Annotated in this window: 45 protein-coding genes, 1 tRNA gene and 4 pseudogenes (2 of these 50 running past the window's edge); 25 read left to right on the forward strand and 25 right to left on the reverse strand. The window is 53.0% G+C overall.

The genetic code is table 11. The annotated features are described in order from the left end of the window. Nucleotides 1–78: the 5' portion of an EAL domain-containing protein gene (locus tag ELK40_RS15460; RefSeq protein WP_244599389.1), read on the reverse strand. Its footprint begins 498 nt before the window's first position; the window shows 78 of its 576 coding nt (coding positions 1–78); it begins with the start codon at nt 76–78; its stop codon lies off the left edge, out of view. A 782-nt stretch (nt 79–860) separates the two neighbouring features. Then, nucleotides 861–1,631: an alpha/beta fold hydrolase gene (locus ELK40_RS15465; RefSeq protein ID WP_127731710.1), complete on the reverse strand. Its 771-nt coding sequence runs from the start codon at nt 1,629–1,631 to the stop codon at nt 861–863. Nucleotides 1,632–1,997: 366 nt separating this feature from the next. Here ELK40_RS15465 and ELK40_RS15470 point away from each other — a divergent pair. Next, a pseudogene (locus ELK40_RS15470) lies at nt 1,998–2,438 on the forward strand (helix-turn-helix domain-containing protein); the annotation flags it as partial. A 115-nt stretch (nt 2,439–2,553) separates the two neighbouring features. Here ELK40_RS15470 and ELK40_RS15475 read toward each other — a convergent pair. Genes ELK40_RS15475 through ELK40_RS15485 form a run of 3 tightly spaced genes read right to left on the reverse strand, consistent with a single transcriptional unit; the run spans nt 2,554 to nt 6,443 of the window. Then, complete coding sequence (locus ELK40_RS15475; RefSeq protein WP_127731712.1) at nt 2,554–3,786, reverse strand: pyridoxal phosphate-dependent aminotransferase; 1,233 nt, start codon at nt 3,784–3,786, stop codon at nt 2,554–2,556. Between the two features lie 16 nt (nt 3,787–3,802). Beyond that, complete coding sequence (locus ELK40_RS15480) at nt 3,803–5,491, reverse strand: pyridoxal-dependent decarboxylase (RefSeq protein ID WP_127731714.1); 1,689 nt, start codon at nt 5,489–5,491, stop codon at nt 3,803–3,805. Next, entirely contained in the window at nt 5,484–6,443 is a 960-nt protein-coding gene (locus ELK40_RS15485) for a DMT family transporter (RefSeq protein ID WP_127731716.1), read from the reverse strand. The genes ELK40_RS15480 and ELK40_RS15485 overlap by 8 nt, the downstream gene beginning before the upstream one ends. Before the next feature lie 546 nt (nt 6,444–6,989). On the opposite strand from ELK40_RS15485, the pseudogene ELK40_RS15490 reads away from it, so the two are divergent. Together ELK40_RS15490 and ELK40_RS15495 are read left to right on the forward strand one after the other, a co-directional pair. After that, nucleotides 6,990–7,238: pseudogene (locus tag ELK40_RS15490) on the forward strand (ATP-binding protein); the annotation flags it as partial. 68 nt (nt 7,239–7,306) lie between these two features. Continuing rightward, nucleotides 7,307–7,609, forward strand: a pseudogene (locus tag ELK40_RS15495) (transposase); the annotation flags it as partial. Nucleotides 7,610–8,045: 436 nt separating this feature from the next. Here the strand turns inward: ELK40_RS15495 and ELK40_RS15500 are convergent. The 3 genes from ELK40_RS15500 to ELK40_RS15510 all read right to left on the reverse strand — a co-directional run bounded on the left by ELK40_RS15500 (nt 8,046) and on the right by ELK40_RS15510 (nt 9,853). Then, the gene (locus ELK40_RS15500; RefSeq protein WP_127731720.1) at nt 8,046–8,264 is read right to left on the reverse strand and encodes a hypothetical protein; all 219 of its coding nucleotides are present in this window, start codon (nt 8,262–8,264) and stop codon (nt 8,046–8,048) included. Between the two features lie 463 nt (nt 8,265–8,727). Further along, nucleotides 8,728–9,417, reverse strand: a complete 690-nt coding sequence (locus tag ELK40_RS15505; protein WP_127731722.1) for an inovirus-type Gp2 protein — start codon at nt 9,415–9,417, stop codon at nt 8,728–8,730. 181 nt (nt 9,418–9,598) lie between these two features. Next, complete coding sequence (locus ELK40_RS15510) at nt 9,599–9,853, reverse strand: YkgJ family cysteine cluster protein (RefSeq protein WP_127731724.1); 255 nt, start codon at nt 9,851–9,853, stop codon at nt 9,599–9,601. 220 nt (nt 9,854–10,073) lie between these two features. On the opposite strand from ELK40_RS15510, the gene ELK40_RS15515 reads away from it, so the two are divergent. Beyond that, nucleotides 10,074–11,165 (forward strand): DUF4236 domain-containing protein, encoded by a 1,092-nt coding sequence (locus ELK40_RS15515; RefSeq protein WP_061097595.1) that lies wholly within the window; start codon nt 10,074–10,076, stop codon nt 11,163–11,165. Between the two features lie 35 nt (nt 11,166–11,200). Here the strand turns inward: ELK40_RS15515 and ELK40_RS15520 are convergent. Next, nucleotides 11,201–11,284, reverse strand: a pseudogene (locus ELK40_RS15520) (YkgJ family cysteine cluster protein); the annotation flags it as partial. A 164-nt stretch (nt 11,285–11,448) separates the two neighbouring features. Between ELK40_RS15520 and yeiP the strand changes: the two are divergent. After that, nucleotides 11,449–12,021, forward strand: a complete 573-nt coding sequence (yeiP, locus tag ELK40_RS15525; RefSeq protein ID WP_008500940.1) for an elongation factor P-like protein YeiP — start codon at nt 11,449–11,451, stop codon at nt 12,019–12,021. A 99-nt stretch (nt 12,022–12,120) separates the two neighbouring features. Here yeiP and uxuA read toward each other — a convergent pair whose 3' ends face one another. Continuing rightward, entirely contained in the window at nt 12,121–13,311 is a 1,191-nt protein-coding gene (gene uxuA / locus ELK40_RS15530; RefSeq protein ID WP_127731726.1) for a mannonate dehydratase, read from the reverse strand. A 205-nt stretch (nt 13,312–13,516) separates the two neighbouring features. On the opposite strand from uxuA, the gene ELK40_RS15535 reads away from it, so the two are divergent. From ELK40_RS15535 to yejF, 9 genes are all read left to right on the forward strand, one after another. After that, on the forward strand, nt 13,517–14,983 hold the full coding sequence (locus ELK40_RS15535) for a fructuronate reductase (RefSeq protein WP_127731728.1): 1,467 nt from the start codon (nt 13,517–13,519) through the stop codon (nt 14,981–14,983). 124 nt (nt 14,984–15,107) lie between these two features. After that, nucleotides 15,108–16,094 (forward strand): GTP-binding protein, encoded by a 987-nt coding sequence (locus ELK40_RS15540; RefSeq protein WP_115875861.1) that lies wholly within the window; start codon nt 15,108–15,110, stop codon nt 16,092–16,094. Between the two features lie 33 nt (nt 16,095–16,127). Beyond that, the gene (locus ELK40_RS15545; RefSeq protein WP_181899759.1) at nt 16,128–16,841 is read left to right on the forward strand and encodes a phosphatase PAP2 family protein; all 714 of its coding nucleotides are present in this window, start codon (nt 16,128–16,130) and stop codon (nt 16,839–16,841) included. Nucleotides 16,842–17,256: 415 nt separating this feature from the next. Further along, a complete protein-coding gene (gene mepS, locus ELK40_RS15550; RefSeq protein ID WP_127731730.1) occupies nt 17,257–17,826 on the forward strand; it encodes a bifunctional murein DD-endopeptidase/murein LD-carboxypeptidase in 570 nt (189 codons plus the stop codon). 127 nt (nt 17,827–17,953) lie between these two features. After that, entirely contained in the window at nt 17,954–19,510 is a 1,557-nt protein-coding gene (locus tag ELK40_RS15555; protein WP_127731732.1) for a cyclic di-GMP phosphodiesterase, read from the forward strand. A gap of 73 nt (nt 19,511–19,583) precedes the next feature. After that, on the forward strand, nt 19,584–21,389 hold the full coding sequence (locus ELK40_RS15560; RefSeq protein WP_127731734.1) for an extracellular solute-binding protein: 1,806 nt from the start codon (nt 19,584–19,586) through the stop codon (nt 21,387–21,389). 9 nt (nt 21,390–21,398) lie between these two features. Next, on the forward strand, nt 21,399–22,493 hold the full coding sequence (locus ELK40_RS15565) for a microcin C ABC transporter permease YejB (protein WP_029740961.1): 1,095 nt from the start codon (nt 21,399–21,401) through the stop codon (nt 22,491–22,493). Then, a complete protein-coding gene (locus tag ELK40_RS15570; RefSeq protein ID WP_115875865.1) occupies nt 22,493–23,518 on the forward strand; it encodes an ABC transporter permease in 1,026 nt (341 codons plus the stop codon). The genes ELK40_RS15565 and ELK40_RS15570 overlap by 1 nt, the downstream gene beginning before the upstream one ends. Before the next feature lies 1 nt (nt 23,519). Beyond that, nucleotides 23,520–25,109 (forward strand): microcin C ABC transporter ATP-binding protein YejF, encoded by a 1,590-nt coding sequence (gene yejF, locus ELK40_RS15575; protein ID WP_127731736.1) that lies wholly within the window; start codon nt 23,520–23,522, stop codon nt 25,107–25,109. Nucleotides 25,110–25,112: 3 nt separating this feature from the next. Here yejF and ELK40_RS15580 read toward each other — a convergent pair whose 3' ends face one another. The 3 genes from ELK40_RS15580 to rsuA all read right to left on the reverse strand — a co-directional run bounded on the left by ELK40_RS15580 (nt 25,113) and on the right by rsuA (nt 27,656). Next, complete coding sequence (locus ELK40_RS15580; RefSeq protein ID WP_008500952.1) at nt 25,113–25,457, reverse strand: YejG family protein; 345 nt, start codon at nt 25,455–25,457, stop codon at nt 25,113–25,115. A 279-nt stretch (nt 25,458–25,736) separates the two neighbouring features. Continuing rightward, entirely contained in the window at nt 25,737–26,933 is a 1,197-nt protein-coding gene (locus tag ELK40_RS15585) for a Bcr/CflA family multidrug efflux MFS transporter (protein WP_127731738.1), read from the reverse strand. 15 nt (nt 26,934–26,948) lie between these two features. Then, complete coding sequence (gene rsuA, locus ELK40_RS15590) at nt 26,949–27,656, reverse strand: 16S rRNA pseudouridine(516) synthase RsuA (protein WP_021241522.1); 708 nt, start codon at nt 27,654–27,656, stop codon at nt 26,949–26,951. Nucleotides 27,657–27,808: 152 nt separating this feature from the next. Here rsuA and ELK40_RS15595 point away from each other — a divergent pair, with 152 nt between their 5' ends. Together ELK40_RS15595 and rplY are read left to right on the forward strand one after the other, a co-directional pair. Then, nucleotides 27,809–29,569 (forward strand): DEAD/DEAH box helicase, encoded by a 1,761-nt coding sequence (locus ELK40_RS15595; protein ID WP_127731740.1) that lies wholly within the window; start codon nt 27,809–27,811, stop codon nt 29,567–29,569. Nucleotides 29,570–29,694: 125 nt separating this feature from the next. Beyond that, nucleotides 29,695–29,979 (forward strand): 50S ribosomal protein L25, encoded by a 285-nt coding sequence (gene rplY / locus ELK40_RS15600; protein ID WP_008500956.1) that lies wholly within the window; start codon nt 29,695–29,697, stop codon nt 29,977–29,979. 50 nt (nt 29,980–30,029) lie between these two features. Here the strand turns inward: rplY and yejK are convergent, their stop codons facing one another. Next, nucleotides 30,030–31,037, reverse strand: a complete 1,008-nt coding sequence (gene yejK / locus ELK40_RS15605) for a nucleoid-associated protein YejK (protein ID WP_109845346.1) — start codon at nt 31,035–31,037, stop codon at nt 30,030–30,032. A 134-nt stretch (nt 31,038–31,171) separates the two neighbouring features. On the opposite strand from yejK, the gene ELK40_RS15610 reads away from it, so the two are divergent. The 3 genes from ELK40_RS15610 to ELK40_RS15620 all read left to right on the forward strand — a co-directional run bounded on the left by ELK40_RS15610 (nt 31,172) and on the right by ELK40_RS15620 (nt 33,328). After that, nucleotides 31,172–31,399 carry a YejL family protein gene (locus ELK40_RS15610; protein WP_008500958.1) on the forward strand — a complete coding sequence of 76 codons (228 nt, stop codon included), beginning with the start codon at nt 31,172–31,174 and terminating at the stop codon, nt 31,397–31,399. Nucleotides 31,400–31,418: 19 nt separating this feature from the next. Then, nucleotides 31,419–33,179, forward strand: coding sequence for an LPS biosynthesis-modulating metalloenzyme YejM (gene yejM / locus ELK40_RS15615; protein ID WP_115875868.1), 1,761 nt, complete (start codon nt 31,419–31,421; stop codon nt 33,177–33,179). 72 nt (nt 33,180–33,251) lie between these two features. After that, a tRNA-Pro gene (locus ELK40_RS15620) sits at nt 33,252–33,328 on the forward strand. A gap of 36 nt (nt 33,329–33,364) precedes the next feature. Here ELK40_RS15620 and ELK40_RS15625 read toward each other — a convergent pair. After that, nucleotides 33,365–34,552, reverse strand: a complete 1,188-nt coding sequence (locus tag ELK40_RS15625; protein ID WP_115875869.1) for an MFS transporter — start codon at nt 34,550–34,552, stop codon at nt 33,365–33,367. Nucleotides 34,553–34,676: 124 nt separating this feature from the next. Next, nucleotides 34,677–34,937 carry a DUF2534 family protein gene (locus tag ELK40_RS15630; RefSeq protein ID WP_010433451.1) on the reverse strand — a complete coding sequence of 87 codons (261 nt, stop codon included), beginning with the start codon at nt 34,935–34,937 and terminating at the stop codon, nt 34,677–34,679. A gap of 209 nt (nt 34,938–35,146) precedes the next feature. Here ELK40_RS15630 and eco point away from each other — a divergent pair, with 209 nt between their 5' ends. Continuing rightward, entirely contained in the window at nt 35,147–35,650 is a 504-nt protein-coding gene (gene eco / locus ELK40_RS15635) for a serine protease inhibitor ecotin (RefSeq protein ID WP_127731742.1), read from the forward strand. Between the two features lie 103 nt (nt 35,651–35,753). Here eco and mqo read toward each other — a convergent pair whose 3' ends face one another. Then, complete coding sequence (gene mqo / locus ELK40_RS15640) at nt 35,754–37,403, reverse strand: malate dehydrogenase (quinone) (RefSeq protein WP_127731744.1); 1,650 nt, start codon at nt 37,401–37,403, stop codon at nt 35,754–35,756. 187 nt (nt 37,404–37,590) lie between these two features. Here mqo and ELK40_RS15645 point away from each other — a divergent pair, with 187 nt between their 5' ends. Next, the gene (locus ELK40_RS15645; protein ID WP_127731746.1) at nt 37,591–38,880 is read left to right on the forward strand and encodes a SulP family inorganic anion transporter; all 1,290 of its coding nucleotides are present in this window, start codon (nt 37,591–37,593) and stop codon (nt 38,878–38,880) included. Here the strand turns inward: ELK40_RS15645 and mgtE are convergent. The 6 genes from mgtE to ELK40_RS15675 all read right to left on the reverse strand — a co-directional run bounded on the left by mgtE (nt 38,843) and on the right by ELK40_RS15675 (nt 46,210). Then, nucleotides 38,843–40,279 carry a magnesium transporter gene (gene mgtE / locus ELK40_RS15650; RefSeq protein ID WP_127731748.1) on the reverse strand — a complete coding sequence of 479 codons (1,437 nt, stop codon included), beginning with the start codon at nt 40,277–40,279 and terminating at the stop codon, nt 38,843–38,845. The two genes, ELK40_RS15645 and mgtE, sit on opposite strands and share 38 nt — an antisense overlap. Nucleotides 40,280–40,427: 148 nt before the next feature. Then, nucleotides 40,428–42,071 (reverse strand): multidrug ABC transporter permease/ATP-binding protein, encoded by a 1,644-nt coding sequence (locus ELK40_RS15655; RefSeq protein ID WP_127731750.1) that lies wholly within the window; start codon nt 42,069–42,071, stop codon nt 40,428–40,430. Nucleotides 42,072–42,140: 69 nt separating this feature from the next. Continuing rightward, on the reverse strand, nt 42,141–42,797 hold the full coding sequence (gene alkB / locus ELK40_RS15660; protein WP_127731752.1) for a DNA oxidative demethylase AlkB: 657 nt from the start codon (nt 42,795–42,797) through the stop codon (nt 42,141–42,143). Next, a complete protein-coding gene (ada, locus tag ELK40_RS15665; RefSeq protein WP_127731754.1) occupies nt 42,797–43,855 on the reverse strand; it encodes a bifunctional DNA-binding transcriptional regulator/O6-methylguanine-DNA methyltransferase Ada in 1,059 nt (352 codons plus the stop codon). Before ada ends, alkB begins: the two co-directional genes overlap by 1 nt. Nucleotides 43,856–43,927: 72 nt before the next feature. Continuing rightward, a complete protein-coding gene (apbE, locus tag ELK40_RS15670; RefSeq protein ID WP_115875874.1) occupies nt 43,928–44,983 on the reverse strand; it encodes an FAD:protein FMN transferase ApbE in 1,056 nt (351 codons plus the stop codon). Nucleotides 44,984–45,097: 114 nt separating this feature from the next. Then, complete coding sequence (locus tag ELK40_RS15675; RefSeq protein WP_033146057.1) at nt 45,098–46,210, reverse strand: porin OmpC; 1,113 nt, start codon at nt 46,208–46,210, stop codon at nt 45,098–45,100. Between the two features lie 743 nt (nt 46,211–46,953). On the opposite strand from ELK40_RS15675, the gene rcsD reads away from it, so the two are divergent. Together rcsD and rcsB are read left to right on the forward strand one after the other, a co-directional pair. After that, a complete protein-coding gene (gene rcsD, locus ELK40_RS15685) occupies nt 46,954–49,626 on the forward strand; it encodes a phosphotransferase RcsD (RefSeq protein WP_111965291.1) in 2,673 nt (890 codons plus the stop codon). A gap of 16 nt (nt 49,627–49,642) precedes the next feature. Beyond that, complete coding sequence (rcsB, locus tag ELK40_RS15690) at nt 49,643–50,293, forward strand: response regulator transcription factor RcsB (protein WP_003859405.1); 651 nt, start codon at nt 49,643–49,645, stop codon at nt 50,291–50,293. A gap of 88 nt (nt 50,294–50,381) precedes the next feature. Here the strand turns inward: rcsB and rcsC are convergent, their stop codons facing one another. Together rcsC and gyrA are read right to left on the reverse strand one after the other, a co-directional pair. Beyond that, nucleotides 50,382–53,228 (reverse strand): two-component system sensor histidine kinase RcsC, encoded by a 2,847-nt coding sequence (gene rcsC, locus ELK40_RS15695; RefSeq protein WP_127731758.1) that lies wholly within the window; start codon nt 53,226–53,228, stop codon nt 50,382–50,384. Between the two features lie 135 nt (nt 53,229–53,363). Continuing rightward, nucleotides 53,364–56,000: a DNA topoisomerase (ATP-hydrolyzing) subunit A gene (gene gyrA, locus ELK40_RS15700; protein ID WP_111965289.1), complete on the reverse strand. Its 2,637-nt coding sequence runs from the start codon at nt 55,998–56,000 to the stop codon at nt 53,364–53,366. Nucleotides 56,001–56,146: 146 nt separating this feature from the next. On the opposite strand from gyrA, the gene ubiG reads away from it, so the two are divergent. After that, nucleotides 56,147–56,875, forward strand: coding sequence for a bifunctional 2-polyprenyl-6-hydroxyphenol methylase/3-demethylubiquinol 3-O-methyltransferase UbiG (gene ubiG, locus ELK40_RS15705; RefSeq protein ID WP_021241539.1), 729 nt, complete (start codon nt 56,147–56,149; stop codon nt 56,873–56,875). Between the two features lie 347 nt (nt 56,876–57,222). Next, a protein-coding gene (nrdA, locus tag ELK40_RS15710) for a class 1a ribonucleoside-diphosphate reductase subunit alpha (protein WP_045908710.1) crosses the window boundary here: on the forward strand, nt 57,223–57,671 show its 5' end (the start). 1,837 nt of this gene lie beyond the right edge of the window; the window shows 449 of its 2,286 coding nt (coding positions 1–449); it begins with the start codon at nt 57,223–57,225; the stop codon falls past the right edge of the window.

A 57,671-nucleotide genomic window follows, 5' to 3' on the forward strand; every position in this document is an offset into this window, starting at 1 on the left:
TTGAGCAGGTTGCGATAAAAAAAAAGCCTCAGTGTTAAAAGTCTTGCCCTGCGGTTTCGATAAAATTTCATAACCCATAGTTTCTTGTGAAAACATATTGATTATTGGCTCGAGTTTGAACGTGAAAGGCAAACCATGTAATATTATCAATTTATATCCCCCTGCATCATATAATACCAAAAGTATTCTAAATACTGACAAAATTATTTATCATACCTGAGCATTAATACTTATTAGGGCGATAATACAAAAGTTTGTAAGAAAATTTTTTGCGAAGTAAAATATTCTCCGGCCAAGCCTTTATCTCTGTGAGTATGAGACACCGTTTACTTGCCATATTTTTAAGCAAAGTATCCAGATGCTCTCTGAAACTGGTATGACCAAAAAAGATGACCAGGATCTCACCAACCTTTTTGCTTGCCGTGGATACAATTTATAAAGACCTCAAAGTAAACCACAGTACAACGCTCTCGGGAATTCTGGAGACTAAATTCTCTAAATAGGCTAGAGATGACTAAAAATGTTCACGCTTCCCTGCGAGGCATTTGCACTATGTGTTTATATTTTCTGAAAATTCTTGACAAATACTGCTTTACAATTCGCTGAACTCATCACTTTCCTTTACGCTATTATGCGTGGGGTTTTCTTGGTGGTATTGTCAGACCAATGAGCGCCCGGAATACCGGTAAAAACTGATTATCAGTGTAACTGTTCCCATCACAATAAAATTATTTTTTATCAATTTATTACATTTAAATAATCAGTTCCTCTGTGATATGCCAAATAAAGGCAGCACATGATGGGTAGCAATAGCCTTTCCTAGTAAAATAAACGAAGCCAGTGCTATATAATATACAATACTAATTATCTCTCAAAAAGTCTGACTTAACACATGAGGAAATATCCCCACCATTTTCAGAGACCATATCTAAAATTGACTTAATTATTATTTCTGGATTGGATTTTTGAATATAGTGATGAGTGTCAACAACTATATACCTCCCTTTAGTTGATAGTCTGGCTGTTTTGCGCTGCGTGTCCTGCCATATATTCTCATGTTCAATTGTATCTTGATGTTCATTAGCTGCAAACACAACAAGAGGAATATTAGGCATTGATGGACCGAAATTCATATTTTTTATAGACTCCCTTATTCCATTATATTCCAAAGATACATATGACCCAGCTTTCGGAGTGCTTTTGCTTTCAAATAGCCCCTCAGGTTCGAGTGGACTGGTGGCATCTATAAGTATCAATCCTGAAACTTGGTTAGGATAATTTCTCGTAAAAGCCTGGGCATACAGACCACCAAGAGAATGCCCGACCATAATATATGGTGGTTTTATGCTTTTATTTTCAAGGAAAAATTGAAGGTTTTTTGCAACATCATCAGCGATTATTTTTCTTTTATTTTTTAATTGTGTTTCATATCTATTATATGTAACGACTGTTGTGCATTGCGATAGAACACTTTTAATTTCCTTCCATACTTCCTCGCCATCGCCCATTGCTGATTCAAATACAACACTGACTTGACCTATACTTGGTGAATTCACCTCCCCATACGCCGACGGGAAAAAAATTAAGAAAAAGGTTAAAATTTTACATTTAAAAACTTCGGGCACTTTCATTTTCACATCCTTTTTTATTTTGAAAGCTTATACTTTATGCACAGGCAAACATTTCTTACGCCTGATATATTAACATAGATAAAAGGTGGACGGCGGTTAATATTGAGGGGATTTTAAATTTAGCTTAATGTTTTTAAGTGATGTAATTCATTAGCTTTTTATTCTTTTTTTGGCTTTTAGCATAACACTGTAATTAATCATTATTTTCTTTTAAGTTTTAAATTACCCCCTCATGTAGGGACTGCCCTATAGTTTGAGCATAAGGCACAAAACGATTTACTGTTACCAACGGTGCAAAACTGATCCACCCCAGCGGTTGAAAATTGATCCAGGGGTTAATCTGCTCCTCTGAATACAGGGGGGCTAATGATCACTTTTGATATTCGTATGGAAATTAAAGTCCTGCACAAGCGGGGAATGAGTATCCGGGCCATTGCCAAGGAGCTGGGTATTTCGCGCAATACTGTCCGCAGCCACCTGAAAGCCAAATCTGAAAAGCCGCAGTATTCACCACGCCCGGCACCATCATCACTGCTCGATGAATACCGTGATTACATCTCTAAGTGGATCAGCGATGCGCATCCCTACAAAATCCCGGCGACCGTTATTGCCAGGGAAATCATGGAGCTGGGCTATCGTGGAGGGCTTACTATCCTGAGAGAGTTCATCCGAAAACAGACCCTGCCAGCACAGGCAGAACCGGTCGTTCGCTTCGAAACCGAGCCCGGACGGCAGATGCAGGTTGACTGGGGGACCATGCGAAACGGCAAGTCCCCCCTGCATGTGTTCGTCGCTGTTCTGGGATACCAGTCAATACCAATCTCAGTGTATCAGATACGTCTGAACCATGGGTGGCATTTCGCGAACAACTAGGGCGTTTTCCGTATTGTGCTGCTTCGGTGACCAAAGCAGCACAATCATTTTACACGAAAGAGCGTGAACTTAGTGCCTGCCATTTTTTTAGCCGAGACAAGGCTTCATCAAGCACATCATCTGAGTGTACCAGTGCAATCCTTACCCGGCCTATCCCCCCAGGACCAAAACCACTGCCAGGGGCAACTAAGATACCGGTGGAATCAAGCAGATGTTCAACAAATCTCAGGTCATCGCCCTCTGCAAAATCCGGAGGAAGCGGTGCCCACAGGAAAAAAGTGCCCTGGGATAAAGGTATATTCCAGCCCAGAGATGCCGCACCATTAACAAAACGACGCATGCGGGCTGCATAGATTGTGCTGTTGCACGCAGCGATAGTTTCCAGCTCATCAAGTATTTCTGCTGCAACGCATTTTAACGGGAGAAACGCGCCAAAATCGGTATTGAATTTTATATTCCGTATCTTGTCTATCAGTTCTGCCGAACCGACTGCAAAACCGATACGCCAGCCTGCAAGATTACATGATTTGCTCAAACTGTGAAGTTCCACTACTCGTGAGAGTGCTCCCGGTAATGGCAGGGCCGCGCCACTGAGTACGCCATTAGATGGCGATTTAAACGAAATCTCGGCATACGCCCTGTCAATAACAACCCAAAGATCATGCTCTTCAGCAAATTCCAGAACCTCCTTAAGTTTTTCAGGAGATAATTCCACGCCTGTAGGATTACCTGGTGAACAAATAACCAGCAGACGTGCCCCCTGTAATTGATCGGGCCGAATTGAGGTTAACTCAGGCTGGCCTGACGGGTCGCAGGAGAAAAGCTCGACACGAGCGCCAATCAGCCGGGCACTGCTTTGATAGACTGTATACGATGGGTCCGGCATAAGTACAGCCTCTCCTGGATTCAGGCAGGACAGCAGGCTATAGAAAATGCCTTCCTTGGAACCTAGCAAATCGACCACATGTCGTTCAGGATCGAGTAAAAAAGGTGCATCATGGGACAAGAAACGGCGTTGATAGTAGGCAATAAAACGTTCATATAAATGGCGGGTAATGTCTGAACGGAAATCGCCGTAGCCGTGAAGATCATCCCTTCCGATAAAGTACTGCAGGCGGCTGCGCCAGTGTGAACTTGGTGCGAGATCGGGATTACCGATTGACAAATCCAGTAGCGGCCTCCCCATAAAATCAGGCATCTCCTGACGTGTTCGGTAACGTTCAACCAGTATTTTTAGCAAAGAAAAAGAATCTCGGGGCGTAGTATTAGTCATCTGGATCATGCTGTAAGCCTGCTGATTAGCGGATAGGTTGTGCAAACTGGGTTCGACTAAGGGTCTTTTGCCCCGTCCGCAAACGAGTCTGAAAATCGTGGAACTGTCTGGCGATAAGTGACACAGTCTCATCCCACTCGTCATCATGGTGTTGTTGCATTGGGTAAAGAAGGAAGGCTGTGGTAACTTTATTCCGATCATTCTCAATACGATATCCCGGCACAATGCTAAATAGTGGCAGGTCGTAACCTGCATTCACTCGTTCCCAACATTCCTGCATAAAACTCATAGCAAGCTCTTCCCGGGAGGATGCCAGTGCGACCACATCAGGATCGAATGGAATATCAAATACAACCTCCCATCCAAGGCTGGAATAGTTAAGCACCCGGAACAGACGGTGGCGTTCGAGGGCACTGGTCAGGGAATCACGTGCTTCATGAAGGTGGACAAGATAAGCAGCATATCCGTTACGACCAAGTTTACGAAGGTTTATCCAGGCAGCAAGAATCCCCTGTGCCGGGCGAGAATTCTCAAAGGTGTAACGGTAGGCCCGGAACTGACCATACTGAAAATCTTTCTCTACGTAATGGTAATTTCCGTCACCAAGCTCATCCATAAAACGTCGATCACGCGATACAAAAAAGCTGCTGGCATATGGACACAGTCCATTCTTATGAAAATCAACACCCAGCGAATCAAAAGCCCCTATACCGCGCAGGCGATAATGAACTTCAGCAACACGAGCTCTGATTCGTGGGCTGGAAATCTGATAGATTGGCTCTCCTTTATTAACATCTGGCTGACTCAGGTACAGCCAGCCGATCACACTGTCCAGATGTAAATAAGGGCGTTCTTTTAAATTGTTTTCCCGTGCGAATGCTTCGGTGATATCAATAATCTCTCGAGTATCCTCACAGTTGAAATTGATCGTTGTTCCCCCGCAGCATATGATTGCGGCAACCCTGCGTCTGCGGAGATGCTGTTCGTATAAAGTGGTGCGTAAAGCCTCTGCACACATTCGTCCTTCATTGTTGGCAGATACTCTCAGGCAGTTATCGGCTCCCAGTCCAAGCATGCTGGCAGCATGTTCCACACAGTAATGTGCGCCCTCACTGCATAAAATAACGATATCATTAGGCAGGCCAGTACGCTGTGAATTAGGTGCAATACGACTCAGCGCTGATTTTATTGCGTACATGATGGTTAATTTCCCACCATTACAGGCAATACCCATTGCATGCTTCCAGCCAGCCCACCTGCCTATACGGCGGGCAACCAGTTGTTCTGTCAGCAATGCTTCCCCACCGAAAGCATCCATTAGACTATTAGTATTATATGCAGTGGCCAGCCATGCGCCTGCTGTTGCAGCAATACTTGGATCGGGCACCATATTGAACAACGAATTGCGAGACTGTGGGCGAATTGCACCACGGAAATATCGGGCTACTTCGTTGTGTAGTTCAGCCTCACTGGCTGGAGTTTCATCCTGATCACGTTCAAGCTCATCAAGATATGAGAACGGTTGTATTGGATACTTTGGGCCAAGAGTCAGCAGGGCATCGGGAGCGAATGTTAATTCCGGCAGTATGGATTGACTTGCCCGAGCATTAAGTTGAATATGACGATTCAGAACCTGAACATAATCAATCAGAGTCTGCAGGTTTTCTGATTCTGAAGATCTGGATGATTGCTCAATAAACTGTAACTCATTCATAATGCTTTTCCTTTTGCGTAATGGTAATTATGCTTTGCTTCGTGAAAGGCGCAGAATTTTGGTTGTGACGTAATGCCAGCCCGGTTAAACCAATACAGAAAAAAAATATGCCAGCCCATTGCATGGCATTAACTGGTACTGCAAGCCACCATCGGGAGAACAGGACTGAAGCAGGTATTTCAATAAGAGCAAACACCGTTGCCAACACAGGACCGCCAGCTGCAATAGCCCGAACATAGAGCACGTCAGCCATCACTGTTGGTACCAGAATTAACGCCACAACCAGTATCCATAAATAAATATTGCTATCTAATGACAGGCCTACTGATGTATTGCCTTGTAACGGAGCCAAGAATGCAGCACCAAGACCAAGGCTGAAACTCACAATAACCCATGAATCGAGTTTGCCCAGCGAACGCGTAAACAAGGGAAATAACCCATAACAAACCCCGGAAAGTAAACCCCATCCCAGTCCGTATAACCACTGTCTGCTAAACGTTACAACATTGGTTTGTTCTCCCTGACTGTGTAAAACAGTCAGGGTTAGCCCCGCCAGACCAAGCAGAACCATCAAAAGTGATATAGTATCAGGACGTTCCCTATAAAATATTCGATTTATCGCAACAGTGAACAGCGGGCCTGTGCATAACATAATGATAGCCAGGCTGCTCCCTATCCCTGCCACTGCAGAAGAAAATGATATGCTACTCAGTGCCTGACAAACCAGGCCGATAGCTGCCAGCCCCCCCCATTGTCTAAGGCTAAGTGCATGAATCCGGCCCAGCATAATTGCGATAAGTAAAGTCAGCACAAATGCACCACCCAGGCGCAATATACCAAGTTGTATGATACTCACTCCGTAATTAAGTAAGTAATGAGTAATTAAGCCCAGTGTTCCCCACATAACTCCTGCTGCAAGGGCCAGAGTAATCGCTGTAAGTGAGGACCTCATTTTTCCATGTTCCTGCTATATAGAAAGAACAGTCCGACTGGCGAAGAAAATTGTGAGGTTAATTTTTTACATATCGCATAAAATGCAGATAGTGGTGTCAGATTCTGTTTTCTTTTCATTTGATGCCAGCAAGAAGATAAATCGCCATAATATATTACCCTGTCTGGGTTAAATATCATGTTTATTGTAATAAAACCCTATCCAATACTAGACATCAAATAGTTTTTACGAGCTGTTACCTCAGCAATTAATGTTACTTTCTTGTTTAAGTTAAAATGTAACCGCACAACCGTTCTGAAGCTTCCCGGAGAACGCTCAGAGCAGCACAGCACTGTAAACCGAACCAGCCCGGCGGAAGGACGCTGTTAGTTACAGCTGGTGACGGCACCATCCATTAACCAGATTGCTGGTTTACCGGTCCAGGACATAGCGTAAGCGTGCAGCGAGAACCGTATTGACGGGGATGTGTTATTCAGTTGGCAGTGCTACACACCAGGGGAGCAGTTCGCTGACCCGGTTTCCAACGTAGAGTTTTCTGCCATCCAGCTCGGTTAATACATAGATATGTCAAACGCGGAAACGGGCGTGCTGTTCGAGCTGATAGCCCATCGCTATGAGCGCGAACGTCTGGTTATCACCAGCAAGCATCCGTTCAGCGCCTGGAGCATCATCTTCGTGGATGAAACGATGGCGGTGGCAGCAGCCGACCGACTGATCCATCACGGATATATGTTCGAACTAAAAGGAGAAAGTTATCGGAAAAAGACAGCGAAGGAAGTAACCAGCGTGGCTTAAAACCCCGCTCAATGGATGCGGCCAGAGTAGTTGGCGCCGGTCGGCAAAACTAGTTGACGTCTAATACTTATGCTCTGAACCAGTGGGATGCCCTGTGTTACTACTGTGATGATGGTCTGGCAGAGCCAGATAACAACGCAGCCGAACGAGCCCTTCGTGCTGTCTGTCTTGGGAAAAAGAATTTTATCTTCTTCGGCAGCGACCACGGCGGTGAGCGCGGAGCCCTGTTGTATGGTCTTATCGGAACATGCAGGCTCAATGGCATCGTTCCGGAAGTCTACCTTCGTCATATCCTGAGCGTACTGCCGGAATGGCCCAGCAACAAAGTGGCCGAACTCCGGCCCTGGAATGTAGATCTCACCAATAAATAGCCGTCAATACGGCACTCGCTGATCGCTTACGGTAAGTGTACATTGCTTCAACCGTCAAAGTTATGTCCTGAATTACGAGCGAAGCGAGTTCCGTCAAGCGAAGCGAAGACGGACAGTGAATACGGGTTAAAAAGCAATCGAAAAACTACATTTTTCTCTATATATAAAATATAAAAATTTAAAAGTGTAGTTATGTAGTTAGACACTCACTTCGTTCGTGTCCCTCGCTCCGCTCGGAATTTTGAAGTAATGTATGAATCTATCAGCAAAGCAACTATAGTTGAACTATCATGCATCTGACCGAAGCATAAAGTTAACCAGGAACAAATCACACCTTAAAACGTTCTGAGAGCGCCTGTAAGCGGCTTTCATGATGTGGGCAATGTGATTGCATACCTTACACAGAAAAACGCACTACGGGCTTTCTGTGCGATATTTACGAATCCAGTGCTTTACTACTCAATTTCGATGTTGAGTACATGCGTGTTCCCTTCCCTGTTTGCGCTTTACCACGTTCTTTTGCCAGGTAAGAAAGCCAGAATACCGGACCTTCGAGTGATGAAGGATTTTCACGATGAATGACGTAGTGAACGGGATAGTCTTTAGTGGCTTTAGACAAGTTCACAAGGGTTGCTTCACCACCTGTCAGTTTCATCCAGATTTCCGTAATAATACCAGCGATCCATCTTTCATATACTCGTAAGCGAGTTCAGGAAGCGAGGAGCAGAGGTCTTAGCCAGTCAAAAGCGGCTGCTTAATTAGGGTTGCGTCTTCCGACCATCAAACGGAACTGGAACCTAAAGCAAGCCTGATGCAGCCACTCCCAGCGACTTCGCAAACATAGGAAGCAGCTCTGCGTTATACTGAAAATAGCGCGACATCACTCACAAATCATAAGCGTATTCATGAGAAACTAAAACCAATCAGTGATAATAGAAGGATTTATCAAACTAACATTGAAAACCGTTCTCAAACAGCCTGTATAAAGCTATAAGAGGTTTAAATCACGCAGGTAATGGAACGTACTACCGCAGCCTTAGAAAGGCTTAGAATGCGTTAAAGGAAGGATTTGTATTTTCTGTTCAAACTGACCTACACTAAAGATTTTACCACCTGCGTTAATTACTCTCTTTCATTCTGAGCTTAGACGTTGAAAAGATCCTCTGCCCTTCCCCAGATGAAAACTTACCGCTGTTTTTCGCGAGGTACGATATACGCTCAACAAAATCCACAAGACTATCGTGATCACCCCTTACAATAGAGTATCGACTATTCTCGGCTAAATGCACGCGACTGATATTGTCTGTTAATTCATCCCAAAGCTCACTTATCAACCCAATCATGCCTGTGTTACCAAAGCCAGCAGTTTGAACTTGGAAGTAAGGTAATGCAATCCAGCAGTGGTAATGAACCTGATTAGCAGCTTTCTTTTCTCGAACCCAGCCATAAGCAAATTTTTTGATCGGCTGTTCATTCCACGCCTTCTTTTTGAAACGACCTCTCAGCCGCTCAAAAAGATTACTCACTAAGACATTACTTTCCGTAACGTGCATCCCTTCCGGCACTGATAAGTCAAATCGGAAAGCAAAAATCTTACTGTAGTGCGATTGCATAGCCTGTAACTGCTTAATGAATGCATCAATGATTTCTTTCCTGATCGGATGATAACCTTTCTTCATCGAATCATAGTTCAAACGGTATACAAGCCCATCAAGCACATATTCAGAGCTATGGATAAGTGAGTAACGGCCATCATCACGATGGTTGGTTATTTTTTGAACGGGAGGGAAAAGCAGATCTACGGACATATAACTAACACCAGACAATAGATATTAATAATAACCAGTACGAGGGAGAGAATCCCAAGGAGGACCAAGCCCTACAGCCACTGGCATAAATGCGGTGTTAGTAGACAAATAGAAACTCCGAAAAGTTTCCACAACAAAATCTTTATTACTATACACCATCAAATTATTTATGGCAACAACTTCATGATAAGGTCAGCTTTTCAAGATGAATCAAGTAACCCATAGCCTCATCACGATTTGTATGGCACATATCGAGTGAAGGGCGCAGATTGCTACACACCTTGGGGCGGTGGATTGACCCAAAGATGTTGCATAAATTATCTTCCGATAACTGCACACATCTTACATTTGCTGGCTTGCCTTGCGGCATTCCGGGAATTGGGCTTGATATAGAAGGAGCAATGCAACAGGCCCCACAGTCGATTCGGCATTCCATCAGGACCTCTTAAATTCTTTGTCTTCGAATAAAACATTAACACACTGTCACAATCGGAGCGATAGCATGTAACCCAGAACTATTCCCCTATAAAATGAGCGATTTTCCTCTTAGATGGGTTAATGTTCCTTTAAAAATATGAAACATATGCTGTAAAATCCACCAGTTACACTGCCCTAGCTTACGATGAATTAAGCCCCTCGTTTTACAAGGAGTTACCATGAGCTTTTACATTAAGAAAAGCATTCGAGTCGGACCGATGAGATTTAACCTATCCAAATCAGGAGTCGGTGCATCTATTGGTATAAAAGGACTGAGGTTTGGTACTGGCCCAAGAGGAAATTACATCCACATCGGTGCTGGCGGAGTCTATTATCGTGCTTCGCTTTCACCAAGCCTGGTCCCACAGAACAGAAAGAAAGTTCAACATGTACCAGACCAATCCCCAATAGAACATGACACTACACATGCACCTCTCGAGGAAATCGAGTCATCCCATATCTCGGAAATCGTTGATTCAAGTTCCCGAGAACTGCTTGAAGAGTTGAACAACAAACGTAAGAAGTCACAAATATGGCCCTTGGTCATGTGCCTTTCGATTGCGCTGTTACTTTACGGTTTTTCACAGACATGGCCTGAGTGGTGCCTCGCTATAGGATTTATCGTAGGGGTAGCAATCTCTGTTTTTGCTTACATGTACGATCAGCTAAGAAAGACTACTGTTCTTTTTTATGACTTTGATGATCAAATGATGGCATGTTACCAGCAACTTCATGATAGTGGAGCCAAGCTCGCAAGCTGCTCAAAAGTATGGCATATAGAAGCTTCTGGAGCCGTTTATGACCCCAAGTATCATGCCGGAGCTGGTAACTTACTACGCAGAAAAGTCACATCAATCAGCAAATCAAAGCCTCCCTTTGTTAAAACAAATATTGAGACGATTGCTATCAATGTCGGTCGCCAAACATTGCATTTTTTTCCAGATAGAGTACTCGTTTATGACCGTGAAGGTGTAGGCGCTGTTGGTTATAACCAGCTATTCGTTAATGTAGGTGATAGTCGATTCATTGAGAGCGAAGGAGTACCTGGAGATGCCATAGTCGTTGGCAGGACATGGAAGTATGTGAACAAGTCTGGAGGCCCAGACAGAAGATTTAAAGACAATTCAGAACTTCCTATATGTCTTTATGAAAATCTTTCGTTTACAAGTCATTCTGGACTAAATGAGTTATTACAACTGTCTAAAACTGGCTATGGAGAAAGCTTTTCACATTCAATTGAAACACTTAGCAAAAAAGTCATTTCTGCTTAGCTATGTCATTTTTATACTGAGAATAATTGACTGTTAGGCTTGCCCTCGGGCATTCCAGGAATGGGGCTTGAAATGGACGGTGCAGTACAGCACGCGCCACAATCGGGACGGCAATCCATAAATGCTCTCTTTCGCTGACGATGGCCCGCGTAGTCGGGCATCGCGCGCACAGTAACACCTTTTGCGTATTGATAGCAAAAGCCACGAATTCCACTTGCCTGAAAGGCCGCGCGCGAGTAATTTGGCGCGATATTTTTTACCTCCCGTAAACAGGATTACTGCAATGCCAAGAGCGAACGAAATTAAGAAAGGTATGGTGCTGAATTACAACGGCAAACTGCTGATTGTGAAAGATATCGACATTCAGGCACCAAGCGCCCGTGGTGCAGCAACGCTGTATAAAATGCGTTTCGCCGATGTGCGTACCGGCCTCAAAGTGGAAGAACGCTTCAAAGGTGACGATATTGTCGATACCGTGACCCTGACCCGTCGCTATGTTGATTTCTCCTACATCGACGGCAACGAATACGTGTTCATGGACAAAGAAGATTACACCCCGTACATCTTCACCAAAGATCAGATTGAAGAAGAGCTGCTGTTCATTCCTGAAGGCGGTATGCCTGACATGCAGGTTCTGACCTGGGACGGCGTGCTGCTGGCGCTGGAACTGCCTCAGACCGTCGATCTGGAAATCGTTGAAACGGCACCCGGCATCAAAGGCGCATCCGCCAGTGCCCGCAACAAACCGGCTACCCTGACGACCGGCCTGGTTGTGCAGGTGCCGGAATACCTCTCCGCTGGCGAGAAGATCCGCATCCATATCGAAGAAAAACGCTATATGGGTCGCGCCGACTGATTGCGGCGTTTTTCGGGTGGCGGCTTCGCCTTACCCGACCAACAAAAACACAAAAACCGGCTCTCAGGCCGGTTTTTTTTATTGTTGGCCCGGTGGCGCTTACAGAAGCTCCGGATACTTCGTCATCTTCAACGCCAGCTCAACGCCGCGCACTTCCGCCATCCCTTTAAGACGGCCAATCGCAGAATAGCCTGGGTTGGTTTTCTTACGCAGATCGTCCAGCATCTGGTGGCCGTGGTCAGGACGGAACGGAATAGGACGCAAATCGCCAATCTGCTTGCGACGCGCCTCTTCGGCCAGAATGGCGTCTACCACCGCCACCATATTCACATCGCCGCCCAGGTGAGCCGCCTCGTGGAAGGTTTTTGGGTTCTCTTCACGGCAGGTCGCGCGCAGATGCGTAAAATGAATGCGGTCGCCGAAGGTTTCAATCATCCGCACCAGATCGTTATCTGCCCGCACGCCGTAGGAGCCGGTACACATGGTGAAGCCGTTATAGATGCTGTCGACCGTCTCTTTCAGCCACTGCATATCTTCAATTGTGGAAACAATGCGCGGCAGGCCGAGGATTGGACGCGGTGGATCGTCCGGGTGCACGGCCAGGCGAACCCCTACCTCTTCCGCAACCGGCACGATTGCGCGCAGGAAATACGCCATGTTTTCACGCAGCTGATGCTTATCAATATTGCCGTATTCCGCCAGGCGGGCGCGGAACTGATCCAGCGTATACCCTTCCTCAGCCCCAGGCAGGCCCGCAATGATATTACGGGTCAGCTTTTCGATGTCCGCGTCGCTGGCTGCATTGAACCATTCGAGTGCCTGCTGCTGCTCTTCCGCGGTGTAATCCGCTTCGGCGCCAGGCCGTTTCAGGATGTGCAGCTCGAACGCTGCAAAGGCAATCTGATCGAAACGCAGCGCTTTTGAACCGTCCGGCATCTGATATTCGAGGTCGGTTCGCGTCCAGTCGAGGATGGGCATAAAGTTATAGCAAACCGTATCAATTCCGCAGGCCGCGAGGTTACGAATGCTCTGCTGATAGTTAGCAATCCAGGTCTGGTAATCCCCGGAATGGGTTTTGATATCTTCATGAACAGGAATGCTTTCCACCACAGACCAGGTTAATCCCTTCTCCGCCAGCAGCGCCTGACGCGTCTGTATTTCCTCTACCGGCCAGACCTGACCGTTAGGAATATGATGCAGCGCCGTGACGACACCCGTTGCGCCAGCCTGACGCACATCATCAAGAGAAACCGGATCGTTCGGCCCGTACCAACGCCAGGTTTGTTCCATTGCCTCACCCTCTTAAGTTGTTATACCAATATGCGTTACTGCAATGACGACTACCATACATGTTTGCCGTGAAGGGTCAATACACCGCCACACATTGATTGATCAAACTCACAGAACGGGGATATTTACGGCTCACCAATTTTATTTGCTGTCATATAACTTTACACTGACATTGTTAATTAATGGTTAATCAGGTGTGTATCTCATGAAGACAATTGCCTCCACCGCCCTTCCTGCCGGGGTTCAGCAACCTCGCTACGATCGCCAGTCATTACGCTCCCGCATCGTTCACTTTGGCTTTGGCGCGTTTCACCGTGCGCACCAGGCTTTGTTAACAAATAGGGTGCTGAATGAAAAAGGCGGCGACTGGGGGATTTGTGAGATTAGCCTGTTCAGCGGCGACGTGCTGATGAGCCAGCTGCGCGCGCAGGAGCATCTGTTCACCGTGCTGGAGAAAGGGGCTGAAGGAAATGAGGCGATTATCGTCGGCGCCGTCCATGAGTGTCTGAACGCAAAGCTGGACTCCCTGCCCGCCATTATTGAGAAATTTTGCGAGCCTCAGGTCGCGATTGTATCGCTCACCATCACGGAAAAAGGCTATTGCATCGATCCCGCGACCGGAAAACTCGATCTGAATAACCCCCGGATCGTCCACGACCTTGAAAACCCCTCAGAGCCACATTCTGCCCCAGGGATCCTGGTCGAAGCGCTCCACCGCCGCCGCGAGCGCGGTTTGCCTGCGTTTACCGTGCTCTCCTGCGACAACATCCCGGATAACGGGCACGTGGTCAAAAACGCGGTGCTGGGCATGGCGCAAAAGCGTTCCGCGGCGCTGTCTGAATGGATTGATAGCAACGTGAGCTTCCCGGGAACGATGGTTGACAGAATTGTTCCCGCCGCGACGGAAGCATCGCTGGCGGAAATCACAGACGCGCTCGGCGTTGAAGATCCGTGCGCTATCAGCTGCGAACCGTTTATTCAGTGGGTGGTGGAAGATAATTTTGTCGCAGGCCGTCCCGAGTGGGAAGTGGCGGGTGTCCAGATGGTGCAGGATGTTCTGCCGTGGGAGCAAATGAAATTACGCATGCTCAACGGCAGCCACTCTTTCCTGGCGTATCTCGGGTATCTTGCCGGCTACGCGCATATTAATGAATGCATGGAGGACGCGGCGTTCCGTGAAGCCGCCCGTCGGCTGATGCTGAACGAGCAGGCCCCCACGTTACGGATTAAGGATGTCGATCTCACCGCCTACGCCGATAGCCTAATTGAACGCTTTGCCAACCCGGCCCTCCAGCATCGGACCTGGCAAATCGCGATGGACGGTAGCCAGAAGCTGCCCCAGAGAATGCTTGACGGGATCCGCGTTCATCTTGAGCGAAATACGCCGTGGTCGCTGCTGGCTCTGGGCGTGGCCGGCTGGATACGCTACGTCAGCGGTATCGACGACCGTGGCAATGCGATTGACGTTCGCGATCCCCTCAGCGATAAAATCCGCGCCATCGTCAACGCCAGCAGCGACGCCGACCGCGTTAACGCGCTGCTGGGGCTGAGTGAGATCTTTGGTCACGATCTCGCACAAAACAGCGTCTTTGTGGAGACTGTCCGCCAGGCATACCAGCGCATTATCCGCAACGGCGCACGTCAGGCTGTTATCGAAACGTTAAATATTTAACGATTATTGCGCTTAACGCGAACGGATGAGGCCTCCGTTCGCCCTTCCCCTTCTCACAGGTCACGTTTTTCGCCAGGATAGAGAGAATAGTGTTATAGCATCACAATTCTGATCTGGAGCGCACGTGACCAAAACCAACCTCATCACCGGTTTTCTCGGCAGCGGTAAAACCACCTCAATTCTCCACCTGCTGGCGAATAAAGATCCGGCCGAGAAGTGGGCCGTGCTGGTCAATGAATTTGGCGAGGTGGGCATTGACGGCGCGTTGCTGTCATCCAGCGGCGCGATGATTAAAGAGATCCCCGGCGGGTGCATGTGCTGCGTCAATGGCCTACCTATGCAGGTCGGCCTCAATACCCTGCTGCGTCAGGGCAAACCTGACCGCCTGCTGATTGAACCTACCGGGCTGGGTCACCCTAAGCAAATCCTCGATTTACTGACCGCCCCGGTTTACGAGCCGTGGATCGATTTGCGCGCCACCCTGTGCCTGCTCGATCCGCGTCAGCTTCTGGATGACAAGGCGGTGGCAAATGAGAACTTCCGCGATCAGCTCGCCTCCGCTGACGTTATTGTCGCGAATAAAGCAGATCGCGCCACGGCTGAAAGCCAGGCCGCGCTGGATGCGTGGTGGCAACATTTTGGCGGCAATCGCACGCGGGTGCAGACCACCCAGGGGAATATTGATAGCGCCCTGCTTGACCTGCCTCGTCTGAACCGCACCGAGCTGCCCGCCAGCGCGGAGCATTCGCACAGTCATCCGGTTAAGCAGGGTCTGGCAGCCCTGAGTCTGCCGGAACACCAGCGCTGGCGTCGTAATCTGAATAGCGGCCAGGGATATCAGGCCTGCGGATGGATTTTTGATGCTGAAACCGTTTTTGACACCATCGGGATCCTGGAGTGGGCCCGTCTTGCGCCCGTCGATCGCGTGAAAGGGATCATGCGCACCCCGGACGGACTGGTGCGGATCAACCGCCAGGGCGACGATTTCTTTATTGAAACGCAAAACGTGGCGCCGCCCGACAGCCGTATAGAGTTAATTAGTGCGGTTAACGCCGACTGGAATGCCCTCCAGTCCAGTCTGTTGAGGATTCGTTTAAGTTCGGGCGGCTAACGTTGCCCCAGTTTTCACTCTATGCAGAACGTTATGACAACTCGATTTCCCCTGATATTACTGCTTAATGTCGCCGGTCTGGCGCTTTTCTTCTCCTGGTATATCCCGGCAGATCATGGTTTCTGGTTCCCGCTGGATTCTGCCATTTTTCACTTCTTCAATCAGGAGCTGGTGAAGAGCAACGCGTTCCTGTGGCTGGTGGCAATTACCAACAACCGCGCCTTTGACGGCTTCTCGCTGCTGGCGATGGGCTGCCTGATGCTCTCTTTCTGGCTGAAAGAGGACAAAGCCGGGCGTCGGCGTATTCTGATTATCGGTCTGGTGATGCTGCTGTTTGCTGTCGTCATTAACCAGCTGGCCACCGCGATTATTCCGGTTAAGCGTTCCAGCCCAACGCTCTTTTTCACCGATATTTATCGCGTCAGCGAGCTGCTGCATATTCCAACAAAAGATGCGTCGAAGGACAGTTTCCCTGGCGATCACGGCATGATGCTGCTTATTTTTTCCTCAATTATGCTTCGCTATTTCGGCAGAAAAGCGTTTGCCATAGCCCTGATTATTTTTGTGGTTTTTGCCTTCCCGCGCGTAATGATTGGCGCTCACTGGTTCACCGATATTGCCGTCGGTTCGCTCTCCGTTGCGCTGATTGCGCTGCCGTGGTGTTTGATGACCCCACTGAGCGACAGGATAATAGCGCTGTTCGATCGCTATCTTCCCGGCAGAGCGCAACAACAATTAAACAAATAACTAACCTAAATTAACGTGAGCTATCAGGGATCGACATGATCCCCGATAGCCTTTCCGCCACGATCTTTTCCCAGCGTCATATTCTTGCCATCACATTCATGATAAAAATGAAGCAATTGCGCGATAAAGCCTCGGATCTGTCTGCATTTTAAGCAATTACGGATTTTTACTTTCTGTATCACATTTTCTTATAAAAAAAAGGCTTTTTTTTCTCGCAATACCCCAGGCAATCGGTTAATCTCGAACTCGTTTTGCCCCATAGAGATAATTATTTCGCTGGCGAATAATTTTGTGCGCTGTACCACAAATGTGACCAGAAAGAATTGTCTCAATGTGAACAGATAATTAGTCTCGTCACGTTTGGCATTTTTATAACGATATTTGTCGTTAAGGACTTCAAGGGAAAATAAACAAAATGGTCAAATCTCAACCGTTTCTGAGATATATCTTACGGGGGATCCCGGCGATAGCAGTCGCGGTACTGTTGTCTGCATGTAGTACATCGAACACCGCAAAGAATATGCATCCTGAGACGCGTGTTGTGGGAATGGAAGATTCCTCGTCACTGCAAGCCTCTCAGGATGAATTTGAAAATATGGTACGTAATCTGGACGTGAAGTCCCGCATTATGGACCAGTATGCTGACTGGAAAGGCGTGCGTTATCGTCTTGGCGGCAGCACAAAAACAGGTATTGATTGTTCCGGTTTTGTACAGCGTACATTCCGCGAGCAATTTGGGTTAGATCTTCCGCGTTCAACCTATGAACAGCAGGAGATAGGCAAGTCGATTTCACGTACCAAACTGCGCACCGGTGATCTAGTCCTGTTCCGTGCCGGTTCTACAGGTCGACATGTTGGCATCTATATTGGTAATGACCAGTTCGTACATGCCTCCACCAGCAGCGGTGTCACCATTTCCAGCATGAATGAACCGTACTGGAAGAAGCGCTACAACGAAGCACGCCGCGTACTGACCCGCAGTTAATATGACTATCGTATCGTTGGTTATCCCTTGGCTGGCGATATGATGAAAAAAAGCACTGCTTCGGCAGTGTTTTTTTTTGCCCGTTACACTGAATACATCCAGCGGCATTTCAGGAATTACGACGTCTATGTTCACCCGCTATTTCTCCAGCAATCGCAAGATACTGATCCTCAGCATCATCACAGGCCTGATCGCCGCCCTGCTCCTGGGTTCGTTGCAATTTTTCTGGAGCTACCACAAGCGGGAAGTCAAATTCGACACCCTGATCCACGATGTGAGCATCTATATGGAGAGCTATTTCGATGAGTTAAAAAATTCTATCGATGTGCTCCAGCCGCTCACGTTAAACAATTGCCACGACGTAAATCAGGAACTCACTTCGCGCGCTGCCTTTAGCGTTAACGTTCGCGCATTCCTGCTGGTCAGAGACAAAATGGCGTTCTGCTCTTCTGCTACGGGTCCGATGAATTCCCCGATGGAGGAGCTGATACCTGAGCTGCACATCGACAAACAGATTGATATGGCGTTGCTTCCCGGCACTCCGATGTTGCCCAACAAGCCCGCCATTGCCATCTGGTACCGTAACCCGCTAGTGAAGGACGGCGGCGTATTTACCTCAGTGAATCTCAACCTGACGCCTTACTTGCTCTACACGGCTCGCCAGGACGAATTTGCCGGCATCGCCATCATCATTGGCGATCATGCGCTGTCAACGCGGTCCAGCATGCTGGTCAACGCGCACGATCTTCATGAAACGCCGGCCCGTACCGCAACGCTGAAAGACGTTCCCCTGACCATAAATCTGTATGCGGACGCCTGGACCAGCGATGAAATTCTTTACGCCCTGTTCTTCGGGCTGGTATGCGGCATTTGTGCCGGCTCGCTCAACTACTATATCCTCAGCATTCGCCTCAACCCGGGTAAAGAGATTTTGAGCGCGATTAAGCGCGGCCAGTTTTATGTAGTCTATCAGCCCGTCGTCGATGCTAAATCGCTCCAGATGACCGGGCTGGAAGTACTGATGCGCTGGAAACACCCGACAATGGGGGAAATTCCGCCCGACGCGTTTATCAATTTTGCCGAAGCGCAGAAGCTCATTGTCCCGCTGACGCTGCATCTTTTTGACCTTATCATTCACGATGCTCCCGTGTTACAAACGCTGTTACCTCCGGGCGCAAAGGTGGGCATCAACATCGCGCCGGGGCATCTGCATGCGGAAAGCTTCAAGGACGATATGCGCACCTTCAAAGCGTTACTGCCGCCAGATTACTTCCAGATCGTGCTGGAAATTACCGAGCGCGATATGCTTAACCATCGGGAAGCCAACAGCCTCTTCGGATGGCTGCATAACGAAGGGTTTGAAATCGCCATTGATGATTTTGGTACCGGCCACAGTGCGCTGATTTACCTTGAGCATTTCACCATGGACTACCTCAAGATAGACCGCGGATTTGTTAATGCGATAGGGACTGAGACGGTAACGTCGCCGGTGCTGGATGCCGTTCTGACGCTGGCAAGACGACTGAATATGTCTACCGTCGCCGAAGGGGTAGAGACACCGGAACAGGCCGCCTGGCTGCGCGAACACGGCGTTAATTTCCTGCAGGGATACTGGATTAGCCGCCCGATGCCGCTGGCGCAGTTCCGCGAATGGCGGCCTGATATTTCGGCCGAGGGTGATTAATTTCACATTGCCCGTGACGTCACTTATTATTCAGCTTAACCGAGCCGGTCTGTAAAGAGGGAGCTGCCGCGAGATGCTTATGCGCTTTATGTTGCTGATGTTGGCATTCACGAGCCTGTCCAGCCAGGCGCAAGTCATCAAAGAAAATATCGCCTTCGCGGTGATTGGCGAGCCGAAATACGCGGTCAATTTTACGCACTTCGATTACGTCAACCCTGCCGCGCCGAAGGGCGGAAAGGTCACGCTTTCCGCCACGGGAACCTTCGACAACTTCAACCGCTTCGCCCTGCGCGGCGTGGCGGCCGCGCGGACGGAATCGCTTTACGATACGCTCTTTGTCACCTCCGATGACGAGCCCGGCAGCTACTATCCGCTTATTGCCGAGAACGTGCGTTACGCCGATAACTTCGCCTGGGCGGAGATCTCCCTTAACCCTCGAGCTCGTTTTCATGACGGTACGCCGGTTAAGGCCAGCGACGTTGCGTTCACCTTTCATAAATTTATGACCGAAGGCGTTCCCCAGTTCCGCATCGTGTATAAAGGCGCGTCGGTCAGAGCCATTGCGCCGCTTACCGTGCGCATCGAGCTGAGCGAACCAAATAAAGAGAACATGCTCAGCCTGTTCTCGCTGCCGGTGATGCCGGAATCGTTCTGGAAAAGCCACAAGCTGAGCGACCCGCTTTCCACGCCTCCTCTGGCTGGCGGCCCCTACCGCATCACCGACTGGCGCATGGGGCAATATGTCGTCTATTCCCGCGTCAAAGACTACTGGGCAGCCAATCTGCCGGTAAACCGCGGACGCTGGAACTTCGACACCCTTCGCTATGATTACTACCTTGACGATAACGTGGCGTTTGAAGCGTTCAAAGCGGGGGCCTTCGATTTGCGGGTCGAGAGCAGCGCCAAAAACTGGGCGACCCGCTATATCGGCAAAAATTTCGCCAAAGGCTATATCGTCAAAGACGAGCATAAAAATGAGTCTGCGCAAGACACGCGATGGCTGGCGTTTAATATTCAGCGTCCGGTATTTAATGACCGCCGGGTGCGGGAAGCCATCTCCCTGGCCTTTGATTTTGAGTGGATGAACAAAGCGCTGTTTTACGGGGCTTACAGCCGCGCCAACAGCTATTTCCAGAACACGGAATATGCCGCGCGCGATTACCCGAAAGCCGACGAGCTGATTCTGCTGGCCCCCCTTAAAGCAGAGGTACCGCCAGAGGTGTTTACAACGGTGTTTCAGCCGCCGGCTTCAAACGGTGACGGTTACGACCGCGACAACCTGCTCAAAGCCAGCAAGCTGCTGGATGACGCGGGCTGGCATCTGAAGAATCAAAAACGTGTTGATGCCAAAACGGGCAAGCCACTCAGCTTTGAGCTGCTGCTCTCGTCCGGGGGCAACGACCAGTGGGTGCTGCCGTTTAAGCACAATCTTGAGCGGCTGGGTGTGACCATGAACATTCGCCAGGTGGATAACGCGCAGATCACCAGCCGCATGCGCAGCCGTGATTACGACATGATGCAGCGCCTGTGGCCCGCCCAACCATGGCCCAGCTCGGACCTGCAAATCTCCTGGGCCTCCAGCTACATCGACTCCTCGTACAATGCGCCGGGGGTAAAAAGCCCGGCGATTGACGCGCTGATTGCGAAAATCGTGGCGGCGCAAGGGGATAAAGAAAAGCTCCTGCCGCTCGGGCGCGCCCTCGACAGGGTCTTAACCTGGAACTACTACATGCTGCCGATGTGGTATATGGGCGAAGATCGCCTTGCGCGCTGGGATAAGTTCTCCGTGCCTGCCGTGCGCCCTGTCTACTCCCTGGGCTTTGATACCTGGTGGTATGACGTTAACAAAGCCGCCAGACTTCCCGCTGAGCGGCGATAAGGAATCATCATGGGTGCCTATCTTATCCGTCGTCTCCTGCTGGTCATCCCCACCCTGTGGGCCATCATCACGATTAACTTTTTTATCGTGCAAATTGCTCCCGGCGGCCCGGTCGATCAGGCGATTGCCGCCATTGAATTTGGCAACAGCGGCGGCATGCCCGGCGGCGGCGGTGAAGGCATGGGCGCAAGCCATGCGCGAACCGGCGTAGGGAATATCAGTGAAAGCCATTATCGCGGCGGACGCGGGCTGGATCCGGAAGTGATCGCCGAGATCACCCACCGCTACGGCTTTGACAAACCGATTCACGAGCGCTATTTCAAAATGCTCTGGGATTACATCCGCTTTGATTTTGGCGATAGCCTGTTTCGCAGTGCGTCAGTGTTAACGCTGATCAAGCAAAGCCTGCCGGTTTCGATCACGCTGGGGCTGTGGGGAACGCTGATTATCTATCTGGTCTCTATACCGCTTGGGATCCGCAAAGCGGTGTATAACGGTAGCCGTTTCGATATCTGGAGTAGCACGTTCATTATCATCGGCTATGCCATCCCGGCGTTTCTGTTTGCCGTCCTGCTGATCGTCTTTTTTGCCGGGGGAAGTTATTTTGACCTCTTCCCGCTGCGGGGGCTGGTCTCCGCCGATTTCAGTTCCCTGCCGTGGTATCAGAAAATCACGGACTACCTCTGGCATATCACACTGCCGGTTCTGGCCACGGTCATTGGCGGGTTTGCGGCCCTGACCATGTTGACCAAAAACGCCTTTCTCGATGAAATTCGTAAGCAGTACGTTGTTACTGCCCGCGCCAAGGGCGTGAGCGAGAAGCAGATCATGTGGAAACACGTGTTCCGCAACGCCATGCTGCTGGTAATCGCCGGGTTTCCGGCCACGTTCATCGGCATGTTTTTTACCGGCTCGCTGTTGATAGAGGTCATGTTCTCGCTCAACGGACTGGGGCTGCTGGGCTATGAGGCTACCGTATCGCGCGATTATCCGGTGATGTTTGGCACACTCTATATTTTCACCCTGATTGGCCTGCTGCTGAATATCATCAGTGATATCAGCTATACGCTGGTCGATCCCCGAATCGATTTTGAGGGCCGCTGATGCCGCGTTTAAGCCCCGTCAATCAGGCCCGCTGGGCCCGTTTTCGCCACAACCGCCGCGGCTACTGGTCGCTGTGGATTTTTGCCGTGCTGTTTGCCTTAAGCATGTGTTCGGAGCTGATCGCCAACGACAAGCCGCTGCTGGTGCATTTTAACGATCGCTGGTACGTGCCGGTCATCGCCAGCTACAGCGAAAGCGACTTTGGCGGCCCGTTTGCGACACGGGCGGAATATCAGGATCCGTGGCTTCGCCAGCAGATTGAGCAGCACGGCTGGGCGCTCTGGGCGCCGGTGCGCTTTGGCGCAAACAGTATAAACTTCGCTACCACGACCCCCTTCCCTTCCCCGCCCTCCGCGCAAAACTGGCTGGGAACGGATGCTAACGGCGGCGACGTGCTGGCACGCATCCTGTACGGCACGCGAATATCGCTTCTCTTTGGGCTGATGCTGACGCTCTTCTCCAGCGTGATGGGCGTTGTGGCGGGCGCCGTTCAGGGTTACTACGGCGGGAAAATTGACCTGTGGGGCCAGCGTATCATCGAAGTCTGGTCTGGTATGCCAACGCTTTTTCTGATCATCCTGCTTTCCAGCGTGGTGCAGCCGAACTTCTGGTGGCTATTAGGCATCACCGTCCTGTTCGGCTGGATGGCGCTGGTCGGCGTGGTGCGGGCGGAGTTTCTGCGCACCCGCAATTTCGACTATATCCGCGCCGCGCAGGCGCTTGGCGTTAGCGACCGGAGTATCATCTTCCGCCATATGCTGCCTAACGCCGTGGTGGCAACGCTCACCTTCCTGCCGTTTATTCTGTGCAGCTCCATCACCACCCTCACCTCGCTGGATTTTCTCGGTTTCGGGCTACCGCTGGGTTCCCCGTCGCTTGGCGAACTGCTGCTGCAGGGTAAGAACAACCTCCAGGCGCCGTGGTTAGGCATCGCCGCCTTTCTTTCCGTGGCCGTGCTGCTGTCGCTGCTGATTTTTATTGGCGAAGCCGTGCGGGATGCCTTTGATCCGAACAAGGCGGTATAAGATGACCCAGCCTCTTCTGAGTATTGATAACCTGTCGATTGCTTTTTCAAAGCAGGGTGAGACGCGCACCGTGGTCAACGATTTATCGCTGCAGATCCAGCCCGGGGAAACGCTGGCCCTGGTGGGTGAGTCGGGTTCAGGCAAGAGCGTTTCGGCGCTCTCCATCCTGCGGCTGCTGCCTTCTCCGCCGGTGAGCTATCCGCAAGGGGACATTCTTTTTCACGGCCGTTCGCTGCTGCATGCCGACGAACATACCCTGCGCGGCATTCGCGGCAACAAAATCGCGATGATCTTCCAGGAGCCGATGGTTTCACTTAACCCTCTGCACAGCCTCGAAAAACAGCTTTATGAAGTGCTCTCCCTGCACCGAGGGATGCGCAAAGAGGCCGCGCGGGGAGAAATTCTGGATTGTCTTGAACGCACAGGCATACGCAATGCGCCCAAACGGCTGAATGATTTTCCGCATCAGCTCTCCGGCGGCGAACGCCAGCGCGTGATGATCGCCATGGCCCTGCTGACGCGCCCCGAACTGTTGATTGCCGACGAGCCCACAACGGCTCTGGACGTGACGGTACAGGCGCAAATATTGACGCTGCTGCGGGATCTGCGTGACGAGCTGAACATGAGCCTGCTGTTTATCACGCACAACCTGAGCATTGTGAGAAAGCTGGCCGACAGCGTCGCGGTGATGCAAAACGGACGCTGTGTTGAACAGAATACGGCGTCCGCGCTGCTGAGTGCCCCACAGCACCCCTATACGCAGCGCCTGCTCGACAGCGAACCCTCCGGCGACCCGGTTCCTCTCGATGCGGACAGCACGCCGCTGCTGCGCGTTGAGGATCTGTCCGTCTCGTTCCCGATCCGCAAAGGTATTCTGCGCCGCATTGTCGATCGCAACCCGGTGCTGAAAAACCTCCGCTTCTCGCTGCGCCCGGGTGAATCACTGGGGCTGGTGGGCGAATCCGGCTCGGGTAAAAGCACCACCGGTCTGGCGCTGCTGCGCTTAATCGCCTCGCAGGGGGGAATCCTCTTTGACGATATGCCGCTGCACCGCTGGAACCGCCGCCAGATGCTGCCCGTGCGCCCCCGCATGCAGGTGGTGTTTCAGGATCCCAACTCCTCGCTTAACCCACGGCTCAGCGTGTTACAGATTATCGAAGAGGGTCTGCGCGTCCATCAGCCCGGCCTGAGCACGCAGCAACGCGAGCAGGAGGTCATGCGGGTCATGACCGAAGTGGGTCTAGATCCCGAGACGCGCCACCGCTACCCTGCGGAATTTTCCGGTGGGCAGCGCCAGCGTATCGCCATTGCCCGCGCGCTGATCCTGAAACCGGAGCTGATTATTCTGGATGAACCGACGTCATCGCTGGACAGGACCGTACAGGCGCAGATCCTGGCGCTGCTGAAAGGGTTACAGGAAAAGCACCGGCTGGCCTATATCTTTATCAGCCATGATTTACAGGTGGTGCGGGCGCTATGCCATCAGGTGATTGTGTTGCGTCAGGGAGAGGTGGTCGAGCAGGGTGATTGCCAGCGCGTATTTAGCGCGCCAACGCAGCGCTACACGCGCCAGCTGTTGTCGTCAGACTAGCGCTCAGAATGGATACTGGCCGGAGAAAGGCTCTGCAATAGCAACGCCAAAATTTTTCAGGCGGCAGGTAGCAGCAAACTCGTCCTGGCTTTTCACAAACAGGCACGGCTCACCTTCGCACTCCAGCACGGAGCTGTCCACTTCGATATCCGTCAGGGCCTGACTGAGACGCTCCATCACCCGCCAGGCATTTTCGTCGCTCGGGCTCAGCAGCTTGAGCGCCACCAGGCAATTTTCACAGCCCGCGACGTTTTGCGGAATCGGTTCAACTTTCGAACCAGCAAAACCCGCCGACCAGCGATAGCTCTGGGGCAAGCGATGGACAATAGAAAGTTGTAATGTATTCACGTTCGTTCCCCGGAAGCAAAATTTACTTCACAATTTATTTACATTTATAGTAACACATCATCGCCAGCCTGCACTATTCAGCACTTTTTTATCGGTATTCAGGCTCGCGTCGGCGCTATATGTACCCGTTTCTGCGATCTAACTCAACCTTTTTGAATACAATGATGTGACTTTTTACACAAATAGATTTTACATAAAATAAACAAACACGGAATAAACGAACGGGGGTTTGGTTGATATGCATCAACAAAAAAGGCCCTTCCGGGCCTTCTCTGCGTTTTAGTGGTCCGCTTTTCGCGGTCGACTGGCGTAAAGATAGAAGAGTATCGAGCTGGTTGCGCAAAAAGCCATCGCCCACAGCATGGGCCATGCCGTCGTAAAGGTGGCCATCGAAAGCAACGCCCCGACGATAGCGCCGATGCCGAAGCGGAACGTCCCTGCCAGAGATGATGCGGTTCCTGCCATGTGCGGAAACTCATCCAGGATCACCGCCATCGCATTGGACGACACCATCGACACGCAGCCAACAAAGGCCGCCACGCCGACCACCAGCGCCCAGAAGCCCACGCCCAGAAACGCGCTCACCACCAGCCAGATCGCCATCACAAACTGGATCCACAGCCCGGCGCGGAACATGTTCAGCGCCCCCACCCGCCGGACAAAGCGGCTGTTGATGATAGTCATGATGAACAGGAAGACGATGTTAAGCGCAAAGTAATAGCCGAAGTGCTGCGGCGAAACGTGGTTCAGCTCTATATAGACAAACGGCCCGGCGCTCAGGAAGGAGAACATTCCGGCGAAGCTGAACCCGCTTGCTAGCATATAGCTGAGCACGCGCTTGTGGCGAAACAGCGAGGCAAAGTTGCCGATGGTGGTACGGATGTGAAACTTCTGGCGGCGCTCGACGGGAAGCGTTTCATTAATAAAGAAGAAGATCATCGCGGAGGCCAGCAGCGCGGCCAGGGCCAGGATCCAGAAAATCACATGCCAGCTGAACCACACCAGCACCGCACCACCGGCCATTGGGGCCACCAGCGGCGCAATCGTCGTCACCAGCATGACAAACGACATCATGCGGGAGAACTCTTCTTTGGGGTAGATATCGCGCATCAGGGCGTTAATCACCACGCTTGCCGCTGCCGCCGCCAGACCGTGGAAGAAACGCATGATAATCAGATGATCGATAGTCTGCGCCAGCGCGCAGGCAACCGCTGCGGCGGCAAAGACCAGCGTCCCGCCCAGAATGACCGGCTTGCGTCCAAGGCTGTCGGCCATCGGGCCATAAAACAGCTGGCCGAGGGCAAAGCCGAGAATATAGGTGCTGAGCGTCATCTGCGCGCTGCCCGCCGGAACGCCAAACTGCGCGGAAATGACCGGCAGCGCGGGCAGGTACATATCGATAGACAGCGGCATCAGCATGGCCAGCAGGCCAAGAATGAAGACGATTTTGAACGACGAGTGTGGCCTGGTGGTCACAGAGTTCTCCTGAAATTAGTGCGAAGGCAGACCGACGCTGGCGATCTCTTCTTCCGTTAACGGGCGATATTCGCCAGGCGCCAGGTCGGGATCGAGTTCAATCGCACCAATCCGTTCGCGATGCAGGCCAACAACGTGGTTCCCCACCGCGGCAAACATACGTTTCACCTGATGGTAGCGCCCTTCGCTGATGGTCAGGCGGACCTCCGTCGGGGTGATGACTTCGAGCACCGCCGGTTTGGTCAGATCTTTTTCATTATGCAGCTGAACGCCTTTCGCGAAGTGCTCTGCCGTGTCATCCGACACCGGTGACTCCAGCGTCACGAGATAGGTTTTCTCGCAGTGGTGGCGTGGAGAGGTGATGCGGTGCGACCACTGACCGTCGTCGGTCATCAGCACCAGCCCGGTGGTGTCGATATCGAGTCGACCTGCGGCGTGCAGCTTGTGCGCCACCGGCTCGTCGAGGAAATAGAGCACCGTCGGGTGATCCGGATCGTCCGTTGAGCAGACGTAGCCTTCCGGCTTATTGAGCATGAAGTAGCGCGGACCGTGCTGCTGGGTCAGCGGATTGCCGTCATACTCCACCTGATGGTCAGGTTGCAGTTTGAACGCGCTGTCTCTCACAATGTCGCCATCCACGGTAACGCGGCTGGCGCGAATTTCGCGCCCGGCAATAGCGCGGCTTACGCCGAGTTGCTGAGCGATAAACTTATCAAGTCGCATGAAATCTTTTTAGCCTTAATGGTGCAGGAAGTCGGACAACAGGTCCGAAAAAAGAAGCAGTCTGGAACGGTTCAGTATAATGGTCTGGTTGCGCCACTCAAGGGAAAAAGTTTCGTGGCATACTATGTGCGGAATAACGAAACCGAGACCCCATGACTTTTACACTTCGTCCCTATCAGCAGGAAGCCGTTGACGCCACCCTCGCCTGGTTCCGTAAACATCGCGAGCCGGCGGCGATTGTGCTCCCAACCGGCGCAGGCAAAAGCCTGGTCATTGCCGAACTGGCGCGTCTGGCCCGCGGCCGCGTGCTGGTGCTGGCGCACGTTAAAGAGCTCGTCGCGCAAAACCATGCCAAATATTGTGCGCTTGGGCTGGAAGCCGATATTTTCGCTGCCGGGCTGAAGCGTAAAGAGAGCCACGGCAAAGTGGTCTTTGGCAGCGTGCAGTCGGTGGCGCGCAATCTGGACCTGTTTCGCAGCGAATTTTCGCTGCTGATTGTCGATGAGTGTCACCGCATCAGCGATGACGACGACAGTCAGTATCAGCAAATCCTGTCGCACCTGAAAGACGTGAACCCTCACCTGCGCCTGCTGGGCCTGACGGCGACCCCGTTTCGCCTGGGGAAAGGCTGGATCTACCGTTACCATTATCACGGCATGGTGCGCGGCGATGACAAGGCTCTGTTTAGCGACTGCATCTACGAGCTTCCGCTGCGCTACATGATTAAACATGGCTACCTGACGCCACCTGAACGGCTGGATATGCCGGTGGTGCAGTATGATTTCAGCCGCCTGCAGGCGCAGAGCAACGGGTTATTCAGCGAAGCGGATCTTAACCAGGAGCTGAAAAAGCAAAAGCGCATTACGCCGCATATCATCAGCCAGATTGAAGAGTTCGCCGCGACGCGCAAAGGGGTGATGATCTTTGCCGCCACCGTTGAGCACGCGCGAGAAATCACCGGGTTACTGCCCTCCGGCGACGCGGCGCTCATCACCGGCGAGACGCCCGGCCCGGAGCGCGACCGCCTGATTGAGGCCTTTAAAGCCCAGCAGTTCCGCTATCTGGTTAACGTGTCGGTTTTGACCACCGGCTTTGACGCCCCGCACGTCGACCTGATCGCTATCTTGCGCCCGACCGAATCGGTCAGTCTGTATCAGCAAATTGTTGGCCGCGGCCTGCGTCTGGCGCCGGGGAAAACCGACTGCCTGATTCTGGATTATGCCGGTAACCCGCACGATCTCTATACGCCTGAGGTCGGCGCGCCAAAAGGAAAAAGCGACAACGTGCCCGTGCAGGTCTTTTGCCCTGCCTGCGGGTTTGCCAACACCTTCTGGGGCAAAACCACCGCCGACGGCACGCTGATCGAACATTTTGGCCGCCGCTGTCAGGGCTGGTTTGAAGATGATGACGGGCATCGCGAGCAGTGCGATTTCCGCTTCCGGTTTAAAAACTGCCCGCAGTGCAACGCCGAAAACGACATTGCCGCTCGCCGCTGTCGGGAATGCGACACGGTGCTGGTTGACCCGGACGACATGCTGAAAGCGGCATTAAAGCTGAAAGATGCGCTGGTGCTGCGCTGTTCCGGCATGGCGTTGCAGCCCGGCGCCGATGAAAAAGGCGAATGGCTGAAAATCACCTATTACGATGAAGACGGGGCGGACGTCAGCGAGCGCTTCCGGCTCCAGACGCCTGCCCAGCGAACGGCCTTCGAACAGCTGTTTATTCGCCCGCACACCCGCACCCCGGGGGTGCCCCTGCGCTGGATCACCGTGGCGGATATCGTGCGCCAGCAGGTGCTATTGCGCCATCCGGATTTTGTCGTCGCCCGCAAAAAAGGCCAGTTCTGGCAGGTGCGCGAGAAACTCTTTGACTACGAAGGTCGCTTCCGTCGCGCCAACGAATTGCGCGGTTAGCGGGACTTTTCATTGATGTGGGGGGCATTTGAGTATAAAATGCCGCCCGCTTCACATCCGTGAGGCAGAACACTCACCTGCTGCTGGGTCGCCTGTAGTAGGGTTTTAAATACAGAGAGAAATCAATGTTTACTATCGAAGCAGAAGTACGTAACGTGCAGGGTAAGGGTGCGAGCCGCCGCCTGCGTACCGCTAACAAGTTCCCGGCTATCGTTTACGGTGGCGAAGCTGCTCCAGTTGCAATCGAACTGGATCACGACAAACTGTGGAACCTGCAGACCAAAGCTGAATTCTACAGCGAAGTTCTGACCATCGTTGTTGGCGGTAAAGAAGAAAAAGTGAAAGTTCAGGCTGTTCAGCGTCACGCGTTCAAGCCAAAACTGACTCACATCGACTTCGTTCGCGCGTAATCGCAAACCTGTCGAAAAAAACCCCGCTTCTGCGGGGTTTTTTGTGCCTGCTATTTACCGCCCGAGGTGCGGCGCTGAAGCTGATCGCGCAGATTCGGCGGCGTGCCCTTAATGGTCAGCGTATCGGTGGCCGGATCCCAGAAGATACGTTCACCCAGCAGCATCGCATCAAAGTTAATGGTTAACCCACCGCCGCTGCCGGCAAACTTGGTTAACTGACGCAGCGTGCTGCGATCCGCCGGGAAGCTCTCTTCAAGCTCATAGCCCTTTTCTGCGGTAAATTCCTGGAAGCTGACTTCGCTGACGCCCGCCAGCTCTTTTGACAGCGACTCCAGCTCAATCTCTTCCCCTGCCTGCAGCTGTTCGTTGCAGTAGCTGTAAACCTGCTGACGCACCGTCTGGCGCTCAGATTTATCGAGCTGCGCTTCTGCTGTGAAATCGTCAACCGCCTGGAGCAGCCCTTTGTTCTGCGCTTTGGCGTTAAGCCCTTCACTGGCACCGAGGAAGTCCATAAAGAAATCCGCCACTTTGCGGCCCACGCGTCCCTTCAGGAAAGTCAGGTAGCGGGTCGACTCCGGGTTGGTTTCCCACTCGGTCAAATCAATACGCGCCACGATATCCGCATGGTTAATGTCCAGATAATGCGTCGAGCTGATATCCAGCTGCTCGTTCACGCGCATGCTGCTTAAGTTATTCAGCACGGTAACCAGCAGATACTCGACCGCCAGATAGCGGTAGTGGCAGAACAAGACAATCCCGCCGTCGGCGAACGGATATTTAGCCAGCTCGTCGCGCAGACGCCCGGTTGCCGCACGGCTAAACGCCAGGAAATCCTCTTCACCCTGGCGCTGCAGGCGCAGGCTATCGGCCAGTTCGCTGTCTTCGCTGAAAAGACCATAGGCTTTATTTTTGGCGCTGTAGACGCGATGCAGCTCTGCCATCATCTCCACCACGGTCGCCGTGGGTTCCAGTAACGAATCGCGCAGCACCACTTCAAGGGTTTGCTCATCACGCTTGATAAGCTGGTGCAAGGCAATCTGGTTGATTTCCAGACTCATGATAAACTCTCCTTTTAGACCGGGCGGTATTCAACCACCACCAGGACATGTGTGCAACAACAGATAAAAAAGGGGAAAAAAAGCTGTTGCTACGGTAATATGTTGCCCTTTCATCAACAAACTGATTTTGATTTATGCCACAACATTCCCGCTACAGTGATGAACACGTTGAACAACTGCTCAGTGAGCTGGTCAACGTACTGGAAAAACATAAAACGCCGACCGATCTCTCCCTGATGGTTTTGGGAAATATGGTCACCAACCTGATTAACACCAGCGTTGCTCCGGCTCAGCGTCAGGCGATCGCAAAATCTTTCGCCCAGGCTTTACAGTCGTCCGTCAGCAACGACCCGGCCCATTAAGGGATACGAACAACAGTTTATGGTGACGAATCGTCAGCGCTACCGTGAAAAAGTCTCCCAGATGGTCAGCTGGGGGCACTGGTTTGCCCTGTTCAACATTCTGTTGGCGACGGTCATTGGCTGTCGTTATCTGTTTGTCGCAGACTGGCCAACAACGCTAACCGGGCGTGTCTACTCCTGGATAAGCGTTGTCGGTCACTTTAGCTTTTTGGTTTTCGCCACCTATCTGCTGATCCTGTTCCCCCTGACGTTTATCGTCATGTCGCAGCGTCTGATGCGGTTCTTATCCGCCATCCTCGCGACGGTGGGGATGACGCTGCTGCTTATCGACAGTGAAGTGTTCACCCGCTTCCACCTGCATCTTAACCCCATCGTCTGGGAACTGGTGATTAACCCCGACCAGAACGAAACGGCCCGTGACTGGCAGCTGATGTTTATCAGCGTCCCGGTGATCCTGTTGATTGAGATGCTGTTTGCGACGTGGAGCTGGCAAAAGCTCCGCAGCCTGACCCGGCGACGCCATTACGCGAAGCCCGTCGCCGCGCTCTTTTTCGTCTCCTTTATCAGTTCGCACATCATGTATATCTGGGCGGATGCAAACTTCTATCGCCCTATTACCATGCAGCGCGCGAACCTGCCGCTCTCGTACCCGATGACGGCCCGTCGTTTCCTCGAGAAACACGGCCTGCTTGACGCTCAGGAGTACCAGCGCCGTCTTATCGAGCAGGGTAATCCGGAAGCCGTCAGCGTGCAGTATCCTCTGAGCGATCTACGCTATCGCGATATGGGGCGCGGGCAAAACGTCCTGCTGATCACCGTTGATGGCCTGAACTATTCCCGTTACGAGAAGCAGATGCCTGTGCTGGCCGATTTCGCGAGTCAAAACGTCTCGTTTACTCAGCATATGAGCTCCGGTAACACAACCGACGCGGGCATCTTTGGCCTCTTCTATGGCATTTCAGCCGGATACATGGACGGCGTACTCTCTACCCGCACGCCTGCGGCGCTGATCACCGGGCTGAATCAGCAGGGCTATCAGTTAGGGTTGTTCTCATCAGATGGCTTTAACAGCCCGCTCTACCGCCAGGCACTACTATCCGATTTCTCACTGCCAGCGGCACAAAATCAGTCCGATGCGCAGACCGCCGGCCAATGGATAAACTGGCTTCAGCGCTACGCGCAGGAAGATAACCGCTGGTTCTCATGGGTTGCCTTTAACGGCACAACGCTTGCTAACAGCAATAAGAGTGATTTCGCGCGCCGCTACGGCCGCGCGGCGGGTGATGTTGATGCGCAGATTGGCCGCGTGCTTGACGCGCTACGTGAGTCCGGCAAGCTGGATAACACCGTGGTGATCGTGACCGCAGGCCATGGCGTCCCGTTAGGTGACGAGACGAAGAGCATGAGCTGGTCACGCCCGAACCTGCAGGTTCCGCTGGTGATCCACTGGCCTGGCACCCCGGCACAGCGCATCAATATGCTTACCGAGCATAAAGATGTGATGACTACCCTGATGCAACGCCTGCTGCATGTCAGCACGCCAGCGAACGAGTATTCGCAGGGACAGGATCTCTTCAGCGCTGCGCGCCGCCATAACTGGGTCACGGCTGCCGGGAATGACACGCTGGTGGTGACCACACCGAAGCTGACGCTGGTGCTGAACAGTAACGGGAATTATCAGACGTATAATCTGCAGGGTGAACGGTTGAAAGACCAGAAACCGCAGCTGAGCCTGCTGCTGCAGGTCCTGACGGATGAGAAGCGCTTCATCGCTAACTGATTAATAATAAACCAGTTAGCGACAGATTCCCTTGCATTCAAAACGGAATCGAGTAGTATTCTTTTTATGCGTCGGCACGTAGCGCAGCCTGGTAGCGCACCGTCATGGGGTGTCGGGGGTCGGAGGTTCAAATCCTCTCGTGCCGACCAAAAACATACTGAAAACCAGCCTGATGGCTGGTTTTTTTATTTCGCCTCGTCCGGGGTTTTGCGCAGATACACCAGCGTAGCCAGACAAATCACCGCTCCGGCATAAAACGTATATTCCGCGCCAAACGTTTCCCATATCGCGCCGGCTCCCACGCTGGCGATTAATAATCCCACGCCGCTGACCAGACTAAAAATACCGAAAGCAGTGCCGCGCAGATCGGGCGGTGCGGTTTTAGCGATCATTGCCGCCAGTAATCCCTGGGTCATACCCATATGTACTCCCCAAAACGCGACGCCCAGAAGCATTCCAGCCCAGTGGGTGCTCAGCGCCAGCACAATATCTGCCCCAATCAGCATCACCAGGCCCCACTGCAGTAATCGGGTGTGGCTCATCCCGTCCGATAACTTGCCAAACGGATAGGCAGAGAGGAAATAGAGCAGATTCATGGCCACCATCACCAGCGGGATCAGCGCCAGCGGCACCCCCGACTGCTGTGCGCGCAGCACAAGAAATGCTTCACTGAAGCGTGCGAGCGTGAAGATGGCCCCCAGGCCAATGACCCACCAGCAGCCTTTCCCGAGACGCCTGAGGTTCTCTTTTTTGATGGGGTTCGTGCGTTTATGTTCGACGGGCGTTTTCGGCTCATGCAGGCCGAAGAAAAGCAGCGCCACGGCGAGCACGCCGGGGATCACCGCGATCCAGAAAATCGTGCGGAAATCATCGTTCCACAGCAGCATTAATCCTACGGCCAGCAGCGGCCCGAGAAATGCGCCGACGGTGTCCATCGACTGACGCAGCCCAAAGGCCGCGCCGCGAAGTTCCGGCGGCGTAACATCAGCAACCAGCGCATCGCGCGGCGCTCCCCGTATCCCCTTCCCGACCCGGTCGATTAAGCGCGCCCCAAGGATCATGCCGGAAGAAGAGGCGATAGCGAACAACGGTTTACTCAATGCGCCAAGACCGTAGCCCAGAACCGCCAGTCCTTTACGCTTGCCCAGATAGTCACTGATGGCGCCGGAAAACACCTTGATAAACAGCGCCGTAGCTTCAGCCAGACCTTCAATCAAACCAATGAAAATAACGCTGGCGCCCAGCGTCGTCACCATAAACAGCGGCAGCAGGCTGTGGATAATCTCCGAGGAGATATCCATTAACATACTGACGCCGCCCACCACCCAGACTCCTTTCGGGATCCGGCTGAGCGTTGCAAACCGGGATAACATTGCGCATCTCCTGCTTCATGTTGCACTGTCTTGTTCGAAACAGAATATCCTGGAAATGCGAATAAAAATTATTTGACATAAAAAAGCCACCCCGCAGGATGGCTTCGATATCGCAAATCGGCGTCTAGTGTTTATCACGTCCGCCCAGGAAGAAAATGCCCAGCGGGATGGCCAGCAGAACGGTGAACACCAGGCTGTAGACAAAGATCATCGCCGACTGCAGGACATACATGCTGGTTGTCCAGGCAGAGAGAGGAATGTTGTACTGTTCGATAACGCCAACAATCGTGGCCCGCCCCACGCACGCGGCAGCAATCATAAACACAACCAGCAGCGCCAGGAGGAACTTGCGGCCTTCAGGCGTTTTCAGTTTTGCACGAACCATCTCTCTTCCCTTTTACAGATGAATAACATTAAAGAGGGTCTAAAATAACACAAACGCCTGCCGGACTCCATGTCAGTACAAATCTCTACTTAAGTGGCAAATATGTGGTTTATTTCGCTATCCATATTGAAAATGTAAGTAAATAACACCAATCATTCATAATTGATATGTTAACCTGTGCAGGATCGTTTTGACATAAAGGAATGACAATGAAAAACGCACCTAAATTTGCCATCGCACTCATCGCCGCCGCATGTGTCAGCACCAGTGCTTTCGCCAGCGAAACACCTAAAGAGCAGCCGCTGGAAAAAGTCGCCCCGTACCCGAAAGCGGATAAAAGGATGAAGCGTCAGGTGATCCAGCTACCGGCACAGCAGGATGAAGCGAATTTCAAAGTGGAGCTGTTGATTGGCAAGACGCTGGAAGTGGATTGCAACCAGCATCGTCTGGGCGGTCAGCTGGAAAGCAAAACGCTGGAAGGCTGGGGTTACGACTACTACGTCTTTGATAAAGTAGCCTCTCCGGTCTCCACCATGATGGCCTGCCCGGACGGCAAGAAAGAGAAGAAATTTGTGACTGCTTATCTGGGCGACAATAGCCTGCTGCGCTACAACAGCAAGTTGCCGATCGTGGTTTATACGCCTGAAAATGTCGACGTTAAATATCGCGTGTGGAAGGCCGATGAGAATGTCGGACAAGCGGTAGTACGTTAAAACCAGGTCGAGTGCGCTCTGGTGCCCTCACCCCAGCCCTCTCCCACCGGGAGAGGGGGAAAACAGCAAAAACGGCAACCTATGTTGCCGTTTTGCTTTTACCTTACAGCGCGATATCCGCAACCGGTTTGTTTTCCGGCTGAGGCTTCAGCTCCGCTTTCGGCGCAGCATCCGCAGCCTGCGGTTTGATGTACTGCAGCTGCAGTACGCGGCTGGTGTATTCCAGCTCCTGCTCCGTCGCGTCCACGTTACCGTTCAGCTTCGTGCCGTAGGATGGAATAATGGTTTTCAGCTTCGCCTGCCATTCCGGACTGGCGACTTTATCTTTAAACACTTTTTCCATCAGGTGCAGCATGATTGGCGCAGCGGTAGACGCACCCGGTGACGCGCCCAGCAGCGCGGCGATTGTGCCATCCTTATCGCTCACCACTTCGGTACCCAGACGCAGCACGCCGCCCTCTTTCGGATCGCGCTTGATAATCTGCACGCGCTGACCCGCCTGCCACAGACGCCAGTCTTCTTTCTTCGCATGAGGATAGTACTCTTTCAGCGCTTCGAAACGGTCGTCGTCAGAGAGCATCACCTGGCTAATCAGGTATTTCACCAGATCGAAGTTATCCAGACCCACGTCCATCATCGGCTTGACATTAGAGGTGGTGGTTGCGCTCAGCAGATCCCACAGGGAGCCGTTTTTCAGGAATTTAGTGGAGAAGGTCGCGAACGGTCCAAACAGCACCACGCGTTTGCCGTCAAGCATACGGGTGTCAATGTGCGGAACGGACATTGGCGGCGCGCCCACGGAAGCCTGACCATACACTTTTGCCAGATGACGATTCACCACTTCCGGGTTATCGGACACCAGGAACTGACCGCCGACCGGGAAGCCCGCGTAGTCGTCAGCTTCCGGAATACCGGACTCCTGCAGCAGCTTCAGCGCCGCGCCGCCCGCACCGATGAAGACAAACTTCGCCTTGATGACGTGTTCAGCTTCATTGTTTTTCAGATCGGCAACGGTCACGCTCCAGCTATTATCCGCGTTGCGCTTGAAACCGCGCACTTCGGTGCTGAGCTGCAGATTGAAGTTCTCTTTTTTCTTCAGAGACGTCACCAGCTGACGGGTAATTTCGCCGTAGTTAACGTCAGTACCAATTTCGGTACGGGTCGCCGCCACTTTCTGGTTCGGGTCACGACCTTCCATGACCAGCGGAGCCCACTCTTTAATCTGCGCGTGGTCTTCAGAGTATTTCATCCCGCGGAACAGCGTGCTCTGCTGCAGAGCGGCGTAGCGCGCGCGCAGGAAGTTGACGTTCTGCTCGCCCCACACAAAGCTCATGTGCGGCACGGTGTTGATGAAGGAGTGCGGGTCGTGCAGCACGCCGCTGTTGACCTGATGAGACCAGAACTGGCGAGAAACCTGGAATGCTTCGTTGATTTCTACTGCCTTCTCGATACTAATGGAACCGTCCTTTTTCTGCGGCGTATAGTTCAGTTCCATGAGTGCCGAATGGCCGGTACCGGCGTTATTCCAGCCGTTCGAACTCTCCTGCGCCACGCCATCAAGGCGCTCGACCATGGTCATAGACCAGTCCGGCTGCAGTTCTTGCAGATAGGTTCCCAGCGTGGCGCTCATGATCCCGCCACCGATTAAAAGGACGTCCGTTTCCTGCTCTTTTGGTGCGTCAGCTTTCGCCGCCATGGAGACGGTGTTAAGCCCCACGGCCAGAGAAAAGAGCATGGCAGTCATTTTTTTCATAATTTATGCCTTAGTGTAAAAGTGCTTGATGCGTGGAAATTGCAGGTGAAAAAAGCTGCGGGGGCACGGTAACAACTTTTAAATATTGTTTAAAGGTTACGAAATTATTGTAATTGTGAAATTTAATGATGGATTGTTTGTGAGGAATTAGCGATGCGTCTGGTAAAGCGCGGTTTTACTGGCTAGTATGTTGCGTTTTGTGATCGCGCGCACGGAAGCCTGCCCTAACCAGCGAACTGTTATGTCCTTACCCCATTCTGCTGTATCCCCCGAAGAGCGCGTAGCCAACGTGCTGCGTTCCCCTAAGAAGCTGACGCGCGAAACGCTGGCAGGCGTGATTACCGCCCTGGCTCTGATCCCCGAAGTCATCTCGTTTTCGGTGGTGGCGGGCGTTGACCCGAAGGTCAGCCTGATCGCTTCCGTAGTGCTGTGTCTCGCCCTGTCCGTACTCGGTGGTCGTCCGGCGATGGTCACGGCAGCGGCCGGTTCCGTGGCGCTGGTCATTGGCCCGATGGTGCATCAGCACGGCGTGCAGTACATTCTTCCCGCCGTGCTCATGGCTGGCGTGATTCAGATTCTGTTTGGCGTGCTGGGCATGGCAAGGCTAATGCGCTTTATTCCCCAGTCGGTCATGACCGGGTTTGTTAACGCCCTGGGCATTTTGATCTTCTTAGCTCAGGTGCCGCATTTCTGGAGCCGAAGCCCGCTGATTGTGGGCCTGTTCGTGCTGACGCTGCTGATCGTGCTCTGGGTGCCGCGCTATATCAAAAGCATCCCTTCCCCGCTGATTGCGATTGTGCTGTTAACCTTGTTTACCGTTTCAACCGGGCAAAGCCTGCCGACCGTGGGCGATGAAGGCTCAATGAGCGGCGGTTTGCCGGGACTTAGTGAACTTCTGGTCCCCCTCAATGTACAGACGCTGAGCATCATCTGGCCGTGCGCGTTGAGCATCGCCTTTGTCGGCCTGCTGGAGTCCCTGCTCACGGCAAAGCTGGTGGATGAGCTGACCGCGACACCGTCAGGTAAACGCCGCGAAAGCATTGGATTAGGCGTCGGCAATATTCTGGCCGGATTTTACGGTGGTATAGCAGGCTGCGCGATGATAGGACAAACCATCGTTAACGTGGAGATGGGGAAAGGCCGAAGCCGCATTTCAACCTTCGCTGCGGGCATCGTGCTGCTAATCCTGGTGACGGCGCTCAGCGACGTGATGGCCAACATCCCGATGGCGGTGCTGGCGGGCATTATGGCGATCGTCGCCGTCAAAACCTTCAGCTGGCACAGCCTTCAGCCAGCCACGCTGAAAACGGCCCCGATTGCAGAAACGGTCGTCATGCTGGTGACCGTTGCCGCCACGGTATCAACCGGCAATCTGGCGATTGGCGTGCTGGGCGGGATTATCGTCATGGTGCTGCTTCCCGCCCGCATTAAGCGTCGGCTTAAAGCAGAAAAATCGTCGCCAGCCCAAGAAAAATAAAGAAACCGCCGGTATCGGTGATGGCGGTGATCATCACGCTCGACCCCACCGCGGGATCGCGACCCAGTTTGGTCATGGTCAACGGGATAATAACGCCCATCATCGATGCCACCAGCAGATTCAGCACCATCGCCAGCATCATCACTCCGCCTAACGCCATATCGTCATACAGCCACCAGGTGATGCCCCCCATAATGCCGCCCCAGACCAGGCCGTTGATCAACGCCACACCCATCTCTCTGAAGATCAGAAAGGCGAAGTTGCCGGGCTGAATATTCTCCAGCGCCAGCGCGCGAACAATCATCGTGATAGTCTGATTGCCGGTATTACCGCCAATCCCGGCCACAATCGGCATCAGCGAGGCCAGCGCCACCAGCTGCGAAATAGTGTGTTCAAAGCCGTCAATCACGCGGGAGGCGATAAACGCGGTACACAGGTTAATGGCCAGCCACGCCCAGCGCGTTTTCACCGCCTTGCCGACCGAAGCATGGACGTCATCTCCCGCGCTGATCCCCCCCAGCGCACGCAGGTCGTTGTCGGTTTCTTCATAAACGACGTCAACGATCTCGTCGATGGTCAGACGCCCCATCAGTTTGCCAACGGAGTCCACGACGGCGGCACTGACGAGGTCATCACGCTCGAAGGTACGCGCCGCTTTTTCCGCATCGTCCTCCGGGGAGAAGACCATCGGCTCGTTTTCCATCACCTCGCTCACCTTCCGCTGGGTGCTGTTGAGCAGGATGGTTTTCAGCTCCAGCTCGCCGAGCAGGGTTTTGTCCCGGGAGGTGACAAACAGCTTATCGGTGTTGTCCGGCATTTTGCCCAGGCGACGCAGATAGCGCTGCACGGTACCGAGCGTCACGTCCGGTCGCACCGTGATAACGCCGAACTCCATGATCGCGCCGACGCTGTTTTTCTCGTAGTGCATCACCTGACGCACGCGCGCCCGCTCCTCCGCAGGCAGTGACGCCAGCAGGCGACCGGTCAGGTTTCGCGGCAGGTGCTGAACGAGGTAAATCTGCTCGTCGATATCCAGCGTTTGCAGAGCGTCAAGAATATCCCGGTCGCTCATCTCGTCGATCAGGTCGTCCCAGACGTTTTCGGAGGCCTCAAGCAGCACCTGTCCGCGCTCGTGATCCTGTACCAGACGCCAGAGGGCGTGACGTTCTTCCGAGGGAAGCGCTTCAAGGGTGTCCGCCAGATCCGGCGGGGGTAAGTGAGCAACCAGCGCACCTACCTCAGCAATATCGTCGGCCAGAGTGCCGACATCATATTGCTCAGCCAGGGTGAGTTTGCCTAATAGCGTAGAAGTGACCGCTTTATCGGTCGTGAGGAGCCAGATGAGTCGCGCGCGCTCCTGGTCACGCTGTCTGGCGCTGTTTTTCTTTAATACCGACATCAATCATAAATCCATTAAATGAGTTGGGGTTAAGCATAGCGCGGGGATATGTAAATAAGAATAAACAACGGGCCGGGATGGAGAAAAAAGCGGCATTACGGCCACGATCTCTCCCCTCTCCCTGTGGGAGAGGGTTAGGGTGAAGGCTTCAGGCCGTACGCGCCACCGCGTCACGCGATGCCGCATCGCGCTCTTCACCGGTCAGCTCGCTCAGCCTGCCGTCGCGCATCTCCAGCAGGCGGTCAGCATGAATGAAGTAGTGATCGTCGTGGCTGATGGCGAAAATGGTTTTGCCCATCTCCTGCATCAGCGGCAGCAGCACCTGATAAAATTCGCGGCGGAAATGCGGGTCCTGATCCGCTGCCCACTCGTCGAGCAGGATGATGTCACGCTCTTCCGCCAGCGCCAGCAGCAGCGCCACGCGCTTTTTCTGCCCTTTGGAAAGCTTCAGGTTGAGGATCTTCCCGTCCTGTAATTCCAGCTTGTGCGACATCTGCAGCTGCGCCAGCCATTTTTCCACCAGCGCCGGACTAGCCTGCTGCCCATCCGGCCCCAGCAGCCGATCGAACAGCCAAACGTCGGTGAACACCGCCGAGAAAAGCTTGCGGTAATCTTCAGGTTTCTCCGCGCTCAGCGCCCTGCCATCCAGCAAAATCTCGCCCGACTGCGGCTGATAAAGCCCGGTGAGCAGCATAGCCAGCGTCGATTTACCGCTGCCGTTGCCGCCAATCAGGAACAACAGCTCGCCGCGGCGGATCGTCAGGTTGATCGGCCCCACGGAGAAGGCGCTGTCCTGATAGCGGAACGTGACGTTACGTAGCTCGAGCGTCTGCCAGTTCGGGAAGGCCTGCGGGCGCGGAAATTCTGCCTGGAACGGCGCGAGATCGAATTTTTTGAGCTTATTAAAGGCCACCTGCGCACTCAGCAAGGTGGGCAACGCGCCGACCGCCGAGAGCAGCGGCGTGCGCAAAAACAGCAGCGTCAGTGAGTATGTTGCCGCTACGTTGGTGTCCGCCCAGCCCAGGCTGTTCGCCATCCAGAATACCAGGCCAATGGCACCCAGCATCATAATGTTTGACCAGTTCACCGCGCTCAGGTGGAAGGTATCAGCGCGAATAATGTGATGCCGGTATTCGCGCGCGTCCGGGATATAGAGATTGTTAAAGATATACTCGGCGCGCTCGCGGTTCAGGGTGAGTTCTTTACGCCCTTCCAGTACCGTCTGGTAATCGTTATAGAGCTTATCTTCGGTTTCGCGCAGCACCGCCATATGTTTATAGACGCGCGACACCAGCATAAAACCGCCCCAGATGGTGATGGCGATCCACAGTGCAGTCACCGCCAGCATTTTGGTGGAGAGCCAGGCGAGATAGGCCGCCGAGCCAAAGGTCAGAATGATCCCCTGCACCAGCTCCGGCAGACGAACGAACGCGATGGTAATGGCGCGCACGTCGCTGGTCAGCCCCGCCAGCAGGGAGGCGCTGCCGAGCTGCTCAACGCGCTCTATTTGGGTGTCCAGGATCCGCTTGATAAACTCACTGCGCAAACGAAAAACGAAATGGTGGCCAAGCGCGGTCAGCGCCAGCTGTGAGCCGAGCGTAACCGCCATCAACAGCAGCAGAAGGCCAAGAAACTCCGGCAATACGGAGAGCGAGGTGTCGACCATTTCTATCAACCGCACGTTAATAAACGCGATCAGGCCAATACCCAGCGCGGCGCTGGCAAGGCTTAACGCCATAACGGCGATGAAGGGCCAGCGATACTGACGCCAGACGAGGAGAAGTAGTTGCATGCAGGCAATCCGGACAATAAAAATCAGCCAGCAGTGTAAACTGCCCTGCGCGGACATCAAGAATAATTCTTATTTTAGTTTATTCATCCCCGCCTGACGGAAGGTCAGATTAAAGCGGTACTCACCCATGAGGGGGTGGACGCCGGGTTTCAACGGCTGAATGCCGTGATAATAAAGCCGCGATTCCCTGCCCCACACCACCACATCGCCATGTTCCAGCATGATGCGTTTGAGCGGATCGTTGCGGCGTAATCCCCCAAACTGGAAGACGGCGGGCAGACCTAACGATACCGAGACGATAGGCGCGCGCAGATCGGGTTCATCCTTATCCTGATGCAGCGAGAGCTTTGCGCCAACGGCATAGCGGTTAATCAGGCAGGCATCCGGCCGAAAGTCAGGATACTCGGCTGCCACGGCGGCCTCACGGCAAAGCGCCTGAAAAACCGCAGGCATCGGAGGCCAGGGCTGGCCGGTCGCAGGATCGTTCGGGGCATACAGATAGCCCCGCTCGTTCGTCGCCCAGCCCAGTTCGCCGCAGTTGGCCATGGCCACCGACATGGTGTAGCCGCCCGGCGTTACCATATGACGAAACGGTGAAACCGCTGTGACCTCTTCAATTCCGGCAAGCAACGCCTCCGCACGGGAGAGAGCAAAGCGACGCAGGATAACCGCCCCCGGCGCAAGCGGCTCCTGCCAGGGTTCAGCATCCGCAAAAAGATCGAGCATTATCCCTCCTGACGTTTCGCCTCACGTTTCAGTAATAGCGCTTTTCGCGCCGTCCCCCAGCGGTAGCCCGACAGCGCACCGTCGTTGCGAACCACGCGATGACAGGGGATCACAATCGCCAGCGTGTTTGCCGCACAGGCTCCGGCAACGGCGCGTACCGCCCTGGGCTGGCCAATCGCCTGCGCCACCTGCTGGTAGCTTGCCGTTTCGCCGCAGGGAATGTTGCGAAGTGCCTGCCAGACGCGCTGCTGGAAAGCAGTTCCACGAATATCCAGCGGCAGCGCAAGCGGTACGTCGCGATTATCAATACTGGCAATGACCTGGTGGATCCGCTGCACAAACGCGTCGTCCAGCGGCGCGTGCGTAGCTTTTGGAAATTGCGTGGCAAGCTCTGCGGTTACTTCAGCATCGGTGTCACCCAGCAGAATCGCGCAGATCCCCCGCTCGCTTTCGGCGACCAGACAGCGTCCCAACGAACAGTCATCGATGGCATACCGCACGGCCACCTCTCCTTTACGGTACTGCTTCGCCGTCATGCCTAATGCATCGTTGGCTTTACGATAATAGCTGCTGCTGTCGGGAAATCCCGCCGCCAGCACGGCGTCGGTAATTTTGTCTCCCTGCGCAAGCGCGGTGCGCAGACGCTGACCCCGCACCGCCAGCTGCCAGGCTTTTGGCGTCATGCCCGTCACCGACTTAAACAGGCGGTGGAAATGGAAAGGACTCATGGCAACCTGCTCCGCCAGCCTCTCCAGGGTTAACGCAGGATCCTGCTCCAGAAGCCGGCAGGCATGTTCCACTTTTTCCAGCTTCTGCGCCTGCGGATCGCGTTTGTCCGGCATGCAGCGCTTGCACGGGCGAAACCCTGCCTGAGCGGCATGCCGGGCATCAGGATAAAAACGAACATTTTTACGCAGCGCGTGGCGGGCGCGACATGACGGACGGCAGAAAATACCCGTTGTCTGCACGGCGAAGACAAACTGATCGTCAGCGAGCGGATCGCGGGCCAGCACGGCCTGCCAGCGATCCTCATCGGTAATTAAGGTTGGCTTTTTCATGATCGGCTCCTCGTATAAGCATATATAGAGCGTGCCTGAGCGCCACCGATAAAAAACCCGCAACCTTGCTTTTTAATTTTTGTCGCTGACCAGGAAACTGTTGAACTGCGGCGAGCTCCAGGTTTTAAACCCGTCGCCCTCTTTAACAATCATATAAACCGCCAGCCCTTCCTGACGGACCACCTCTTTAGCTTTTTCCGGGCCGAGAACCATTAACCCGGTATCCCAGGCATCCGCTTCCAGCGCGGTGGGGGCAATGACCGTCACTGAGACCAGATTATGCATGATGGGGCGCCCGGTCTGCGGATCGATAACATGTGAAATACGCTTCCCGTCAAGCTCGTAATAGTTACGATAGCTTCCGGATGTACTGATGCCATGTCCGTTGATATCCACTATCGCCTGCACGGCATTTTGCCGATCGGTTGGTTTTTGAATCGCTACGCGCCACGGCTTATCGCTAGCGTTCATGCCCCGGCTGACCAACGCGCCGCCAACCGAGACCAGATAACGGGAAATGCCTTCCTGCGCCATCAGTGCAGCAAGATGATCCGCCGCATAGCCTTCCCCGACCGTTGACAGATCGACAAACAGATCGGGAATATCTTTTTGCAGGTACTGCTGCCCGTACTGGTTGATCACCGTCAGATGCTGCAGCCCCGTTCGGGCGCGGGCGTCATCAATGGCCGCCTGTTCAGGCGTCTTCACCGGCTGTTTATTCGGGCCAAATCCCCAGAGGTTCACCAGAGGGCCGACGGTCACATCCATCGCCCCGTTAGTTTTGTAACCCACGCGTATGGATTCAGTCACGATATCGGCCATCGCCTCGCTCACCGGCCACAGAGAGGTACTGGTGGAGAGATTAAAGCGCATCAGCGCCGAGTCATTTTTATAGGTTGAGAGCAGCTGATCGTCGGCGTCCAGCTGCGCCTGAATTTTGCCGTGAAGCTCATCCGTGCGAGTTTTATCGAGGTTCATCACACTGACGCGCCAGAAGGTTCCCATCGTTTTGCCTTCGAGCACCGTCGCGGCGGGTGCGTCGGTTTTCGCCACGGGCGCGGGATCGTCACACGCGGTCAGGAAAAAAAGCATAGCCAGAAAGCTGGCGCGTAAAAAAGTCATGTCCATTCATTATTATCCTCATGCCAGGGCGGCAAGAGTACACCAAAACGGGTGAGTAGTGAGAATCGGGGAAGCACAAAAAAGGGGCCATCAGGCCCCTTACGTCACACGATAAAGCGATTAGAACTGGTAAACCAGGCCCAGCGCTACGATATCGTCAGTACCGATACCCGCCTGACGGGTGAATTCATTTTCATCAACCAGGTTGATTTTGTAATCCACATAGGTGGACATGTTTTTGTTGAAGTAGTAAGTCGCACCAACGTCAACATATTTCAGCAGATCCTGATCGCCGTAACCTTCGATGTCTTTGCCTTTAGACTGCAGGTAGGCCACGGATGGACGCAGACCGAAGTCGAACTGGTACTGAGCAACCACTTCGAAGTTCTGCGCTTTGTTAGCAAAACCGTAAGCGGTAGTCGGGCTGTCGCCATTAGAGGTACCGAAACGGGTTGCGTTGTAGGTCTGGGAGTACTGCGCTGCCAGATAGATGTTGTTGGCATCGTATTTCAGGCCACCAGAATAGACTTCTGCGTTATCGCCATGACCGTAAACGCTTGCACCGTTCTGATCGGCAGTACGTTTGGAGGAGGACATTGCGCCACCTACGCTGAAGCCTTCGCCCAGGTTATAGGTCACGGAAGCACCGTAGCCGTCGCCGTTCTGTTTCAGCAGGCTGCGTCCACCCACGTTTTCACCGCTTACGCTGCCGTTTTTACCCTGATACTGCAGAGCAAAGTTCAGACCATCCACCAGACCAAAGAAGTCCTGGTTACGATAGGTCGCAACGCCGTTTGCACGGGACTGCAGGAAGTTGTCTGCGCCGTAGGTATCGCCACCAAATTCTGGCAGAACGTCAGTCCAGGAGGTTACGTCGTAGATTACGCCGTAGTTACGACCGTAATCGAAAGAACCCGCGTCACCGAATTTCAGACCCGCGAACGCCACACGCGTCCAGGCATCATTTTCGCTTTCGGAGGTGTTGCCCTGGATCTGGTATTCCCACTGGCCGTAGCCGGTCAGCTGATCGTTAACCTGAGTTTCGCCCTTGAATCCGAGACGCATGTAGGTCTGGTCGCCGTCGGCACCCTTGTCGTCAGAGAAATAGTGCAGACCATCAACTTTACCGTACAGATCTAATTTGTTGCCATCTTTGTTATAAATTTCGGCCGCATTTGCTGCGCCTGCCACCAGGAGTGCTGGTACCAGGAGGGACAGTACTTTAACTTTCATTTTATTAACCCTCTGTTATATGCCTTATAATTGCCACTGCTTACTGGTTAACCCTCATTAACCAGTCGGCAATTTCATTCTCCGCAAAATTACAGAATAATCCAATGCGAATATGATACGAAAACTTTGAAGATGTTTCATTTATCTATCAACATGTTTCAAAATGTAAATACCAAGGAACTTTTACAAAGCACAAATAGCTTAGAAAATTAGCACTTATAATCAAACGAAAAATACACCACATATAAATCAATATCTTACAATAAAATCCGTTACAGCACTGAATGACAAAACAAGATCGCACCTAATCTCTAAAATAACTCTCGCTATCATCATTAACTTTATTTATTACCGTCATTCAATTTTGAATGTCTGTTTATCCCTAATTGAGCCGAATGCTTCGCATTCGGTTTTTTTTTACCTTTCTTTACGTAACTTCTCATTTTTTGTGCTACCGTTCCGAAATTGTAACGACTATTAACTAATTTCTCACCGGCTATCCTTCTCTGGCACACAAATGATATAGCGCTTAATTTCTTGTTAATTCGTGCTATTTGCTGGCTTAGCGCACTTATTATTTGTACGCGCACGGCGAGTTTGTACACGTTTATTGCTCCATCCACCGCCGATATTGTCCAGTGAAAAAGTCGCCACTTCCCGGACAGTGGCGCTGGAAATTCAGTTATTACCCTTTATACTGCCCTATCGCCACAGAGCACGACCACAACGGGTTAAAGATATCAATGAGTCAGACTGAAACCACCGCCCCGAGCAAATTCTCCCTCCTTCCCGGGAGCATCACCCGTTTCTTTCTTCTTTTGATCGTTGTGCTGTTAGTGACCATGGGGGTGATGGTACAAAGCGCGGTTAATGCATGGCTGAAGGATAAGAGCTATCAGGTCGTCGATATCACCCACGCCGTCCATAAGCGCATAGATACCTGGCGCTACGCCACATGGCAGATTTACGACAATATCGCGGCCGCGCCTGCCTCCTCGTCCGGAGATGGACTTCAGGAGACGCGGCTTAAGCAGGATGTCTATTACCTCGAAAAACCGCAGCGTAAAACCGAGGCGCTTATTTTTGGCTCTCACGACAGCGCGACGCTTGAGATGACGCAGCGTATTTCGACCTATCTGGATACCCTCTGGGGTGCCGAAACGGTGCCATGGTCGATGTATTATCTGAATGGTCAGGACAACAGCATGATCCTGATCTCTACGCTGCCGTTAAAAGATCTCTCTTCCGGTTTTAAAGAGACCACCGTGGGCAGCATCGTCGATTCCCGCCGGGCAGAGATGCTGCAACAGGCGAATGCGCTTGATGAACGTGAGAGCTTCTCTTCTCTGCGCCGTCTGGCATGGCAAAACGGTCATTATTTTACTCTGCGCACCACGTTCAACCAGCCAGGACATCTGGCGACGGTGGTCGCCTTCGATTTACCGATAAATGATTTAATCCCACCGGACATGCCGCTCGATAGCTTCCGTCTGGAGCCCGACAGCAGCACTCAAAACATGCGTGCGGCATCTGACAAAGAGGCCGCAGAGAGCGTATCGATCTCCTTTAACGGCTCGAAAATCGAAATTGCCTCATCCCTGAACTCGACCGGTATGCGTCTGGTGTGGCAGGTGCCGTTTGGCACGCTGCTGCTGGATACCCTGCAAAATATCCTGCTGCCTCTGCTGCTGAATATCGGTCTGCTGGCGCTGGCCCTGTTTGGGTACAGCACCTTCCGTTTCCAGTCGGGGCGTCAAAGCGACGCCTCTGCGGTTCCTGCCGGCACCAGCAATGAGCTGCGCGTATTACGCGCGCTGAATGAAGAGATTGTTTCCGTGCTGCCGCTTGGGGTCTTAGTTCACGACCAGGAAGCGAATCGTACGGTGATGAGCAACAAAATTGCCGACCATCTGCTGCCGCATCTTAACCTGCAGAATATCACCACCATGGCGGATCAGCACCAGGGGGTGATTCAGGCCACCATCAACAATGAACTGTACGAGATCCGCCAGTTCCGCAGCCAGGTGGCTCCACGCACGCAAATCTTCATCATCCGCGATCAGGATCGCGAAGTGCTGGTGAATAAAAAGCTCAAGCAGGCGCAAAGGCTGTATGAGAAAAACCAGCAGGGGCGCGCCGCATTTATGCAGAACATTGGCGATGCCTTCAAGCAGCCGTTAAAAACGCTGGCGACCCAGGCGGCGGCGTTAAATACGTCAGAAAGCCACCAGCTTGCCTGTCAGGCCGACTCGCTGGTCAGAATGGTTGATGAGATCCAGCTGGCGAACATGCTGGAGAATGATTTCTGGAAGGGAACGCCAAGCCTCTTCTCTATTCAGGCTCTGATTGATGAAGTGGTTCCGGAAGTCCTGCCCGTGATTAAGCGCAAAGGGCTGCAGCTGCTGATCAATAACAATCTCCCGGCAAATGACGAACGCCACGGCGATCGTGAAGCGTTGCGCCGCATACTGTTGATGATTATTCAATACGCGGTGACCACCACGCAGATCGGTAAAATCACCCTTGAAGTCAGTACGGAGGAGTCGGCAGAAGACCGCCTGACGTTCCGCATCCTGGACACCGGGGAAGGCGTCACCACGAGTGAAATTGATAATCTGCACTTCCCGTTCCTGAATGACACACAAAGCGATCGCTACGGCAAGGCAAATGCCCTTACCTTCTGGCTATGCGATCAGCTGGCGCGTAAGCTCGGCGGCCATCTCAATATCAAGGCCCGTGAATCCCTCGGCACCCGCTATTCTCTGCACGTGAAAATGGCCGCCAATCCGCAGGAAGAAGATGAAGAACGTCTGCTCGATGATGTCGTGGTGATGGTCGACGTTACGTCGAACGAGATCCGCAATATTGTCGTTCGCCAGTTAGAAAACTGGGGTGCGGCCTGCATCACGCCGGATGAAAGACTTGCAAGTCAAGAATTTGATCTGTTTTTAACTGATAATCCGTCTAATCTTACTGCCTCCGGCTTGCTTTTAAGCGATGATGAGTCAGGCGTGCGGAAAATCGGCCCTGGCCAGCTGCGCGTCAACTTTAATATAAGCAATGCGATGCAGGAAGCTGTACTACAACTAATAGAAGAGCAGCTGGCGCAGGAAGAGATAGCGGAATCCCCGCTTGGCGGTAATGAAAATGCCGAGCTTCACGCCAGCGGATACTATTCACTCTTTGTTGATACAGTACCAGATGATGTTAAGCGGTTGTATACTGAGTCCGCTGCGAATGATTTTGCAGCGCTGGCACAGACAGCACACCGGCTTAAAGGGGTGTTTGCCATGCTTAATCTGGTTCCCGGCAAGCAGTTATGTGAAACGCTGGAACATCTAATTCGTGAGAAAGATGCCTCTGGCATTGAAAAATACATCAGCGACATTGACGCCTACGTCAAAAGCTTGCTGTAGCAAGGTAGCCTTATACATGAACAATATGAACGTAATTATTGCCGATGACCATCCGATTGTACTGTTCGGTATTCGCAAATCACTTGAACAGATCGAGTGGGTGAATGTAGTCGGTGAATTTGAAGACTCTACAGCACTGATCAATAACCTCCCAAAGCTTGATGCACACGTGCTCATTACCGACCTCTCCATGCCTGGAGACAAATACGGTGATGGGATCACGCTCATCAAATATATTAAACGCCACTTCCCGGATATCTCGATCATTGTTCTGACCATGAACAACAACCCGGCGATCCTGAGCGCGGTACTGGATCTGGACATCGAAGGGATTGTGCTGAAACAGGGCGCACCGACCGATCTGCCAAAAGCGCTCGCAGCGCTGCAGAAAGGCAAGAAGTTCACGCCTGAAAGCGTTTCTCGTCTGCTGGAAAAAATCAGCGCGGGTGGCTACGGTGACAAACGCCTGTCTCCGAAAGAGAGTGAAGTTCTGCGCCTGTTCGCAGAAGGCTTCCTGGTGACCGAGATTGCCAAGAAGCTGAACCGCAGTATTAAAACCATCAGCAGCCAGAAGAAATCAGCGATGATGAAGCTGGGCGTGGACAACGATATTGCACTGCTGAACTATCTCTCCTCCGTCACGCTGAGCGCAACGGACAAGGATTGATTCCGACGGGTGTGCGGCCTGATGCCCTCACCCCATCCCTCTTCCCCGGGAGAGGGTAAAAAACATAAAAGGCCCTTGCGGGCCTTTTTTATATTCTGGTTTTTCTCACGCGCTCCGCGTAAATCGACAAGGTCTGCTTAAGCACGTCCAGCGTCACCGGTTTGGACAGACAGCTGTCCATCCCTGACTCCAGACAGCGCTGCTTTTCTTCCGCCAGCGCGTTCGCCGTTACGCCCACCACCGGCAACGTCAGGCCAAGCTGCCGGATGCGCTGCGTCAGACGGTAGCCGTCCATGTTAGGCATGTTGACGTCACTCAGCACGATATCAATATGATTCTTACTCAGCACGTTCAGCGCATCCACGCCGTCATTGGCGGTTTTGCACTGATAGCCCAGCGATCCAAGCTGGTCAGCCAGCAGGCGACGGTTAATTGGATGGTCATCCACCACCAGAATCATCATATCGTCATTCACCGACGCCAGAGACTCCGGTGACGGCAATCCGCCCGCGCCGTCGCTCTCTTCCAGTTCCACTTTGTAGATACGCGCCAGCAGGCTCAACAGCTCGTGCGGGGTTGCGACACTGTGTACCCATTCTCCTGGCGCACGCTCAACCGGGATACCGATGTGGCGACGGCAGAAGAGCACTGACCCTCTCCCCTGCCACGGCAGCTCCAGCATCTCGTCGGCGATCAGCACATCGTCCACGTCCGGCGTTTGACCTTCATAACGGCACACCCTCACGCCGCTGTGGGTAAGCAGCGCCGTCAGATAGTCATTCAGCGAGGCGTTATGCACCGCCAGCCAGCAGCGCTTGTCGCTCAGCCCGTCTACCGTGGCTTTTGCCGGATACTGCGCCGAATAAAGCGGAATGCGGATGGTGAACTGGCTGCCCATGCCGGGCTCGGTATCCACGGAGATATCGCCGTCCATCATGCTGACGAGCTTCTCACAAATCGCCAGCCCCAGTCCGGTTCCCTGGAAGTTACGCTGCACGCCGGTCCCGACCTGGAAGAACGGGTCGAACAGACGAACCACCTCCTTCGCCGGAATGCCGACCCCCGTGTCGCGCACGCGAATGCTCAGGTAATCCCCCGCCCGGCAGACGTGCAACACAATACAGCCGGTATCGGTGAATTTGATGGCGTTGCTGAGCAGGTTGGAGATGACCTGCTGCAGGCGCATCGGATCGCCGTGCAGCGTCAGCGGCACGTCCGGTTCGATAAAGCAGTAGAGTCCCAGCTGTTTACGCACGACCAGCGGCAGATAGTTGGCGCTGATGTGGTTCATCACCTCGCGCGGTGAGAATTCCCGCGGCTCAATTTTCAGCTGCTCAGACTCAATTTTAGAGAAGTCGAGAATATCGCTAATGATTTTCAGCAGCAGGCTGGAGGAGTTGTTCATCGCCGTCACCAGTCTGTCGACTCCTTTCGGCAATTCCTTCGTCTGCAGCAGATCGAGGTTACCGATAATCCCGTACAGCGGCGTACGCAGCTCGTGGCTTACGGTCGCAAGGAACATGGATTTCGACTGACTCGCCTGCTCTGCGGCCTGCGCCATCTCCTGTAACGACTCTTCCATTTTCACGCGGGCGGAAACATCCACCAGCACGCAAATCGCCACGTTTTCATTGCGATAGCGGGAGTGCACGAAGCTAATCTGCAGATTGGTGTGCGTACTGGTCAACACGTCGACGAAGTTAACCTGCTGGCCGCAGATAATTTGCGTCAGCCTCTGCCGGTCTTCATGCGTCAGCATGTTCAGGTAGTTATGCGCCAGTTCATTACTCAGGATGTTGGTTCCGTCCTGGGTACGCAGAATACAGATCCCCACCGGCGCCGAGGCGACAATCTTGCGGTTAAACTGCTCGTGTTCCTCGAGCCGCTGGGCGTCGCTTTCTGCGGGAATAAAGATTTTCCGCTCATACATGCGCGCCAGCGTGAACAGCGCGCCCCCCGCCAGCAGGTTCAGCAGAATCGCATTCATGATAAGAATGCGTATCCGCTCAAGCACCATATCCACCGGCAGCGAATAGACGATACTCAGCGACGAAGGCGGCAGGCTCTTCTTCAGGACCAGCTCGCGGAAACCCGAGGTATAGCCAAACCACGACCGCTCCTGCATCCAGTGCGGTTCGACGTTTAGACGGTTATCGGGCCCGGCAAGGGAGATCAGCTGATGACCATTTTCATCCAGAATGGTCACCCCCATGGGCAGGCTGCCCGGGGTGAAGAAGTTCTCCATGCGAATGGTCTGCTCAATCCCCATCAGCGCCTGCAGGCGATTGCCCAGATAGACCGGCGTCAGGGCGTAAAAATACCCCACGCCCGGGCGCGGGCCCTGGCTCACCCAGAAGATGTTATTCCCGCGCTCGTCCTGCGGCGCATTGCGGTATTTCACAATACGTTCATGCAGGCTTTTCAGCGCATCATCACGCTCAACGGGCACATCGCGCAGGCCAAAGTCAGCCATGCAAAGATTCTCGCTGCCAATCAGGAAGACGCGGTTCAGGTCATAGGCGGCGGAGAAATTGTCGCGCCAGTAGCGCATAAACCAGGCAAGGGATTCCAGCGACCCGCGCCAGGTATTGCTCATGGTGGAGCAATCGGAATCCGGGAACAGCGGCTGGAAGTCCGGGACCTCGGTTTTGTCATCACGCCCGCGAAGCGCAAGGATGCCGTTTTCCGCCGTCAGACGATTTTCGGCAATATACTTTAGCTCCTTCATGACGTCAGACGTTCGCTGAATGTAGCGCTGGGCCTGGTCGGAGCTTAAGTTAAACTCCTGGCGGATCTCCGCTTCTTTCTGGTGCAGGGCGTTAACGATGTAAAACACCGAGAACAGGGCCACCAGCAGCCAAAGCAGGAGCGCCAGCGCCCGAAACAGATAGCGAGAGACTTTCAGCGTAGTACGAAAGGAGACGAGGTATTTCAAGGGGGCGAGGCTCCGCCGTCGGGGTCAAAAGAATGTGGTTAAGGTAGCGGTAAACGCGCCAGGTCGCAACGTTCACTTATCTGCTAATGCAAAAGAAAAGGGCCGGAATCCGGCCCTTTTTTGCATCAGGAGACATTACTCGTCAGCGTCATCCGCTACGTCATCGTCGGTGTCGGCTTCCGGCGCGATATCATCATCGCCTTCCGCAACGCTGCCGTCGATGGAGTCGAGCTCTTCGTCATCCACCGGCTCGGCAACGCGCTGCAGACCCACCACGTTTTCATCTTCCGCTGTACGGATGAGGATCACGCCCTGGGTGTTACGACCCACCACGCTGATCTCAGACACGCGGGTACGCACCAGCGTACCGGCATCGGTGATCATCATGATCTGGTCCGCATCATCCACCTGCACCGCGCCGACAACGGAACCGTTGCGCTCGGTCACCTTGATGGAGATAACGCCCTGCGTACCGCGAGACTTGGTTGGGTATTCCCCTTCCGCCGTACGTTTACCGTAACCATTCTGCGTCACGGTCAGGATAGCCCCTTCACCGCGCGGAATAATCAGAGAAACAACGCTGTCTTCGCCAGCCAGCTTGATACCACGCACGCCCGTCGCGGTACGGCCCATTGCACGGACGGCGTCTTCTTTGAAGCGCACCACTTTACCGGCCGCAGAGAACAGCATGACTTCATCAGATCCCGAGGTCAGATCCACGCCAATCAGCTCGTCGCCTTCGTTCAGGTTCACGGCGATAATACCGGCAGAACGCGGACGGCTGAATTCGGTCAGCGCGGTTTTCTTCACGGTACCGCTGGCGGTCGCCATAAAGACGTTCACGCCCTCTTCGTACTCGCGTACCGGTAGAATAGCGGTGATACGTTCGTTCGCTTCCAGCGGCAGCAGGTTAACGATTGGACGACCACGCGCGCCGCGGCTTGCTTCCGGCAGCTGATAGACTTTCATCCAGTACAGACGACCGCGGCTGGAGAAGCAGAGGATCGTGTCGTGGGTGTTCGCCACCAGTAGGCGGTCAATAAAGTCTTCTTCTTTAATACGTGCTGCAGATTTACCTTTACCGCCACGACGCTGTGCTTCGTAGTCCGTTAACGGCTGATACTTCACGTAGCCCTGGTGAGACAGGGTCACAACAACGTCTTCCTGGTTGATCAGGTCTTCGATGTTGATGTCCGCGCTGTTGGCGGTGATTTCGGTGCGGCGCTCGTCGCCGAACTGATCGCGGACCAGCTCCAGCTCTTCGCGGATCACTTCCATCAGGCGCTCTGCGCTGCCCAGAATGTGCAGCAGCTCAGCAATCTGTTCCAGCAGCTCTTTGTATTCGTCGAGCAGTTTTTCATGCTCAAGGCCGGTCAGTTTCTGCAGTCGCAGATCCAGAATCGCCTGGGCCTGCTGTTCCGTCAGGTAGTACTGACCGTCACGCACGCCGAATTCAGGCTCCAGCCACTCAGGACGCGCTGCGTCATCGCCCGCACGTTCCAGCATCGCGGCGACGTTGCCCAGATCCCACGGACGGGAAATCAGCGCGGTTTTCGCTTCTGCCGGGGTTGGCGCACGACGGATCAGTTCGATGATCGGGTCGATGTTGGCCAGCGCAACCGCCAGCGCTTCAAGGATGTGCGCACGATCGCGCGCTTTGCGCAGTTCGAAGATGGTACGACGGGTCACCACTTCACGGCGGTGACGGACGAACGCGCTCAGGATCTCTTTCAGGTTCATGATCTTCGGCTGACCATGGTGCAGCGCAACCATGTTGATACCGAAGGAGACCTGAAGCTGAGTCTGGGAGTACAGGTTGTTCAGGACAACCTCACCCACCGCGTCGCGTTTGATCTCAATCACGATGCGCATACCGTCTTTGTCAGACTCGTCACGCAGCGCGCTGATGCCTTCAACACGTTTTTCTTTTACCAGCTCGGCGATTTTTTCAATCAGACGCGCTTTGTTCACCTGATACGGGATCTCGTGAACAATAATGGTTTCACGGCCGGTTTTAGCGTCCGCTTCCACTTCGGCGCGGGCACGGATGTAAATCTTGCCGCGGCCGGTACGGTACGCTTCTTCAATACCGCGACGACCGTTGATGATCGCCGCCGTCGGGAAGTCCGGGCCCGGAATGTGTGTCATCAGCCCTTCAATGCTGATGTCTTCATCGTCGATATAGGCCAGACAGCCGTTGATCACTTCCGTGATGTTGTGCGGCGGAATGTTGGTTGCCATACCGACCGCGATACCGGAAGAACCGTTAACCAACAGGTTCGGGATCTTGGTTGGCATCACATCTGGGATGCGCTCGGTGCCGTCGTAGTTATCGACGAAATCAACGGTCTCTTTTTCCAGGTCGGCCATCAGCTCATGAGCGATTTTCGACATACGGATTTCCGTATAACGCATCGCCGCAGCGGAGTCGCCGTCGACTGAACCAAAGTTACCCTGACCATCTACCAGCATGTAGCGCAAGGAGAATGGCTGCGCCATACGAACGATGGTGTCATAAACGGCGGTATCACCATGCGGGTGATATTTACCGATGACGTCACCGACGACGCGGGCAGATTTTTTATAGGCTTTATTCCAGTCATTGCCCAATACGTTCATGGCGTATAGTACGCGACGGTGTACCGGCTTCAGGCCATCGCGGACGTCCGGCAGCGCACGGCCAACAATGACCGACATCGCATAGTCCAGATAGGAGCTCTTCAGCTCTTCCTCGATGTTAACCGGTGTAATTTCTCTCGCAAGGTCGCTCATCTAACCGCTATCCCTCTACTGTATCCCGGATTCAAAGGTCGCAAATTATAACACAGCCGAGGTGATTGAGGTAAACCTATACGCTTTATTCACGGGGATTGCCTGATATACTCCTTTGTCTTGCTAAATAAGGAGTAAAAGCGCCCATGAATGCCGAAAAATCCCCGGTGGCTCACAACGTTGACCACGAAGAGATTGCCAAATTTGAAGCGGTGGCGTCCCGCTGGTGGGATCTCGAAGGTGAGTTCAAACCGCTGCATCGCATTAATCCGCTGCGTCTGGGCTATATCGCGGAGCGTTCCGGCGGCCTGTTCGGTAAGAAAGTGCTCGACGTCGGCTGCGGCGGCGGCATCCTGGCGGAAAGCATGGCGCGCGAAGGGGCGAACGTCACGGGTCTGGATATGGGCTTTGAACCTTTGCAGGTTGCCCGTCTTCATGCGCTGGAGTCTGGCATACAGGTAGACTACGTGCAGGAAACCGTGGAAGAACACGCGGCAAAACACGCCCATCAGTACGATGTGGTGACCTGCATGGAGATGCTGGAGCACGTACCCGATCCGCAGTCGGTGGTACATGCCTGTGCAAAACTGGTGAAGCCGGGCGGTCAGGTCTTCTTCTCAACCATCAACCGTAACGGTAAAGCGTGGCTGATGGCCGTCGTTGGCGCGGAGTATGTACTGCGCATGGTGCCGAAAGGGACGCACGACGTGAAGAAATTCATCAAGCCTGCGGAGCTGTTAAGCTGGGTTGACCAGACGTGGCTCAAAGAGCAGCACATCACCGGCCTGCACTACAATCCGCTAACCAATAAATTCAAACTCGCACCGGGCGTTGATGTTAACTATATGTTGCACACAACCGCCAAAAACGACTAACGTCATTCGTTATTCTTATAAAGATTGCGCGACATCATGTTGCGCAATTCTGACCTCCCGTTGAAGAAATCAGCACTCGATCAAATTTTGAATTTTTTTTCTTAATTATTGACATGTCTTCCAGGCCTTACGGTACGAGGACTTAGCCTTTTTTACCCTTTCACAACCTCAATTTAACGCCAAAATCAACCCTTGTGCTGAAAAGATTCGATACTAGAATACTCACCATATAGCGTTTTTCTTATCGCAAACCCCCTACATGTAGTATTTATCCACAGAGTTAGTCACAAGACGGATCTGTGGATAAACGGGGGATATTTTTTATTTCACGGACAGGTAAAACCCACATGAATCAGAGTCTGCTGGTGACAAAGCGCGACGGTACTACCGAGCGTATCAATCTGGACAAAATCCATCGAGTTCTCGACTGGGCAGCAGAAGGACTGAACAACGTATCTATCTCCCAGGTTGAACTGCGCTCCCACATTCAGTTCTACGACGGCATCAAAACGTCTGATATCCACGAAACGATCATTAAAGCAGCGGCAGACCTCATCTCCCGCGAAGCACCGGATTATCAGTACCTCGCTGCACGTCTGGCGATTTTCCACCTGCGTAAAAAAGCCTACGGTCAGTTTGAGCCGCCGAAGCTTTACGATCACGTGGTGAAAATGGTTGAGCTGGGCAAATACGACACGCATCTGCTGGAAGACTATACGGAAGAAGAGTTCGAGCAGATGAACGGGTTTATCGATCACTGGCGCGACATGAACTTCTCCTACGCGGCGGTGAAGCA

Source organism: Enterobacter sp. N18-03635, assembly GCF_004006055.1.
GTDB classification, from domain to species: Bacteria; Pseudomonadota; Gammaproteobacteria; order Enterobacterales; family Enterobacteriaceae; genus Enterobacter; species Enterobacter vonholyi.

Bases quoted from the DNA above. Each gene is read 5' to 3' on its own strand.
- ELK40_RS15465 (WP_127731710.1), bottom strand. From the start codon at position 1,631: ATGAAAGTGCCCGAAGTTTTTAAATGTAAAATTTTAACCTTTTTCTTA.
- ELK40_RS15475 (WP_127731712.1), bottom strand. From the start codon at position 3,786: ATGATCCAGATGACTAATACTACGCCCCGAGATTCTTTTTCTTTGCTA.
- ELK40_RS15480 (WP_127731714.1), bottom strand. From the start codon at position 5,491: ATGAATGAGTTACAGTTTATTGAGCAATCATCCAGATCTTCAGAATCA.
- ELK40_RS15485 (WP_127731716.1), bottom strand. From the start codon at position 6,443: ATGAGGTCCTCACTTACAGCGATTACTCTGGCCCTTGCAGCAGGAGTT.
- ELK40_RS15500 (WP_127731720.1), bottom strand. From the start codon at position 8,264: ATGAAACTGACAGGTGGTGAAGCAACCCTTGTGAACTTGTCTAAAGCC.
- ELK40_RS15505 (WP_127731722.1), bottom strand. From the start codon at position 9,417: ATGTCCGTAGATCTGCTTTTCCCTCCCGTTCAAAAAATAACCAACCAT.
- ELK40_RS15510 (WP_127731724.1), bottom strand. From the start codon at position 9,853: ATGGAATGCCGAATCGACTGTGGGGCCTGTTGCATTGCTCCTTCTATA.
- ELK40_RS15515 (WP_061097595.1), top strand. From the start codon at position 10,074: ATGAGCTTTTACATTAAGAAAAGCATTCGAGTCGGACCGATGAGATTT.
- yeiP (WP_008500940.1), top strand. From the start codon at position 11,449: ATGCCAAGAGCGAACGAAATTAAGAAAGGTATGGTGCTGAATTACAAC.
- uxuA (WP_127731726.1), bottom strand. From the start codon at position 13,311: ATGGAACAAACCTGGCGTTGGTACGGGCCGAACGATCCGGTTTCTCTT.
- ELK40_RS15535 (WP_127731728.1), top strand. From the start codon at position 13,517: ATGAAGACAATTGCCTCCACCGCCCTTCCTGCCGGGGTTCAGCAACCT.
- ELK40_RS15545 (WP_181899759.1), top strand. From the start codon at position 16,128: ATGACAACTCGATTTCCCCTGATATTACTGCTTAATGTCGCCGGTCTG.
- mepS (WP_127731730.1), top strand. From the start codon at position 17,257: ATGGTCAAATCTCAACCGTTTCTGAGATATATCTTACGGGGGATCCCG.
- ELK40_RS15555 (WP_127731732.1), top strand. From the start codon at position 17,954: ATGTTCACCCGCTATTTCTCCAGCAATCGCAAGATACTGATCCTCAGC.
- ELK40_RS15560 (WP_127731734.1), top strand. From the start codon at position 19,584: ATGCTTATGCGCTTTATGTTGCTGATGTTGGCATTCACGAGCCTGTCC.
- ELK40_RS15565 (WP_029740961.1), top strand. From the start codon at position 21,399: ATGGGTGCCTATCTTATCCGTCGTCTCCTGCTGGTCATCCCCACCCTG.
- ELK40_RS15570 (WP_115875865.1), top strand. From the start codon at position 22,493: ATGCCGCGTTTAAGCCCCGTCAATCAGGCCCGCTGGGCCCGTTTTCGC.
- yejF (WP_127731736.1), top strand. From the start codon at position 23,520: ATGACCCAGCCTCTTCTGAGTATTGATAACCTGTCGATTGCTTTTTCA.
- rsuA (WP_021241522.1), bottom strand. From the start codon at position 27,656: ATGCGACTTGATAAGTTTATCGCTCAGCAACTCGGCGTAAGCCGCGCT.
- ELK40_RS15595 (WP_127731740.1), top strand. From the start codon at position 27,809: ATGACTTTTACACTTCGTCCCTATCAGCAGGAAGCCGTTGACGCCACC.
- rplY (WP_008500956.1), top strand. From the start codon at position 29,695: ATGTTTACTATCGAAGCAGAAGTACGTAACGTGCAGGGTAAGGGTGCG.
- yejK (WP_109845346.1), bottom strand. From the start codon at position 31,037: ATGAGTCTGGAAATCAACCAGATTGCCTTGCACCAGCTTATCAAGCGT.
- ELK40_RS15610 (WP_008500958.1), top strand. From the start codon at position 31,172: ATGCCACAACATTCCCGCTACAGTGATGAACACGTTGAACAACTGCTC.
- yejM (WP_115875868.1), top strand. From the start codon at position 31,419: ATGGTGACGAATCGTCAGCGCTACCGTGAAAAAGTCTCCCAGATGGTC.
- ELK40_RS15625 (WP_115875869.1), bottom strand. From the start codon at position 34,552: ATGTTATCCCGGTTTGCAACGCTCAGCCGGATCCCGAAAGGAGTCTGG.
- ELK40_RS15630 (WP_010433451.1), bottom strand. From the start codon at position 34,937: ATGGTTCGTGCAAAACTGAAAACGCCTGAAGGCCGCAAGTTCCTCCTG.
- eco (WP_127731742.1), top strand. From the start codon at position 35,147: ATGAAAAACGCACCTAAATTTGCCATCGCACTCATCGCCGCCGCATGT.
- mqo (WP_127731744.1), bottom strand. From the start codon at position 37,403: ATGAAAAAAATGACTGCCATGCTCTTTTCTCTGGCCGTGGGGCTTAAC.
- ELK40_RS15645 (WP_127731746.1), top strand. From the start codon at position 37,591: ATGTTGCGTTTTGTGATCGCGCGCACGGAAGCCTGCCCTAACCAGCGA.
- mgtE (WP_127731748.1), bottom strand. From the start codon at position 40,279: ATGTCGGTATTAAAGAAAAACAGCGCCAGACAGCGTGACCAGGAGCGC.
- ELK40_RS15655 (WP_127731750.1), bottom strand. From the start codon at position 42,071: ATGCAACTACTTCTCCTCGTCTGGCGTCAGTATCGCTGGCCCTTCATC.
- alkB (WP_127731752.1), bottom strand. From the start codon at position 42,797: ATGCTCGATCTTTTTGCGGATGCTGAACCCTGGCAGGAGCCGCTTGCG.
- ada (WP_127731754.1), bottom strand. From the start codon at position 43,855: ATGAAAAAGCCAACCTTAATTACCGATGAGGATCGCTGGCAGGCCGTG.
- apbE (WP_115875874.1), bottom strand. From the start codon at position 44,983: ATGGACATGACTTTTTTACGCGCCAGCTTTCTGGCTATGCTTTTTTTC.
- ELK40_RS15675 (WP_033146057.1), bottom strand. From the start codon at position 46,210: ATGAAAGTTAAAGTACTGTCCCTCCTGGTACCAGCACTCCTGGTGGCA.
- rcsD (WP_111965291.1), top strand. From the start codon at position 46,954: ATGAGTCAGACTGAAACCACCGCCCCGAGCAAATTCTCCCTCCTTCCC.
- rcsB (WP_003859405.1), top strand. From the start codon at position 49,643: ATGAACAATATGAACGTAATTATTGCCGATGACCATCCGATTGTACTG.
- gyrA (WP_111965289.1), bottom strand. From the start codon at position 56,000: ATGAGCGACCTTGCGAGAGAAATTACACCGGTTAACATCGAGGAAGAG.
- ubiG (WP_021241539.1), top strand. From the start codon at position 56,147: ATGAATGCCGAAAAATCCCCGGTGGCTCACAACGTTGACCACGAAGAG.